Genomic DNA, 57671 nt, shown 5'->3' on the forward strand with positions numbered 1-57671 from the left:
GCCCTCACCATGTCAGATACCATCGTGGTCATGAACCAGGGTTATATCCAACAAATAGGCACTCCAGAGGATATCTACAACGAACCTGAAAATGCTTTCGTAGCGGATTTTATCGGTGAAAGCAACATCATCGAGGGCATTATGATTAAGGATGAGCTGGTTTCATTCCTTGGAGTACAGGTACCTTGTGTAGATAAGGGCTTTGGAAATATGAAGCCTGTAGACGTGGTAATTCGTCCTGAGGATGTGGAGCTCGGTGCACCTGGCAAGGGATTTATGGATGGTGTTATCACCGACTGTCTGTTCAAGGGTGTTCACTATGAGCTTGATGTTCAATGTGGCGAATACGAATGGCTTGTACATACCACTAAATACTTTGAAATAGGCCAACACGTTTCCTTGAATGTAATTCCATTTAACATACAAATCATGAACAAACCAGAATCAGAGGATGAGGAGGTAATGAAGGAAGATGACTAATAAAATGCGTACAAGCTTCCTTGCAGCGCCTTATGCCCTCTGGGTGCTTATATGCACCATTCTTCCACTGTTTTATATTTTAGGCTATGCCGTTACTACAAGCTCTGGAAGCTTCACCTTAGCAAACCTTACAGCCATCGCAGATCCAGTTCATCTTAAATCCCTTTGGCTTTCAATCAAGGTTGCCTTTATGACAACAGTTATCTGCCTTGTTCTTGCCTACCCTGTTGCACTGATTTTGCACAATCTTAAAATCACCAACAAGGCTTTTGTAGTTTTTCTTTTCATTCTTCCTATGTGGATGAATTTCATGCTACGTATTTTAGCCTGGCAGATTATCCTTTCAAACAATGGTATTTTAAACAGCTTCCTTTCATTTTTAGGACTTCCTACCATTCATATTTTATACACCAAATCTGCAGTTACCCTTGGTATGGTTTATGATTTTTTACCTTATATGATTCTTCCAATCTATAATGCCCTTGCAAAAATCAACGACCAGGTAGTAGAGGCCGCAGCAGATCTTGGTGCCAACTGGTTTACCACCTTTACCAAAATCACCATTCCTCTTTCAAGAGATGGTATTATTTCAGGTATCATTATGGTATTTGTTCCTGCCCTCTCATCTTTCGTTGTATCTAATCTTTTAGGTGGAGGAAAGGTGCTTCTCATTGGTAATGTTATCGAGCAGGAATTTACTCTTGCAAGAAACTGGAATTTAGGTTCAGGTCTTTCAATCATATTGATGATTTTCGTACTGCTTTCTATGTCAATCATGAACAGACTTGACGATTCTGAGAATGGAGGTATGCTTGTATGACAAAAATCAAAAAAGGTACCTCATACCTCTATCTTGGACTTATATTTTTATTTTTATACGCACCAATACTTGTGCTCATAGTTTTATCCTTCAATAATTCTATGTCACGTACTGTATGGGGTGGATTCACACTTAAATGGTATTTCAATCTCACATCCAATGATAATATTATGGATGCCCTTGGAACCACTATTAAAATAACCCTTTCTTCATCTATACTTGCCACAGTGCTTGGCACATCCGCAGCAATCGGTATCCAATACATGAAGAAAAGACATGCAGCTATAATGCTTGGAGCCACAAATATTCCACTTTTAAATGCAGATATTGTTACTGGTATTTCTCTCATGCTTTTGTTTACCAGATTCACTCCGCTTGGAACATTTTCTGTAGTCCTTGCACATATAGCATTTTCAGTTCCTTATGTAATATTTAATGTGCTACCAAGGCTTCAGTCTTTGTCTGAGTCCTGCTTTGAAGCAGCCATGGATTTAGGAGCTACTCCATCCTATGCCTTTGCAAAGGTAGTTTGGCCAGAAATTTTTCCTGGTGTTTTATCCGGATTTTTGATGGCACTTACCATGTCACTTGACGATTTCACCATCACCTATTTTACAAAGGGTGCCGGTGTTAACACACTTTCAACAATGCTTTACACACAGCTTAGAAAAGGCATTCAGCCAGAACTTTACGCCCTTTCTACTATCCTGTTTTTATTTGCATTTGTACTTTTATTTGTAACGAACTACAAAGGCACTACAAAAGAGGAGGCAAAGACGAAATAATGAAAAAAAAATTACTTAGCTTCCTTAGCATTATCGTATTTACGTTAGCTCCTGTACTTGGCCTTACAGGCTGCGGTTCAGATGCCGAGGATACTGATACACTTGTAGTTTTAAACTATGGTAAATACATCGAGGCCGATGTTTTAAAACGCTTTCAGGAAGAAACCGGTATCACTGTTAAATACGAGGAATACGAACAGGTTGAGGATATGTATGCAAAGTACAAAGCCGGCTCAATCAACTATGATGTAATATGCACCTCAGATTACATGATAGAAACCCTTAGGCAGGAGGGCGAGCTTATTCCAATCGATTACAGCTCTATTCCAAACTATGAAAACATTGATCCAGCCATTATAGATGCCTCTGAAGCATTTGATCCTACTCACAAGTATACCGTTCCTTATTTTTATGGCACCGTAGGTATTCTTTACAATACCAATATGGTAGATGAGCAAACTGTTTCCTCTTGGGACAGCCTCTGGGACCCGGCTTTTAAAAATCAAATCGTAATGATTAACTCTCAGCGCGATGCCTTCATGGTAGCCCTTGAAAAGCTTGGCTACGATATCAATACCACTGATAAAAAAGAACTTGATGAAGCATATAAGCTATTATGCGATGAGAAAAAATATGTCTATGCATATCTTCAGGACGAAACCTATGAATGCATGATTTCTGAAGATGCTGCCATGGCCGTATGCTACTCAGGCGAAGCTGCCATGGGTATGGAATACAATGAAGACTTAGCCTATACAGTTCCAAAGGAAGGTGGAAATCTTTGGATTGATTCATGGTTCATTCCTAGAACCTGCAAGCATTATGATGCTGCAATGAAATGGATAGACTTTATGTGTGAGGAAGAAGCTGCCACAGAAAACTTTGAATATGTATGGTATGCCACTCCAAACACAAAGGTGGCCGCCCATGAAGATGCCGAGACCCTTGCAGACGAAACAGTCTTCCCTACAAAAGAAACCTTAAGCCGTTGTAAGCTCTATGAAGCCTACGACAACGAAACACTTGATTACACAACCAATCTTTGGAAAAAATTAAAAGCATTCTAATTAATAAAGCGTCTAGGATTATTCCCAGACGCTTTATTTATATCTTATGCTATACCAAGTTCCCCAGTCTTTCTATTATAGAAATATAAGTTATCACTAAGAAAATCTTCTGGTGGTAATTCATTTCGATTTATATTGTAAATCATTTCTTTTATTGCATCTGTAGAAAATTCACATCCTTCAATTGTTTTTACAACTATAATTTCATGAATAGATGACGGAATGATATATAAATCAGACTTAAGTTTTGAAGCAATTGCCTTTAAAGCATCCTTATAAAGCATAACAGCTGCTCCGTTAAAAGCAATATTATTTGTTGCGACATAAATCGGTGTATAATTCTCCTCATCTTCAACAAGAGAAAGCATTGAATCATCCTCCAAGAATGATGCTATTGTATTTAGAATACCCCTGAATTTAAAACCAAAAATCCTTGGTGTATTACATATTGCTGCTTCCATTAAAGTACCAATGTCTGCCTGCCACATTTCAATCATCTCATTATTTATCATCATGAGACGCTCTCCCTCTTTAGAGTATTGGTCAGGCAAATAATAATAAAACACAATTGCCAAGTCCAGGTATTCGATATATGGGACCTTATTTAACAATTCTTTATGCTTGTTTCTATTAATTACCTTGAATACAATATTTTCCCTAACTTCGGGAGCAAATTCCTTATAAAGTTTAATGTATGCCATTTAGCCTCCAAACTAAATAGACATAAATCAAGTGGGATAAAAAACGAAAAAACAAAAATCCGCATGAGAACCATGCGGATTTATTATATCAGCTATAAATATTTTTTCAAGCATTATTTTTATAACTTTTAGCCATATCCTTCATCTCTTTTGCATTGGTCATAACAGCTTCTGTTATCGCGCTACCTCCGAGCATTCTTGCAAGTTCTGTGATAGTTTCATCCTCCATAAGCTTTTTAATACCTGATATGGTATGACCATTTGCAACACTTTTTTCAATAAGAAAATGTGTGTCAGCCATTGAAGCAATCTGAGGAAGATGTGTAATGCAAATTACCTGATGATTTTTGGCAACAGTGCTTAGCTTTTCAGATACAGCCTGTGCTGTACGTCCTGAAATACCAGCATCTATCTCATCAAAAATAAGAGTATCTATTCCACCATCTGCAGCAAGAACAGTCTTTATAGCAAGCATAATACGGCTCATTTCACCACCTGATGCTATATCCTTAAGTGGTCTGAGTGGTTCTCCAGGATTAGTACATATTACAAACTGACCTTCATCAAAGCCATTTTCTGTTAAATGATCCAATCGCTTTAGCTCCACATCAAATTCACTGTTAAGGAAATTCAGGTCGCTCATAGCTATCCTCATTTTTTTAGCAAGCTCTTTAGCATTCTTTTTTCTAATGGCTGAAAGCTTTTCTGAAAGACCTTCAAGCTCTTTTGTAGCTACAGAAACCTTTTCCTTTAGCTCTGATAGATATTCATCAAAGCTTTCAAATTTGGCTTTCTTTTCCTGTCTGTCCTTAAGCTCCTCAAGAATGATATCGATGGTAGGTCCATATTTATCCTTTAATCTGTTAATCTCGTTCAGACGAACCTCAACTTCATTAAACCTGGCTCCGTCAAAGGAAGTGTCTGACATGTAGCCTGAAAGCTCACGATTGAAATCTGAGATAATACTATCAGCATCATTAAGCATTGCCAGCAAATCAACAGCCTTTTCATCTAAAGCCTCTATATGGCGCAAATCAGAAATGGCTGAGCTTAAGGCATCAGATGCTCCAGCATCACCTGCTATTGCTTCATGGGCTCTCTGGAAGTATTCCATGGTCTTGCTGAAATTTGAAAGACGCTTGTATTCTTCTTCAAGCTCCTCGTCTTCACCGCTCTTTAAATTGGCGCTTTCTATCTCATTAATCTCGTGGTCTAAAAGAACAATTTCACGTTCCTTGGAAATATCGCTTTTTTTCGCAGACTCCAACTCCTGAATTAAAGCCTTGTATTCCTTATAGGCGTTGGCTACCTTTTCCTTCAAATCTCCAATATCATTTTTGGCAAATTCATCGAGGAATTCCATATGCTTATGGGTATTAAGAAGTGACTGATGCTCCTTTTGACCATAGATATCAAGCAAAATATCTCCCACCTGCTTCATCTTTGCAGCTGGAACCTGCTCTCCATTTATTTTGGCCACACTGCGGGAATCTGTAATCCTGCGACTCATAATGACTTCATCATCATAAGGCTCTACCCCAAGGTCTCTAAGTGCTTCCTTTGTGGCATCATCATTTACAAGATATACTGCCTCCACAAAAGCCTCTGAATCGGCATCCCTAAGAAAATCCTTTGATGCCTTGTCCCCCAGGCTCAAATGAAGTGCTCCAAGTATAATAGATTTTCCTGCACCTGTCTCACCTGACAGGATGTTTAACCCCTTTGAAAAAACAATCTCTTCCTCATCTATGAGGGCTAAATTCTTTACGTGCAAACTAGCTAGCATATTATTCTCCTTTTCTAACTAACACTAGGAATTGCACTCCTACATTTTTTCAATTATCTTTTTAAGCTTACTCATCAAGAGTACTGTGTCATCAATTGAACGAATAGCACACATGATGGTATCATCACCTGCTATCGAACCGACTATCTCAGGGAAATCCATATGATCAAGGGCAGCCGCCACTGCCATTGCCATACCTGAAACAGTCTTGATAACTAATATATTTGACGCATTGTCCATAGATACAAATCCATCTAAGAAAATGCGAATATATTTCTCATTCATGTCGTCCTCTGTAGATTTAAAGGCGACGTAACGAAGCTTCCCTGTGCCATCAGCTACTTTGGTAAGCTTCATTTCCCTGATGTCGCGGGAAACGGTAGCCTGAGTTGCATTAAAGCCCGCTTCTTCTAGCTTGGCTGTAAGCTCCTCCTGGGTACCTATTTCGTTTTTAACTATTAATTCTAATATCTTTGTCTGTCTTTCAATTTTCATCTAAATCTCCTGCATTCTTGCTCTGATACGCTCCAAGAAATTTACATTTTCAAGCATCACCATGTGTGATGTCACAGATGAACGATATATTCTAAGTGTCTCGTCTTTGTGAAGTGTCTGCCTTAAGGTACCGTCATATACGATATTTGCAACAGGATCATCCTCATCATGTCGAGCTGAAATTGAAACCTCTACCTCATCACTTGAAGACAATATGATACTTCTTGAATTAAGAGTATGAGGATTTATAGGTGTAAGAATTATACAATCAGCGTGTGGGCTGACTATTGGCCCATTGGCTGAAAGATTGTAGGCTGTGGAGCCTGTAGGTGTTGCAACAATAAGTCCATCGCAGTTATGTGAATAAAGCTGAATGCCATTAACCTTAACAGTAAGATTAAGAACATAAAGCCCTGCAGCAACAGGAACCACAACTATATCATTTAATGCTCTGTAGCAGTTTTTAGAATCAGTAGAACAAACTGCTTCAAGCATCATACGCTTATCTATTTTATAATTGTCACTTAAAAGCTGATCCAGGCAATGCTCCACATTTTCAACTGTCATATCGCAAAGATATCCCAGATGACCGCAATTCAATCCAACTATCGGCACATTGCGGTTGTTAACATTTTGGGCAACCCTGACAACAGTTCCATCACCTCCTACAGTGATAATACATTCAATATCATCATCTACTGTAATTTGGGTATCAGAACTGTCTGAGCAGGTATCCAAATCAAGGATGCACATGCCACCATGGCTCTTAATATAGTCTCTAATGATGCCTATATATTTTTCATGTAAATCGCTAAAAGACCTTGCAACAATTAAAAAGCTTTTCATTATTTGTCTAAGCTGCCGTGAGCCGCTGCAACTGTAGCAGCAACATCAATAGCTTCCCCCTCTTTGTCGGCGTTTGAAATATGAATCAGATACTCGATATTTCCCTCTGGCCCCTTGATTGGAGAAAATTCCAGGTGGAGCACATAAAAACCTATCTCTTTAACAAAATCTATGATGTTGTTTATAACCTCTTCATGAACTGCAGGGTCTCTAACCACACCTTTTTTACCGACCTTTTCACGGCCAGCTTCAAACTGTGGTTTAATCAGGCAAACCATTTCAGCATCATCCTTAAGAAGTGCTTTTGCTGGTCCTAAAACCTTAGTGAGGCTGATAAAGGATACATCAACAGATGCAAAATCAAGCTGCTCTCCTATGTCCTCAAGAGTCACATAGCGTATGTTGGTTTTTTCCATACAAACAACTCTTGGATCCTGACGAAGCTTCCATGCAAACTGACCATAGCCAACATCTACAGAGAATACCTTTGTAGCTCCGTTTTGAAGCATACAGTCTGTAAATCCTCCTGTGGATGCACCAATGTCCATGCATACCTTGCCATCAAGCGTGATATCAAAATGGGTCATTGCCTTTTCAAGCTTTAGGCCACCACGGCTTACATACTTAAGCTGTTGACCATGTATTTCAATATCAGCATCAACATCAATTTTGGTGCCTGCCTTATCTTCCCTGTTTCCTTTTACAAAGACATTGCCTTCCATAATCATGGTCTTTGCCTTTTCCCTAGAAGGAGCAAAGCCTCTGTCTACTAAAACTATATCAAGTCTTTCTTTCATTCTAATTTCCTAAACTCTCTAATATACGCTCAGTGATTGACTGAGCATCCATCTTAAGCTCCTTAAACAATAGGGTTACACTACCATGAGGAACAAACTCATCTGGAATTGCAATTTTAAGGACCTTACCCTTGTAACCGATGTCTGATAAATATGCCTGAACCTGCTGACCAAAACCACCAGTTGTCACATTTTCTTCTAAGGTTACAATTAAATCGTATTTATCTTTAATTCCATCAAGGTATTCTTTATCGAATGGCTTTGCAAAACGGGCATTACAGATACCTGCATCTATTCCCTTTTCCAAAAGAAGCTTTTCCGCCTCTTCCGCCTTTTTAACCATAGAACCATATGCAAAAAGCATTACCTTTGAGCCTGACTTTATTTCCTCAGCCTTGCCCAAAGCAACTGGATCTCTATGTTCCTTAAGGCCACAGTATGCTTCTCCTCTAGGGTATCTGATAGCTATTGGACCGTTGTGCTCAGATACAGCATATTTCATCATATCTGAAAGCTCCCATTTGTTCTTTGGCGCCATAACAGTCATATTTGGCATAGCTGTAAGGAAAGATACATCAAATACACCTTGATGTGTGCTTCCATCTGCCCCAACAAGACCCGCTCTATCTATAGCAAATATTACATGAAGATTTTGCAGGCAAACATCCTCTAAAATCTGATCATAGGCACGCTGCAAAAATGATGAATATACAGCAAACACTGGAACTCTACCGCCAAGTGCAAGACCTGCAGCAAATGTAACAGCATGCTCCTCTGCAATACCTACATCAAAGAATCGCTCTGGAAACATATTTCTAAAGCGCTTTAGACCTGCGCCTTCTGCCATGGCAGCTGTGATAGCTACTACCTCAGGATTTCTGTCTCCCATCTTTCTCATGACAGTGGAAAAAACGTCTGTATATCCAGGGCTATTGCTACGCTTTGGAAGTCCTGTCTCTATTTCAAATATATCGGTACCATGGAAGCGAGATGGATGTCGCTCCGCTGGTTCATATCCATTTCCCTTTTTAGTGATAACGTGAACCAAAACCGGTCCTTTGATTTTGCTGGCCATCTCAAAGGTTTCAAGCAAAGCTTTAATGTTGTGACCATCCACAGGACCTAAGTACATGATTCCTAAATCCTCGAAAACCATGTTTGGAACCATCAGCTGTTTGATTCCATTTTTGGTGCTACGTATTTTTCTTATGATACCTTCACCATTAGGCCAGTTTTCCAAAGAGGAAATCACGTTATTCTTAAGTCCTACGTATTTTTGACTGGTGCGCAGTCGCTCTAAATTAGTAGACATTCCACCTACGTTTTTAGAAATAGACATCTCATTATCATTTAAGATAATAAGCATGTTGGATTTGTTAAGTCGTGAAGCATTATTAAGTGCTTCATATGCAAGACCTCCTGTAAGGGCTCCATCTCCAATTACAGCGCACACCTTATAATTATCACCAGCTAGATCTCTGGCCATACTATAGCCTAGCGCCGCTGAGATAGATGTAGAGCTATGACCTGTATCAAAACTGTCACATTCGCTCTCACATCTTTTAGGAAAACCACTGATACCGCCATATTGTCTGAGATGTTCAAACTCATCAGCTCTACCAGTGAGGATTTTGTGAGTATACGCCTGATGTCCCACATCCCAAACAAGTTTGTCCTTAGGGAAATCTAAAAGCAGATGTAATGCGATTGTTAGCTCAACAGTACCTAAATTTGACGCAAGATGACCGCCAGTTTTTGAAAGATGCTCTATCAAAAACTGTCTGATTTCTCCTGGGAGTATCTCTAGCTCCTGCTCACTGAGCTTCTTTATATCATTAGGTTGCTTTATCTTTTCAAGGACCATATCTATTTATTTGTCTCTGTAAACCAGATAGCTTAATAATTCAACCAAGAATTCGTTGTGAACTGGTAATTTATTAAGCTCTGCTATGGCTTCATCTGTGAGACGTTTTACCTCTTCTTTGGATTTTTCCATACCTGCGAAAGTAACGTAGGTACTCTTTTCATTTCTAATATCTGAACCTATAGGCTTGCCTAAGGTTGCCTCATCTCCTTCGATGTCAAGAATATCGTCTTGGATTTGGAAGGCAAGGCCAATGTTTTTCGCAATGCCTTCGATAGCTTGCACCTGAGACTCTGTGGCACCTGCAAGGACAGCTCCTATCATCATAGAAGCCTCTATTAAAGCACCAGTCTTTAAATCATAAATAAAATGAAGCATATCTTCTGTGACTTCAAGTTGTTTTTTTTCAGCCTCAACATCCACTACCTGACCGCCTATCATGCCAAACACACCCGCGTTTCTGGCAAGTATACGCATAGCCTCAGTCACAGACTTCACATCTGTGTCTGCATCGTAAGCATTTAGCGCCGTTTCAAAAGCGTAATTTAAGAGAGCATCACCTGCAAGAACTCCCATCGCTTCGCCAAAGGCAATATGTACTGTAGGCTTGCCTCTGCGAAGAGAGTCATTATCCATGGCTGGCAAATCATCATGAATAAGTGAATAAGTATGAATCATTTCTATAGCTGCCATAAAAGGCTCAATAACATCACCTTTGCCACCAAAAAGTTGGAAGGTCTCATTCATCAGGATTGGACGGAGCCTTTTTCCTCCAGCTGTAACACCATATTCCATGGCTTCAAAAATAGTCTTTTGCATCCCCTCTACATCTGGTAGAAATCTGCAAACAACATCTTCTGCCGCCTCTACTCTGAGACTAAGTTCATTTTTAAATTCCATGTTAGTTTTCCTCTTCAAAGACTTCCAGGCTGCCATCTTTACTGATAGCCATAACAGCCTTTTTGGTCTGTTCTATTTTGGAATTGGCATTTGCTAATTCTTCCATTCCTGCCTTATATAAAGTAAAGGACTCATCCAAAGAAATGTCTGATGACTCTAACTTTGTAATGATATCCTCTAAAGCTTCAAAGCTCTCTTCAATTGTACCGTCCTTACGCTCTTCCATTTTAAATCTCCTGATTTATTGTAAAGGTTTGGCCTCGAAGACCTTACCTGTTATCTGTCCATCCTTAATACGAATGAGAATTGTATCATCCTGCTTTAGCTGTGATACACTATCCACACGCTTTCCATCTGCATCTGTAACATATCCAAAGCCGGCTGCCAGTTTTTTAGCAGGGGAAAGTCCGTCTAATCTTCCTGATATTGCAATCAGTCTGTTTGAATATCTGTCAAGCTTTGCATCCATAAGATTTTGAAGACGGATGCTTAAATGCTTAAGTCGCTCTTCATTTGCCTTGATTTTGTTCTCTGGGCGAAGCAGCTGCAATCTTTGCCTTAAGCTGTTGATGCGCTCCTCACAGGCTCCCAGCTTGTAATCGAAGGCACGATTAATTCTGTCAGAATATCTATCAAGCTGATTAGCGAAATCCGTATATACGAAGTTAGCAAGTTCAGCTGCCTGTGATGGTGTGGCAGCTCTTTTGTCTGCAACAAAATCTGCAATGGTAAAATCTGTCTCATGACCAACTGCTGAAATAATAGGTGTCTGAGCATGAAAAATAGCTTTTGCTACCGGCTCCTCATTGAAGGCCCATAAATCCTCGATGGAACCACCTCCACGTCCTACAATAATCACATCGAGCCCCATTGCATCCAGACAATTGATTCCTGAAATGATAGAAGCTGCCGCCCCCTCTCCCTGTACCTGTGCCGGATATAGCACTATCTGAACAAATGGATTTCTGGTCTTTGAAACACGGATGATATCATGAACTGCTGCTCCTGTAGGTGCGGTTACCACACCTATTTTCATAGCATAAGTAGGCAATGGCTTTTTATACATGGAATCAAACATTCCACTTTCCTCAAGCTCAGCCTTTAAAGCTTCAAATCGCTTATATAAATCACCTACACCTGCAAGCTCAATTTCGTTTGCATATACCTGGTATGTGCCGTAAGGCTTGTACACTCCAACGTAGCCAGTGACAACGATTTTGTCACCATCCTTCATTTGAAACTTTAGGCCCTTTGCTCGTTTACCGGCAAACATAACACAGGAAATGGCAGCCTTGTCATCCTTTAAAGTAAAGTATATGTGTCCAGTATGATTGTATTTGCAGTTGCTGACCTCTCCTGTGAGGGAAAGATTGCCCAGCATAAAATCATCTGTAAACATACGCTCAATGTATGTATTTACCTGAGAGACACTGTATACATTTTTATTCATTGTACTAATTTAGCTAATGCTCCATTAACAAAGCTTGCTGAGCTGTCTGAACCAAATTCATCAGCTAAAGAAACTGCTTCATTAATAGCAACTCCAACTGGAATATTTTCGATTTTGATTTCATATAAAGCAAGTCTGATTAGAGTAAGATCAACCTTTGCCATACGACTGGTCTTCCAGCCATCTACAGATTTGTTAATCATTTCATCTAATTCAGGAATCTTTGCAACGATATCCTCAGCCTTTGTCTTGATGTAGCTTTCATCCTCTGGGGTTTTGTTATTTTTAGCTAAATCTTCGGATTCGGCATTATCACGTCCCTCAAGAAATGTGTCAACAACATCCTTCATATCCTCAGTGTCATGAAACTCATTCATAAAGACAGCTTTGAATACTTCTTTTCTAACTTCGTGTCTATTCATAAATAATACTCCTGAAAAATCTTTGTGTTTAGAATAATATAGGGATGCTATCTCATGATAGCACCCCATAATTATACAGTAAAATGAATAAAAAATAAATAAGCGGTCATTAGTTGTTTGCAACAGATACAGTAGCGATTCTGATATCTACTGCTGTAACTACAAGACCTGTCATAGTCTCAACTGCCTGCTTAACCTTTTCCTGTACCATTCCTGATACCTTTGGAATCTCATAACCATATTTCATGTTGATAGCCATGCGAACAACGATTTTACCTGGCTCATCATCAACTACTCTGACTGCCTTTGCAAGCTTACCCTGTCCAGCTTTAGATATGGTCTCTGCTGTAAGGTTGCCAGCAAGTGATTCAACGCCCTCTACCTCAACTGCACCAAGGCCTGCGATGATCCCTACAACCTCTTCAGAGATATTAACCCCTCCGTCGCCATTTACATTTATAACAAAATTCTTATTCTCTGCCATATTCGCCTCCTAAAATCATAGAAAAACTAGAGTAATTATATCAATATCCCACATTATTTACAACACCGACAGAAATATAGTTATTCAAAATGGCCTCAAAATCCGTTCCAGCCTCTGCTTCAGGGATATAAACTCCCTCCACCATATATCTTTTTCCGCCATCATCCAGTTCTTCTACAAGATTGTAATGGTCTTTGTAAAACATACCTCTAGAGACCTTTCTGTCATAGAGTATTCCCTTGCAGTCTCCTAAAGGACAATCTGGAAAATTCACATTATGAATATAGCCTGGCTGAAGTGGCTCATTAAGAAGCTTTTTTAATATTTCTTTGATATATTTATCTGTCACCTCATGACAATGACAGCCCTCAGAAAAAGCAATGGCATGATATCCCTGAAATGTAGCCTCAAATGCAGCCCCTGCAGTAGCAGAATATTGAATATCGCTGGCAACATTAAAGCCGAAATTAATTCCGGAAAGAACCACATCTGGCTTATCCGGCATCACACTAAGGCTTCCAACCCTTACACAATCCCCTGGTGTCCCGCTGCAGAAAAATGCATGTACACCATCGATTGGAAAATCTATGCAGGGATATACATCTATTTCATTGTGCAGACTAATACTGTGGCTTGCTGCACTCCTTTGACTTTCTGGTGCTACCACCCACACCTCTCCAAATTCCTTTGCTGCTCTTGCCAGACGAATAATTCCATCTGCCTCAATACCATCATCATTTGTAATAAGAATTTTCATATGCACTCTACCCCAGTTTTTTCTTTTGCTGTCCTGCTGTGATTTTTATAAGGATTGGATATGGCACAATATGTGAAAATATAGTAGCAAGCTTCATTCTAAGAGATGGAACAATCACTACCTTTTTTCTATCCATTCCCTTTAATGCTTCTTTTACACACTGTCTTGGGCTAATCCCCTTTAAAGAAAATACAACATCAGCCACATCGTTAAATTCAGTATTAACAGGGCCCGGGCAAAGGACACTTACCCGCACATTACTTTTCTTTTCCTTTAATTCACAGTCAACTGCTCTTGTAAGACTGACCACAAATGCTTTTGATGCATAATAGGTGGCCATATAAGGACCAGCTGGAAGAAGTCCGGCAGATGAGCCCACATTTAAAATATGACCGCCGCCATCCTGCTGCATCATCTGCAAAATCCCCTTAAAAAGAATATGCATTGCCACATCATTAACCTTAATCATAGACACTTCTCTTTTTACATCTGTCTCAAGGAATGAACCGGCCAGTCCAAAACCTGCGTTATTTATAAAAACATCGATAGTCTCATCCTGTAGTGCTTCAAGCAGCTCGTAGCATTCCTTCTTTTTATTTAGATCAAACACGTAAATATCTACAGGAACCGAAAGCTCACTTTTTAACTGTTCGAGCCTGTCCTGTCTCCTTCCAGTGACAATGAGCCTATAGCCCCTGTCTGCAAGCTGCCTTGCGAATTCATTACCAATACCTGAAGTTGCTCCTGTGATAAGCGCAGTCTTCATTACTCGTCCTCCCTGATGTTTCCCTTATCAATGTTTTGTTTAATTATATCGTCAACTACTTCAAAAAGCTTTTTGGAGCCAAGCTTTGTTTTATCCTGTCTGCCATGAACCTGCTTTGAACTCACCTGATGCTCTCTCCAATCAGCTCCACCATTGTTATTATTAAGCATGAGTGGCTGAAGATTATCCATAGCATGAGCGAATTTTGATTCAGCAGTATCATAAGCTTCAAACTCATCAAAAAGTGCTACAAGCTCAGCCTTTTGATCCTCTGGAAGAATTGAAAAAATACGCTCCTTAGCTGCGTCTTCTCTGGCCTTTTGGGTCTTAAGATTTTCAGCATCATAGGCATAAGTATCGCCGGCATCTATTTCTACAATGTCATGTATAAGACACATCAGCATAACCTTTGCTATATCTACAGGTTCATTTGAATACTCACGTAATAAATATGCCATTATCGCCATGTGCCAGGCATGCTCCGCATCATTTTCATTTCTGCCATGACCTGATAAATGGGTCTGTCTGAAAATGTTTTTCTCTTTATCAATTTCTAAAGCAAAATCAAGCTGCTTTTTAAGTCTTTCATCCATAGTCTTCTCTCCCTTTTCAGTATCAGTATAACATAGATTCATGAAGACAATTCCATTGTTTGGTCATTAAGAAGTTATATCCCCATAGCATTCTGGTCTTCTATCTCTAAAGAGTCCCCAGCTAAGTCTGTTAACAGCTATTTCATCAAAATCATAAGTATGAATCAATATTTCCTCAGCATCTCTTGAAGCACTTTCAAGGATTTCTCCGGTTTCATCAGTCATAAATGAGCTTCCGTAAAAGTTTAGACTTGAGGATTGCATCGCATTTTCCTTGCAAGGCTCTACCGTCTCAAGACCAATTCGATTGGCAGCTACAACCGGCATAAGATTGCAGCCGGCATGGCCCTGCATACAGCGTCTCCAATGAGGCATACTGTCACATTCTATAATAGGCTCGCTGCCAATAGCAGTAGGATATAGTAAAATCTCTGCCCCCTGTACCGCCATGGCTCTGGCTGTCTCAGGGAACCACTGATCCCAGCAAATTCCAACACCTATTGTGCCGTATTTTGTATTCCACACCTTAAAGCCTGTATCACCTGGTGTAAAATAAAACTTTTCCTGGTAAAAATGATCATCTGGAATATGAGTCTTTCTGTACACTCCAAGCACTGTACCGTCAGCATCTATAACTGCAACAGAATTGTAAAGTACATTCCCCTGTTTTTCATAAAAGCTTACAGGAATAACCACCGATAACTCTTTTGCCAATACTTTAAAATGATTAACCGCATCGTTTTCCTCTAAGTTTTTTGCAAAATCATAATATTCGTATTTACGTTCCTGACAAAAATATTGTCTTTCAAAAAGCTCTGGAAGCAATATAATCTGGGCGCCTTTTTTTGCGGCCTCTCTTACCATATCATCTGCTTTTTTTATATTTTCAGAAACAACTGTAGTGCATTTCATCTGCACTGCTGCAACTGTCACTTGTCTCATGCCTTTCCTCCTGAATGTTCAGGCCAAACTTACTAGCCTGGAATCTGTTGTGTAATACAATGTATATTTCCGCCACCCACAATAATGGCTCTGGCATATATAGGATAAATCTTTCTATCTGGAAATAGTTTCTGTAAAGTATCTACGGCAACTTTATCATTTTCATCATCAAATTGAGGAACTATAATCCCACCATTTGAAATATAAAAATTGACATAGCTTGCAGCGAGACGTTCTCCTGTTTCTCTAACATCCTCGCCCTCTTCAAATTCATATCCTTCTAATTCTTCCGCTGTGATACATACAGGATTTTTAGGGATAGGCAACTTATGTATCTTAAAGCTTCTTCCCTTCGCATCACACTCTGATTCTAATACTTTGAAGCAAGCCTCACTCATAGCGTATTGTGGGTCAGATTTATCATCTGTCCATGCCAGTACCACTTCTGCTGGACCTGTAAACGCACATACATTGTCTACATGCTCATTGGTCTCGTCATTGTATATTCCATGTGGAAGCCATATTATTTTTTCAGCTCCAAGATACTCTTTTAGCTTTTCTTCAATTTGATTTTTATCTAAAGCAGGATTTCGTCCTTTGCTTAGAAGGCAGGCTTCAGTAACTATAACAGTACCTTCCCCATCGCTATGTATGCTGCCACCCTCTAACACAAATGGATGTGCATCATAGTAGTCCATGCTAAGCTCTTCGCAGATAGAAGCAGCTGCTGCATCATCTTTATCCCAATGAGCATAGAGGCCATCAAACTCACCGCCCCATGCATTGAACTGCCAGTCTATCCCTCTCACAGAATCTCCACTGACTACACATGTAGGACCCACATCTCTTGCCCATGCATCATCAGTAGGGATAAGCATAGGATAAATATTTTCATCTTCCCTAAATTCTTTTTTTACCTCTGAAATATAATCCTCATCAGCAAGCATCCACACTTTTTCACTTTCTGCTATGGCTCTTGCTATTTCTGCAAATACCTTTTTCGCCTCCACTCCACCATGAGGCCATGAGCCTGGGCGCACCGGCCAAATCATAATACAGCCTTTGTGATGACTGTACTCAGCAGGCATATAATATTTATCGATTTTAGGTGTACTATTTATTTTCATCTGATACTGCTGTCCTTATAATACGTATTTACGATAATCTGTTTTTAAAATCTTCATAACCAAATCTCTTAATCAATTCTGTGGTGCCATCTTGCTCAAGCAAATATATATCAGGTAAAGGGATACCATTAAAGGTATTGTTTTTGACCATAGAATAGATAGCCATATCTTCAAATATTAGTCTGTCACCGATTTTAATTTCTGTATCAAATGAATAATCTCCAATGATATCTCCAGCAAGACAGGTATAAGAGCTTAGCCTGTATTCAAATGGCTTTTCACCCCACTCTCCTGAATCTCTAAGTGGGGGACGATATGGCATTTCAAGTACATCTGGCATATGGCAGGCTGCAGAGCCATCCAAAATAAGAGTTTTAATATCATTATCTACAATATCTAAAACCTCTGTAACAAAATAGCCTGCATTTAGCGCAACAGCCTCTCCTGGCTCTAAATAAACTAAAAGGTCATACTCTGATTTTACATCCTTTATCAAGTGTACCAATCTATCTATATCATAATCCGCTCTTGTGATGTGATGACCTCCACCCATGTTAAGCCATTTCATCTGATGTAGATATTCTCCAAACTTTTCCTTAACAGCCACTAAGGTCGTCTCTAAATCATCTGAATTCTGTTCACAGAGTGTATGAAAATGTAAGCCGCTAACACCATCTAGCACAGAAGAATCCCTATCTAGTTCAAGCTTTAGTCTATCTGCCGTAACACCTAGCCTTGAGCCTTTTGCGCATGGATCATAAATAGCATGGTCCTCCTGAGTAGAACACTGTGGATTTACTCTTAGTCCTATTTCAACCCCTGCTGCAAGGCATTTTTCCTTGTATTTTACCAATTGATTAACAGAATTAAAAATTATATGGTCACAAATTTTAATCAGTTCATCAATGTCGGCTTCCTTATAGGCTGGAGCAAATACATGATTTTCCTTGCCCATCTCTTCAAAGCCAAGCCTTGCTTCATACAGACCACTTGCTGTAGTTCCGGCTAAATACTCTCCTATAAGGGGATAAAGAGCAAAATTTGAAAACGCCTTTTGGGCAAGAAGAATTTTACAGCCTGCCTCCTTCTGCACTTTCTGTAAAATCTTAAGGTTATCTATTAGTTTATTTTCATCTATGACGTATGAAGGTGTTTTAACATCTGCCAGCATATTTCACACTCCAAATTACTTTTATTACAAAACAAGCCAGCTTGGCAAACACCAAGCCAGCCACATTATTAATCAACGAGAACTGGATTCTCTACAACCTGCCATGGCAAGCCCCACTTGTTAAGAGCTTCCATATATGGATCTGGATCAAATTCATCTGTAGTAAATACGCCAGGATTCTTCCACTGGCCTGTAACTACCATCATGGCACCAATCATCGCTGGTACACCAGTTGTATAGGAAATGGCCTGTGAGCCAACCTCCTTATAGCATTCCTGATGGTCACATACATTGTAAATGTAGATAGAACGTTCCTTGCCATCCTTGATACCTGTAAAGATACAGCCGATATTTGTCTTACCTACTGTACGAGGACCAAGTGATGCAGGGTCTGGAAGAAGAGCCTTTAAGAACTGAATTGGCACAATTTCCTGTCCATTAAAGTTTATAGGTGTTGTAGAAAGCATACCAACATTTTCAAGGCAGTTCATATGTGTAAGATAGCTCTGTCCAAAGGTCATAAAGAATCTGATTCTCTTAACCTCTGGCATGTTACGTCCAAGTGCCTCAATCTCCTCATGGTGAAGAAGATACATATCCTTTTTACCTACACCATCAAAATCATACTCACGCTTTATGCTCATTGCGGGGATTTCAATCCACTTGCCATTTTCCATATAAGAGCCTGGAGCAGAAACCTCACGAAGGTTAATCTCTGGATTAAAGTTTGTAGCGAATGGATATCCATGGTCACCTCCGTTGCAATCTAAAATATCGATGGTGTGAATTTCATCGAAATAATGCTTCTTTGCATATGCTGCAAAAACAGAGGTTACACCAGGATCAAAGCCTGTTCCAAGAAGGGCTGTTAAGCCTGCGTTTTTAAATTTGTCCTCATAAGCCCACTGCCAGCTGTAGTCAAAGTATGCAGAAAAGCCAAGCTCCTTGCAGCGCTTTTCATAGATTTCTCTCCATTTAGGGTCATCTGTATCCTCTGGCTCATAGTTTGCTGTATCGATATAATCAACTCCTGCAGCAAGACATGCATCCATAATAGTAAGATCCTGATAAGGAAGTGCTACATTAAGGACAGCATCTGGAGCATAATCCTTTATAAGCTTTGTAAGAGCCTCCACATCATCTGCATCAATCTGCGCAGTCTTGATAACTGTCTTTGTAGTACCCTCAAGCTTTTCCTTCATTGCCTCGCACTTTGAAACTGTGCGGCTTGCAATCATAATTTCCTCAAAAACATCACTGTTCTGGCAGCACTTTGATATTGCAACCTGTGCTACTCCACCACATCCAATAATTAATAATCTTGCCATATATTTTCTCCTATCTATATTTCTTTCTTTGCAGCCTTTTCTTCTTCCTCAAGCAAATCCTCCACATATTTGGGAAGCATGAAGGCTCCCTTGTGTAGATTTGTTGTATAGTACCAGGTCTTGATACCTCGTTCCTTCCAACGTCTCGCATCAAGATTTTTAAGCGGATGATACTTTTTAGATGCAAATCCAAACATCCAATATCCCGATGGGCAAGTAGGAATGTTTGCCTGATAAACTCTGTTAATTGGAAAACTCTTATAAGCTTTACCATGCATTGCTCTAAAGGCTTCCTCGTCCTCATCATAAAAAGGACTACCATGCTGATATACCATGATTCCATCTTCCTTTAAAGCTCTATAGCAGCTACCATAAAATTCCTTTGTAAAAAGACCTTCAGCATATCCAAAGGGATCAGTGGTATCATTTATAATCAAATCATATTTATCCCTGCAACGGCGCAAAAATCTGAGACCATCCATGTAGGTCACAGTGACTCTTTCATCATCAAAGCCTTTGGCTGTTTCAGGAAAATATTTCTTACTGATTTCCAGAAACATCTCATCCTGCTCTACCACATCAATGTGCTCGATTTCAGGATATTCTGTGAGAACTCTGGCAACGCCACCATCGCCTCCACCGATAATCAACACCTGCTTTACATTGGGATGTACAGCCATAGGCACATGAACAATCATTTCGTTGTAGATAAATTCATCTGCCTCAGAGAAAATGATTTCACCATCAAGTACAATCATTTTTCCAAGCTCCTGAGTATCGAACACATCTATGCGCTGATACTCACTTTGAGCGCTGTGTAGCTGCTTGTTCACACGGATACTTGTTTTGACATGCTCCGTCTCCATCTGTGAAAACCAAAAATCCATTACATTTCTCCATTACTCTATAACACTAATCAAGTTTACATCAGGATCCTTTGTACCTTGTAAGCTACAGCCCTTTTCCTTGGCAAACTCGATATATTCTATGATATCCTTAGTGATACGCTCTCCCGGTGTCAAAATTGGAATTCCAGGAGGGTAACACATTACAAGCTCAGCACAGATTTTACCTTCTGTTTCAAATAAAGGAAGCTGTACCTTGTCTGCATAAAAGGCCTGTTGTGGTGTCATAACATTTTCAGGCTGGATAAACTCTCCGCAATATAAATCACTGGAGTCCTTCTGATAAAGACGTTTAATATCCTCTAATGCCCCTACCAGACGCTCAATATCCTGGATTCTATCACCGATGGAAATATAAGCCAGGATATTTCCAATATCACCAAATTCTATCTGAATATCGTATTCATCACGGAGTAAATCATATACTTCAATACCGGTAAGACCTATGCCCTGTGTATAGATGGAAAGCTTTGTCACGTCAAAATCGTATACGCTGTCACCATCTATAAGCTCTTTTCCATAGGCGTAGTAGCCACCGATTTCATTTATTTCATTTCTGGCATATTCTGCCATATGAGCAACCTTCTTGAAGGATTCCTCACCTCTAAGTGCCAAATTCCTGCGAGACAAATCAAGACTTGATAACAGCAGATAAGATGCACTTGTAGTTTGAGTCAGATTGATAATCTGTCTGACATACTCTGCATCCATAGCTTCTCCGCACAAAAGAATAGAGCTTTGTGTCAATGAACCGCCGGACTTGTGCATGGAAACAGCTGCCATATCTGCACCTGCTGCCATGGCTGAAATTGGCAGATTATCGTTAAAATATAAATGAGTGCCATGAGCTTCGTCGGCTAGTACCTTCATTCCATGCTCATGGGCAATTTTTACTATTTCTTTAAGATTTGAGCAAATGCCATAGTAGGTTGGATTATTTATGAGAATAGCCTTGGCATCTGGATTTAAATCCATCACCCTTCTAACCTCATCTACTTCAACACCTAAAGCAATGCCTATTTTAGGATTAACCTTTACTTCTACATAAACTGGGATTGCGCCACAAAGAACCATGGCATTGATAACACTCTTATGGACATTTCGTGGAATCAAAATCTTATCACCAGCCTTGCACACAGACAGAATCATAGTCTGCACAGAGCTAGTAGTTCCATTAACCATAAGAAATGCATGCGCTGCCCCAAAAGCATCTGCGGTCAAATCCTCCGCTTCCTTGATAACAGAAATAGGATGACCTAAATTATCAAGTGGCTTCATGGAATTAACATCCAAACCAACACACTGCTTTCCAAGCAACTCCACAAGCTCAGGATTACCTCTTCCACGCTTGTGACCTGGCACGTCAAACGGAACAACGCGCCTTCTTCTAAACCTCTCCAACGCTTCACATATTGGAGCCGCCTTCTGCTCAAATTTTCTCATTATTGACCCTTTTACCTTCTATAATGTGCATGGTCACCTTATATACTAGATTGTATACCATTAACAGATGCCCAATGCTTTTACATTATATCAGCGTATGACAGTTTTCGCCACTATTGATTTATACAAAAAATAAGAGCTAGACTCAAAAGTCTAACTCTTATTTTTTAGTAGCGAGAGGGGGATTCGAACCCTCGACACCGCGGGTATGAACCGCGTGCTCTAGCCAACTGAGCTATCTCGCCATATTTAATTAAGAAAATGGGACCTACAGGGCTCGAACCTGTGACCCTCTGCTTGTAAGGCAGATGCTCTCCCAGCTGAGCTAAGATCCCAGAGCTTTTAGCGTTTTGTTACCGCTTCAAGCGACTGTTAAAATATAACATTGAAACCTAGCATTGTCAACACATAAATTAATATTCGCAATACTTTTTAATATTTGAGGAATTTGCTGAAATCTATTAATGCTAAACAACTAATTAAGCATCTAGATTTCAGCAAAACAATCAGACCTTCACGGCCCATCTCATCTTTGTAGATTTGCTACGTGGATTTATTCTGCATTCCTCTGCTGATGGACGAATAACATCCGTTGATACCTCTGAATAAACTTCTGCCTTCAAAAGCTCCTTAAAGGATTTTTTCACTAATCTATCCTCTCCTGAATGGAAAGTAAGTATTGCCACACGTCCACCAGGATTTAGTATTCCTGGTAGCTTTTCAAGTAAGGAATAAAGCACTTCAAATTCGCTATTAACGTCTATACGAAGTGCCTGGAAAACTCTTGCACAGCTTTTTTTGATGGCCTGATCTTTTTCTTCCTTTGGGACCTTCCATAAAGCTTCTGCAATGGCCTCTCTAAGGGCTGTTGTTGTGTCCATAGGGTTACCTTTAGACATGAGGGTAAATACCTTGTGGGCAATCTCCTGGGCATATGGTTCATCGGAGTTTTCTACCATCATCCCTATGAATTCTTCTTCAGTGATATTATGTAGTCGCTCCGCTGCTGATTCGCCATGCTCTGGGTCAAGGCGCAAATCAAGAGGCCCATCTATTTTATAAGAAAAACCACGTTCAGGATTATCTATCTGCATAGAGGATACGCCAAGATCTGCAAGAACAAAATCAAATTTGCCTGCCTCCTCAGCCACCTTATCTATATTTGCAAAATTAATAAGTCTAAACTGGAAGTTATCCTCTCCAAATCCAAAGCCTCTAAGTCTTTCGACAGTTTTTGCAGATTCTATTGGATCTACATCAAGACCATAGATTATGCCATTACCCTGAAGCTGTTCTAGCATTTTTCTGGTGTGTCCACCATAGCCTAGTGTACAGTCTAACCCCTGCTGGCCTGGTTTGATTTGGAGAAAGTCCAAGATTTCCTGCACCATGATGGAAATATGCATACCAGCCGGTGTAGAGCCTTTGCTGATTACATGCTCTATGGTGTCTTTATATTTTTCAGGATTGTGCTCCTTGTATTTTTCTTCGAATTTTTTTGGATATTTTCCTGAGTAGTGAACTCGGCGTTTGTGTTCCATTATTATAATAACCTCGTTTTTAATAATACTTTTAGGCTGCGAACCCCTCATCAGTCACCTGCGGTGACAGCTTCCCCCCAGTGGGAATCCTAGCGTAATAGCCTTTGTACTAGTTTTACTGCATCGGCTGCGTCGGCGGAGTAGCCATCGGCGTTTATTTCATCCTTGAAGGATTCGTTGATGCAGGCACCGCCGATGATGATTTGAGCGTTACATCCCTTTTCTTTTGCTAGCTTTACAACATCATCCATGCGCATCATGGTGGTGGTCATAAGAGCCGACAAGCCAATGATATCTGCATTTACTTCTACAGCCTTATCAATGATTGTCTCAGCTGGTACGTCTTTACCTAAATCTATTACATTGAAGCCGTAGTTTTTTAGCATCAGGGCTACCAGATTTTTTCCTATGTCGTGAATGTCACCTTCTACAGTGGCAATCACTATTGTAGCCTTTGCTTCACCGTCCGCACTGGCAAGAAGTGGTTCTATATGCTTCATGCCAAGTTCCATTGCATTTGCCCCTGCTATAAGCTGTGGAAGGAAATATTTCTTTTTATCATAAAGCTCTCCCACCACGTTAATTCCTTTTATAAGATGTTCCTCTATTATAACCTGAGGGTCCATGCCGGAATCAAGTGCTTTTTGTATCTCAGGAACAATCTGCTCCTTTTTTCCCTTTATGACGCATTCTGCTATGGGTCCAACCCCATCACAGGCATTGGATACACTAAGCCCTCCTGATGCAGCACCAGATCCTGTTGCTGCCCCGCTTCCAGTAGCTGCAGCCTTTGTCTCAACCACAGGAAGTGCTGAATACTTTTCAAGTGCTCCTGGTTTATTCATCAGTGTGTCAGCTGCGGCTGCGCAGTACATAAGCATCTCCTGATTAGGATTAGCGATTGCCATAGTAAGTCCCTTGCTAACTGCGATAGTCAAATAAGTCGTATTTACGAATTGACGATTTGGCATACCAAAGGAAATGTTTGAAAGACCACATACTGTAGGAAGGCCCAGCTCATTTTTACAGTATTCAATAGTTTCAAAGCACTGTAATCCCGCTGTACCTTCTGCACCTACAGTCTGAACCAGCACATCCACAACTGCATCTTCTTTTTTAAGTCCCAGCTCCACTGCTTTATTTATAACAGTATTTATGTGCTGCTTTTTCTCATTAATATCCTTTGGAAGACCAGCCCCGGAAAGAGGAAGTGTAATAAACATAGCTCCATATTTTTTCGCCAGCTTAAGCATTGGCTCCATTTTCTCTTCCTCGGCAGAAATGGAGTTTATTAAAGCTCGTCCTGGATAAATACGAAGTGCTGCCTCCATGACATCCACATGGCTGGTATCAAGGCATAGTGGTAAATCCACAGCCGATGTAACCTCGTAGATACTATCAAGCATCATCTGCTTTTCATCAATACCATTCATTCCCATATTTACATCAAGAATATTAGCCCTACGTTCTTCCTGTTCTCTTGCAAAATCAACTACCATTGAAAGAGACCCCTGCTTTAATGTCTCCTGGAACTTTTTCTTTCCTGTAGGATTGATTCTCTCACCGATAACCATGAAAGGTCCGTCTAAATCAATCCATGTATTTTTTCGTTCAGATGTAACTACTCTAAGAGGTTTATCTGCTATTTCATGGGCTGGTTTATCCTTTAGACGACTAACAAGTGTACGAATATGCTCTGGTGTAGAACCACAGCATCCACCAAAAAGCGTAGCCCCTGCCTGATATAGTTTTTCGCTGGCATCGGAAAATTCTTCAGGTGTCATCTTATAGACTGTTTTTCCATCTTCAAGCTCAGGAAGACCTGCGTTAGGCTTGACCATGATTGGAACATTTGCAACCGCTGCCATCTGCTCCACAAGCTCAAGCATTGCATCCGGTCCTGTGCTACAGTTCATTCCTACGCAGTCCACCCCCATGGCTTGAAGAACAATTATAGCTGTCTCTGGAGATGTACCATATAAGGTCTTGCCGTCTGGATTATAAGTGAGAGAAACAATGATAGGCAAATCGCAGGATTCCTTGATAGCAAGTACAGCGGCACGGCACTCCTGGAGACTCATCATAGTCTCAACCACAAAAAGTTCCACACCTTCTGATAAAATAGCTGCCACCTGTTCCTTATAACAATCCACCAAATCCTCAAACATCAAATCTCCCAGAGGATATAGCTGCTTTCCAGTCATGGAAATATCAGCTGCCACAAATTTTCCTTTAGGTGCAATTTCTTTTGAAAGTCTGACCAGCTTGCGATTAATCTCCACCAAATCATCCGCCAAACCATATTCATCAAGCTTGATTCTTGTACCTGTGAAAGTAGGCGCTAGCACAATATCGGAGCCAGCTTCAAAATATGCCTTTTGAACCTCCTGAATGGCCCATGGATTATCAATAATCCATTTTTCAGGACATACTCCGGCCTTCATACCTCGCTTTTGAAGCTCAGTACCTGTGGCTCCATCTATAAATACAGTTCTTGTCTCTAGTAATTTTCTAAATTCTGCTCTGGTCATTATGCCTACTCCTCAATTGCGTGTCTGATGTAATCTATAAACTCCACCGCCAAATCTGACGGTGTGTAATCTTTATTAATTAAATATCCAAATTCTATCTGCCCATCATCGTTAAAAAGCTCTATTCCTGGGCCATAGCCCCTCTCATAATTGTTGAAGGACTGAGCGCCAAGATTTGCCAGATGATTTTTTTCGAGCATATTGTGCATTACATAATCACTGTTTGTAACAACAGCTATTTTCTCGTTGACATTAAATTCTATTCCATCCTCAGTCTTCCATTTTCCAAATCGCACGTATTCATCATTTTCAGACTGAATAAACTTAAGATTACTGTAGGATCTTTCTCCGTTTTGATTCGTATATGCGATATCCTCAGGAGCGAAATAAACCATTCCATCCATTTTCTTTAAGGATACAAATCTTAGGTTATTCTTCTTTATCAGATATTCTATTTGGGTTTTAGTGTTTGGGAAAATATAAATGAAGCCAACCTCATCCTCAGAAAGTTTTAGGCGCTCCACTAGAGCCTGTGGACTATCTGCATGAATGTAAAAACAGCAATCTTCATCCTTATGCAGCTCGTAAAAATCAGAAAAGCAGTTTGCAATCCAAGAGCTATGGATAGAGCCGATTCTAACTACATTTCTTTGAAGATTTCCTTTATCCCTCTCAAGCCTGTCAAAATCAGCAACTAAACCGCCAGCCTTCTGATACAGGGCTCTACCCTTATCGGTCAAAGCAATGCCCTTGTTCTCCCTTTTAAAAAGAGGATAGTCCAACTCCTGCTCCAATGATGCTATAACCTTGCTGACACTTGATTGAGTTGTATACAGAATGGTTGCTGCCTCACTAAATGAACCTACGTCTGCAGATACCACAAAATATTTTAACTGCTTTATCTCCATAAATAGTCCCTCGCACTTTAATATGCTAAAGATTTTATCATAAACCATTAGCTTACGAAACAGCCCTGCTCTCATTTTTACTTATCGCTGGCTATCACAAAAAACAATAGCCAAAAAGTCCTAAATAATTCAAATGCCCCCAAGCACTGGCATACCTGGAGGCTGTAAAAGGAGTATTTTAATTAATCGAATGTCAAAAGAAGTTGTCTATAATTACTCTGTAAAGAGTGGTGTAGAATAATATCTGTCACCTGAATCTGGGAGAAGTGCTACGATAGTCTTTCCCTTATTCTCTGGCTTCTTTGCAAGCTCAATAGCTCCATGAAGAGCCGCGCCTGAAGAAATACCAACTGAGATACCCTCTTTCTTTGCAAGAAGCTTTGCAGCCTCAAATGCATCCGCTGACTCAGCAGTAAAGATTTCATCATAAATCTTTGTGTTAAGAACATCTGGTACAAATCCAGCACCAATACCCTGAATCTTGTGAGCACCTGCACGGCCTTCTGAAAGTACTGGTGAATCCTTTGGCTCTAAAGCAACAACCTTTACATCAGGATTCTGGCTCTTTAAGTACTCACCAACACCTGTAACAGTTCCGCCTGTACCTACACCAGCGATGAAAATATCTACCTTTCCATCTGTATCCTTCCAGATTTCAGGACCTGTTGTTGAACGATGTGCAGCAGAGTTTGCTGGGTTTACGAACTGACCTGGAATGAAGCTTCCCTCGATTTCAGCTGCAAGCTCCTCAGCCTTTGCAATAGCACCCTTCATACCCTTAGCGCCTTCTGTAAGAACGATTTCAGCGCCATATGCCTTAAGGATATTTCTACGCTCTACTGACATTGTCTCTGGCATTGTAAGGATTGCTCTGTATCCCTTTGCTGCAGCGATTGCAGCAAGACCGATACCAGTATTTCCAGATGTAGGCTCGATAATAACTGAACCTTCCTTTAAAAGACCTTTCTCTTCAGCATCCTCAATCATAGCAAGTGCTACTCTATCCTTTACTGATCCTGCTGGATTGAAGTACTCAAGCTTTACAAGAACCGTAGCCTCAAGGCCAAGCTCCTTTTCAATATTTGTTACCTCAACAAGTGGTGTGTTTCCAATAAGCTCTGATGCGCTCTTATAAATGTTTGCCATTGCATTATCCTCCGTAACCATTAAATTCTATCTATTACTATATAACTATTAAACACTGGCTGCAAAGCCTTTTTCTGTATTCTGAACATCCTGAATATGTTCTTCATCAATTGCTGCGAAGCCTCTCTCAAGATCTTCGATGATATCGTCGATGTGCTCTGTACCAATTGAAAGTCTGATTGTAGACTGGGTAATTCCCTGATCTAAAAGTTCTTCCTCTGTAAGCTGTGAATGAGTTGTTGTCGCTGGGTGAATTACAAGGCTCTTTACATCTGCTACATTTGCAAGGATTGAGAAAATCTGAAGATTGTCAATAAACTTAAATGCCTCTTCCTTGCCACCTTTAATTTCAAATGTAAAGATGCTACCGCCATCCTTAGGGAAATATTTCTTGTAAAGCTCGTGATCTGGATGTTCCTCAAGTGATGGATGATTTACCTTGGCAACCTTTGGGTGATTCTTAAGGAACTCAACAACCTTCGTAGTATTTTCAGCATGTCTATCAAGACGAAGTGGAAGTGTCTCGATACCCTGAAGAAGTAAGAATGCATTGAATGGTGAAATTGTAGCACCTGTATCACGAAGAAGAATTGCTCTGATGTATGTAACAAATGCTGCTGGTGCAGTTGCATCTGCAAATGAGATACCATGGTAGCTTGGGTTTGGCTCTGCGATAGCAGGGAACTTTCCGCTCTTCTTCCAATCATAAGTACCAGCCTCAACGATTACACCACCAAGTGTAGTTCCGTGTCCACCGAAGAACTTTGTAGCTGAATGAACCACGATGTCTGCACCGTGCTCGATTGGGCGAACCCAGTAAGAAGCACCAAATGTGTTGTCAACTACAAGTGGTAAATCATGACGATGAGCGATTTCTGCAAGTGCATCGATATCAGGGATATCTGAGTTTGGATTTCCAAGTGTCTCAATGTAGATTGCCTTTGTATCCTCTTTGATTGCATCCTCAACTTCCTTTAAGTTATGAGCATCTACGAATGTAGCTGTCACTCCGTACTGTGGAAGTGTATGAGCAAGTAAGTTGTAGCTACCTCCGTAGATTGTCTTTTGAGCTACAATGTGTCCGCCGCCAGCTGCTAAAGCTTCGATTGTGTATGTGATAGCTGCTGCTCCAGATGCAACTGCAAGGGCTGCTGAACCACCTTCAAGTGCTGCTACTCTTTGTTCTAAAACACCCTGTGTAGAATTTGTAAGTCTACCGTAAATATTTCCTGCATCTGCAAGACCAAACCTGTCAGCCGCATGCTGTGAATCTCTAAATACATACGATGTAGTCTGGTAAATAGGTACTGCTCTTGCATCTGATGCTGGGTCTGGGTTTTCCTGTCCTACGTGAAGTGCTAATGTTTCAAATCTATAATTACTCATAATCTTTTCTCCTTTTCTAATTGAATTATTTATATAATCTCTCTTTTTATTCTAAAAATTTAATCTAACAACATCGCTCGCAGTAACAACACTGCATTCGTTCAATCCTAAAATTATGTCTGACAAAATCAATTAATAATTGCTTCATTTGTACTGCCTGCCTTTCTTGTTTGTTGATGAGATTATAATAAACGTTATTACCTACTAGGTCAATAGGTTTTACAATTAGAAAAAATTATAGCTGGTTATCAAACCAGTTGATAGCCAGCTATATAGTCATTCCTTATACGTGACAAGCTTCAACTTCAGGATCTGGGAAATCCTTTGGATCATACTCGATGCCATTCTTATCATAGTAATCTCTTACTGCAGACTTGATTGCCTCCTCAGCAAGCACTGAGCAATGAAGCTTGTGTGCTGGAAGTCCATCTAATGCTTCTGTAACAGCCTGATTTGTAAGTGCGAGAGCCTCAGAAAGTGGCTTGCCCATGATAAGCTCTGTTGCCATTGAGCTTGAAGCGATAGCACTACCGCAACCAAATGTTTCAAACTTTACATCTTCAATAACCTTTTCGTCATTAATCTTTAAGTATATTTTCATGATATCACCGCAGACTGGGTTACCTACCTCGCCTACTCCATCAGCGTTTTCAATTACTCCAACATTTCTTGGATTTCTGAAATGATCCATTACCTTTTCACTATATAATGCCATTATTTGTCTCCTTCTTTCTATATATTATTAATCAATAATTAAACTGCCTCTTTGTGCTCAGCAAAAACGTGTGGTCTCTTGCCACTTACTAAATCACCCCAGAAAGGTGAGAAGCTTCTGAGATATTCGATAACCTCAGCAACTGATTTAATAATGTAGTCTACCTGCTCCTCTGTAGCATCCTCACCAAGAGAGATTCTAAGTGAACCATGAGCCACCTCATGCGGACGGCCAATTGCAAGTAAAACGTGGCTTGGATCAAGTGAGCCTGATGTACAAGCAGAACCTGATGATACAGAAATTCCCTTGTCATCTAAAAGAAGAAGTAATGATTCTCCTTCGATTCCTTCAAAGCAGAAGTTTACATTTGACTTTACTCTGTGAACTCTGTCGCCATTAAGCTCTGAATAAGGAATATTAGATAATCCTTCAATAAGTCTATCCTGAAGCTTAGCAAATTTTTCGTTATTAGCATCGATATTTGCTACTGCATCCTCAAGGGCAACTGTCATACCAACGATGCCAGCAAGGTTTTCTGTACCTGCTCTCTTACCACGTTCCTGGGCACCACCGTTGATAACATTTGTAAGAACGATACCGCCTCTTGCATAAAGAACACCGACACCCTTTGGTCCGTGGAACTTATGAGCTGAAATTGAAAGCATATCAATGTTCTGGTCCTTAACATCGATGTGGACATGGCTTACTGCCTGAACAGCATCTGTGTGGAAAATAACCCCCTTCTCCTTGCAGATTGCACCGATTTCATCGATAGGCTGGATTGTTCCAATTTCGTTATTTGCGTACATGATTGTAACTAAAGCTGTATCCTCACGTATAGCATCTCTTACCTGCTCAGGTGTTACAACACCATTTGAATGTACGTCTAAAAGCTCGATTTCAAAGCCTTCCTTTTCAAGAACATTTAATGTGTGAAGTACTGCATGGTGCTCAAACTTTGTTGAAATGATATGTTTCTTGCCCTTCTTTGCTCCAATACGTGCTGCCGAAATGATTGCCTGGTTGTCAGCCTCACTTCCGCCTGATGTAAAATATATTTCTCTAGGAGCTGCACCAAGAATCTTTGCGATTCTCTCTCTTGACTCCTCAAGTACCTCCTTCGCCTTCTGGCCAACTGTATAAAGGCTTGATGGATTTCCATAAACCTCAGTAAAATATGGTAACATTGCTTCTACAACCTTTGGACTAACAGCGGTTGTTGCTGCATTATCTGCGTAAACAAACATTTTTATCTTCCTTTCACATTTTTCACATATTTACCTACTGCGTAGGTATGCGAATACTATAAAAAAATTCACCTATTCAGTCAATAGGTGAATCTCAAAAATATCCTTATTGCGACATTTTATCAAAATCATTTATCAATGTCTTTTTATCTTTCCACTTGCAGTCTTTTCGAATTCTTCAGTAGTAAATTCTATGTTATGGATACGCTTGTATAACGGTAGCGTTTTGTTTAAGTCTGAAACGTATTCACGTATATCTTCATGATATTCTTTTGGGGCAAATACTCCTGCCACAATTCTATCTATGCTCTCATACACTTTGCATTCCACTATGGAATCACACTTATAAAGCATTTTCTCTAATTCTTCAGGGCTGACATTTTCCCCACTTGAAAGAATAATAAGATTTTTCTTTCGACCGGTAATATAAACATAGCCATCCTGATCAATGTAACCTAAATCGCCTGTATGAATGACACCACCCCGCAGACATTTATCGGTCTCTTTATAGTTATTATAGTAACCTTGCATTATCTGCTGGCCTGATATACAAATCTCTTCATCCTGGATAAAGAGGTTGACTCCTGGGATAGGTAAGCCTACTGATTCTATGTGATTTCCAATATCGAAATTACAGGTAACATTTCCACCAGTCTCTGTCATACCATAGAACTGACAAAAGCGAATTCCATTATTTAAAAATGCATCAACTGTTTCTCTATCGATTTTAGCCCCGGCAGTGGCAACTAAATTTAAACCGCCTAGCCTTGAGGTATTGCCTCTTTTTATAGCCTTCTTCCACAGTTTTAAAACAGCAGGGGTGGCGAAACCTACGTCAATGCTCTCTCCATCTAAATCAAATAAAATATTTTTAGGATTAGCACTCAAATACAACGTACAACCACATTCCAAACTTCCAAGTAACGCAACAATACCTGCCACATGATAAAACGGAAAATTGTTGTAAATCTTCATTCCAGGAAGAGCATCCGGCCCACCCATAAAATCAGAATTGATTATTTGCTTTTTTACCCCGAATTGGTTAGCGACAGTAAGAACTACACCCTTAGATAAACTAGTAGTTCCTGAGGTGTATATAATGAACAAAGGATTGTCTGCCTCATCCTCAGAAAAATCTGTCAGTGTCATCAAGTTACTATGAACTAACAGTGTCGCTTTATTATATTGGGGAACATCTATTGAAATCTTCTCCTGATATTCCTTATCTATAATTATTGCTTCAGTTTCTGAATCATTAATGATATGGCTAATATTGTCTGTGCTTTCATATGAATTAATCGGAATAACTACTGCTCTGCTAAAAACCAAAGCCAGCATGATGATAGTGTAATCTATATTACTTTCACACAGAAGACCTATATGACGACCTCTTAAGTCTCCAAAAGTCCGATTAAGATTGTAGGCACAAAAAGATACTTCTTTTAAGTATTCATTGTAACTTAGCTCGAAGCTGTCTTTACCTGCCAAGCTTTTGAAGGCAGTCATGTTTCCGAATTCTTCTATAATCTTTATGAAATCTAACATTTTAACCTTCCTATGCTTTGTTATCTTGTTTCTAAGAGTTTCACAATGTCAGCAACTGATTCTACAGCCAATAATTCTTTTTCTGTAATTGAGACAGAAAATTCTTCTTCTATTTTTGATACAATGGCCAATATCTCAAGAGATGCCAAATCCAAATCATCTATCAAAAGACTGTTTTCATTTATATCTGATTGAGGAATATCTGCCACATCTTCTATTATGCTAACTATTTTGTTATATATTTCCATTTATGCCTTATGCTCCTTTTGTAATATTGGTTTGTTAAACTTTGGAATACGCACCATAATCTTGCGTTTAAACTTTACAAAAGTATAGGTTGCTAAAATGACAGCCACCGCTCTTACTCCAAATTGAATAAGATTCCTAAGGAGCAGACTACCAGTCCAATTCTGTACGAATCTATCCTGTATTATTTCTCCAAATGACTTAAGTTCTATCGAATGAATACATAATACATAAAATGAATATCTACCAATCCTTCTTATTTGAGTAATTAAAAAGCTATTGAATCTATTCAGGAGTAGAAAGATATATATATATCCCATAGATATAATAATATTTCCAATAATTGAAATAGGACCTAAAGTATATACGCAATGTGCCATATTCAAATCATCACCGAATCCCTTAAGCACCATTGAAAATAGAAACGTCCCTAATATAATCAAAACCTTTTTTCTTAAAGTATTGTTAGTAACAAAGAACTTCTTTTTCTTTGAAAAATATCCGACGTATATATACAATGTGGCAATAAATCCTTGTGATAAACAAAATGGGACTGGTCGCCCAAGGCTTAGATACCACCCAGCACATGCAATCATTAACACTACTAATAATAGCTTTTTGCCCTCCAGGAGATTAAGCAATTGATTAAAGATAAGATTGCCGATGATTAAAGCTAATAAAAACCAGTTAGGCGATGCTGCTGAATATCCAAGTAGGATATTTATAAAACTTCTTGATGCTTCTTCTAATGAAGAATGTATGTTTCTTGTAACAAAACATAAGAAGAAAAATTTTACAATTGCTACTAAAAACATTGAAACAATATAGGGAATCAAAAGCGTCTTACACTGCTTTTTAAGACATTTCTTCAAAGTAGTTTTACGAAAGCCGTACCCACTAAGGATAAACATTATAGGCATTGAAGCCACGCCTAGTATGTACGTAAAAATATACAGCACCAACACTAATGGATTATAATTTCCAATAAGAGTTTCCTGGCCCTGCATAAAGTCGAATAGTCCGGAAGTATGTGATAACATGACAATAAGCATAATACTTCCCTTCAGGAAATCAAACATTCCTAGAGTATTCCTTATTTCATAATTATTTTTTTTCATATATTACCATCCCTATGAAAAGTATTACAAAAAGTTAACTTATTTACTAATTTTCTGAAAAATAACTCTCCCCTACACTTTTCGTATCTCATTGATTTTAATATATTTCATCAAATTTATAACACTATTCTTTGTAGCTAATTTCTTAAATAATTATACAAAATAACCAAATATATAAAAAAATAGCGGCATAGCCTAAAAAGATAATATCTTTATGACTATCCGCTACCTTTTATCACATTGAGAGTTTATTTATTTTAGAGGAATTAACTATATTGTTTACTCGAAAGGAACTACTGCCCCATCGTAAGTATCTGTAATATATTTCTTTACGTCATCTGACTTAAGAACATCTACAAGAACCTTAATGCCATCGTTGTTTTCATTTCCTTCTGCTACTGCAATAATGTTAACGTATGTCTTTGCAGCTTCCGAATCTGATGCCTCGTAAGCGATTGAATCCTTTGCTACAGAAAAGCCTGCTTCAAGGGCGTAGTTACCATTTAATACTACATAGGCAACCTCATCCTTAACACGTGCAACCTGAGCTGCTTCAAGCTCCTGAATTTCAATATTCTTTGGATTATCAACAATATCCTTGATTGTAGCCTTTAAGCCCACACCATCCTTTAGTGTAAGAAGTCCATTGTCCTGAAGAAGAAGTAAAGCTCTTGCTTCGTTTGTAGTATCGTTTGGAACTGCGATAACATCACCCTCTGAAACATCATCGAGTGTAGCCTTTGTTCCTGGGTAAATACCAAATGGCTCATAGTGAATATCGCCTGCATCTACAAGATGTGTTCCCTGCTCCTCATTGAAGCTGTCAAGATATGGAACATGCTGGAAGTAGTTTGCATCAAACTCACCTGACTCTACTACAAGGTTTGGCTGAACATAATCATCAAAAACTGTGACATCTAACTTATAGCCCTTTTCCTCAAGTAAAGGTGCCGCATACTCTAAAATCTCTGAATGAGGTGTAGCAGATGCTGCAACCTTAATAGTCTTAAGCTCTGCTGGAGCTGCCTCTGTAGCTTCAGTAGCTTCGCTGCTCTCTTCCTGTGTATTTTCTGCAGTACTTGTAGCTGCACTGTCAGATGAACCGCAACCTGTAAGTGCTCCAAGTACAAATGTTGTTCCTAAAATGCTTGCTAAAATTTTCTTTGTCATATCCTTTTTCTCCTTTGCCGTTGTCTATGATAAAGTTATAATCCTTATTACCCTACAGGTCAATGGGTTTTATCATAGAGAAAAACTATAGTATGTTATCAATTAAATTGATAACTAATGGGTATTGCACACAATTAGGAGGATTTCCGCTCACTGTAACTAATATAAAAAGTGCTGAGAAATCAATTCTCAGCACCTAATAACTAAATTATTTATTTCTTATGATCAAATTTCTTGGCAATGGCCATTCCACTGTTCTGGAAAATCTGGAACAACACAATAAGCAAAATAACTGTCACTATCATGATATCTGTCTCATAACGATAATAACCATAACGAACAGCAATATCTCCAAGACCGCCACCACCAACAGTACCTGCCATGGCAGAATATCCAAAGACTGTTCCAAGGGCGATTGTAGCATTTGTAATTAAAGATGTACGAGCCTCAACCAAAAGTACCTTGAATACAATCTGCGCATTGCTGGCACCCATTGATTTAGCGGCTTCAATAACACCTGCATCTACTTCCTTAAGAGAAGCCTCCACCATTCTGGCAATGTATGGCGCAGCTGAAATAACAAGTGGCACAATAGTAGCTGTGCTACCATATGACTTTCCTACCACAAGTCTTGTGAAAGGAATAAGTAAAATAAGCAAAATCAAAAATGGAACAGAACGAACCAAATTTGAAACTACGTCTAAAATCTTGTATAAAATTGGGTTTGGCTTTAATCCATTAACATCTGAAATGGTAAGCAATATTCCCATTGGAAGTCCAAGTACATATCCTAAAAATGTTGAAACCACGCTCATGTAGATAGTCTGGAGAATTCCTTCTAATATCATATTTACAATGGTACTATCCCACATATCCATCTACCTCCGAATTGTTAATATCAAGTTTACCTGACTGATTGTCAGTGAGCTTGCTGTCACCATCAATCCAAAAATATTTGTCCTCAGGAAGACTAACTTCACCGATTTTACCGGTGTCTACAAGCTGACCGCTCTCCAAGACTGCTACCTTATTGCAGATAGCTTTTACGACAGACATTTGATGGGTAATAAGCACAATAGTGATACCGTATTCTTTGTTGATGCGTTTAAGCAATGAAAGAATAGATGCTGTTGTCTGTGGATCAAGTGCAGATGTAGCCTCATCGCAAAGAAGAATCTTTGGATTGGTAGCAAGTGCTCTTGCGATGGCAACTCTTTGCTGCTGCCCACCAGAAAGCTGTGATGGATAGGCTTTTGCCTTATCCTCAAGACCAACCTTTTCCAGGAGAGAAACAGCCTTCTTCTTGGCCTCTGCCTTTTTTACTCCCTGAAGAAGAAGTGGAAACATAACATTTTCCACTACACTCTTCTGCTGAAGAAGATTGAAGTGCTGGAAAATCATAGAGATTTCCTGACGTTCCTGGCGAAGCTCTTTTTCAGAAAGTAGCCCAAGTTCCTTTCCTTCAATAATAACCTGCCCACTTGTAGGGCGCTCTAAATAATTCAAACATCGAATAAGGGTACTTTTGCCTGCTCCAGACATACCGATAATGCCGAAAATATCGCCTTTTTCAATGTTTAGACTTATATCATTAATAGCATCGACCTTTGTGACCTTGTCTTCAAAGGTCTTGGTCAAATTCTTTAATTCTATTTCGTACATTTACATTTTCCTCTTTCTAATACAAAGCAATAACTTTACCATAAGCCCTACATCTTTGCATGTCAACAAAAGCCTCTAATTGTACCTATAAAAAAAAATTATAGCCTGCTATAAATAATTTTTATAGCAGGCTATTAATTAACCTATGATTATACCGCCACCAAGCACTACTTCACCGTCATAGAAGACTGCTGACTGACCTGGAGTAATTGCACGCTGTGGTTCATCAAATATAATTTTAGCTGTGTCTGCCCCTGTTCTTTCTACAAAACAAGGCTGCTCTTCCATTCTATAGCGTATCTTTGCTTTGCACTTGAAGCTATCCTCTAATGTATTTGGATTAATCCAGTTAATATCAGAAACTGTAACCTCTCTTGAAAATAAATCTTCATTTTTTCCGAGCACAACCTGATTTTTTTCTGTATCAAGGCGCACTACATATAATGGATGTGCTGCAGAAATTCCAAGCCCCTTACGTTGGCCGATGGTGTAGCATACAAGTCCATTGTGACGTCCAAGTACATTACCATCCATATCTACAAAATCACCAGGCTCGTAATCTTTACCAGTAAATCGCTTTAGAGCGCATACATAGTCTCCATTTGGAACAAAACAGATATCCTGACTGTCTGGCTTGTTGGCATTAACAAATTCATGGGATTCAGCAATCTTTCGGATTTCATCCTTTGAGTATTCTCCTAGTGGAAAATCTGTGTGAGCAAGCTCATCCTGGGTCATGGAATAAAGCACATAAGACTGATCCTTATTTTTATCCAGGCCCTTAAGTAACTGATAGCTTCCATCTTCGCATTTACGAATTCTGGCATAATGACCAGTAACCACCTTGTCACAGCCAAGCTCTAAAGCTCTGCGATAAAGCTCGTTGAACTTAAGATGCTTGTTACATTCTATACAAGGATTTGGAGTCATGGCATGCTCATAGCAGTATATAAAATTGTCTATAACCTTTTCCCTGAACTGATCCTTGAAATTAAATGTGTAGTGAAGCATCCCAAGCTTTCTGGCCACTTCCTTGGCATCCATTACATCATCAAGGGAACAACAGGTGCTTTGCTCGGAAAGGTCCACATCATCATTTCCATAAAGCTTCATAGTGCAGCCTACACATTCATAATTATTTTCTTTCATTAAAAGAGCAGCGACACTACTGTCCACGCCGCCGCTCATTGCTATAAGTGCCTTCATATTTATACCTATCTAATATAATTTTCATTTACTCTGACTTTAATTGTCACAAAAAGAATAGCACATAATTAAAAAAAACGGAATAACTATTAGAATTTGAAGGAAACAGTTAAAAAGGCGGCCATACGGCCGCCTAATACCTTTTATTCAAGGTTTTATTATTTAATTGTAATATTTCCCTTTACATTGCCCCACAAGAATTTACTCCTATGTATAATTATATCCAAATTAGGGATAAAGGGTAGAATTATTTAGCTGTAACTATAACAAGTCTATGTCCAAAGAAGGAATTTGATCCTTCTACAGAAGCAAGACCAACATTAAGCCATTTGCTGTAGTATACCATCCAAGAGCTGTAGTCTTTTCCGACCTGAAGCTTAACTACTGTTCCCTTAGGTACACCAAAATACGAAGCCTCATCATTTGCATTAACCTTGTATTCCATATTAAATGAAACAACATTTTCCTTCTCATTCCACTTAACATTTCTAGACTTGATATTTGCAAATAAGATATTTACCTGTGCATCAGCGATGATATCTAAAGCCACTACTTTTTCACCTGTGAAATTAGAACCATTTGCCTTAACTACAGCAAAGTACTGTCCATCGCCATTTGAAGCCTTTGCTGGAAGCTGCTTCATTTCCTTGCCATCCTCACCGAGCTTGTAGGTAATAGCATACTCAGATTTTGAAAGCTTCTTGCCGTTGAACTTAACTGTTACATTTGGTGTTGTAGCCTTCTTCTTTTCCTTCAAGTTAGAAGGTGCTGTAAATTCAAATGCGTCATCTGCAAAATCAACAGGTGAGATTGTAAAGTTTGCCTTAAGCTCGCCTTCGTATTCTCCCTTAAGCTTAACGATTACTGTAGGAAGTGATTCATCAAATTCCTCTCCTACTCCGCTTCCAACCTTTGTTGCTGCATTTTTGTTATTCTTGTAAGAAACCTTGTAGTCTGTTCCCTGAACTAAAGTCTTATCTCCAACTACTACAGTTACCTCTGGCTTAAGAGCTTTCCCTGTGTAAGCCATATCAGATACTGCTGCAATTGCTGGAGCCTCTACTACTGGTTCCTCAGGATTTTCTGGTTCCTCAGGATTTTCTGGCTCCTCTGGGTCCTCTGAAACATCAACTGCCTCTGCCAACTCAACCTCACCAAATACCTTTGGAGCTGACCAGCCGTTTCCAGTCTCATCATACCAGGTTCTGGTTCCGATACGACCACCGTTTGCTGCATCATTAATCTGTAAATCAAGACCGATAGCCTGACCAATCTCAGGAGTGATGTCTGTCCAAGCAAATGCAGACTCTACATAATAGCCTTCCTCTGTTAATGTAACCTCATGCTTGCTGTTTTCTTCAAGGCACTTCTCGCCATTGAAGCTTGCTTCATTTAAGTAGTTAATTCTGTACTGCTTATCATCTGCCTGATATGCTTCTGACTTACCATTATTTTCATCGATAAATACTTCAACAGAATCTTTTTCGTGATTAGCTGATGAAGTTGCATCAAGCACATCATCCTTTACACAAACAAGTGTATAGAGATAGTTTTCATCCCAGAGAACCTTTGCACCTGCAAGTGCATTTGGCTTTGTTCCACCTGTTATAGAAAGCTCTACTGGGTCTACCTTATCCCAAACCTTGTCAATCTTTCCATCGATTTCAGGTGTTCCCTTAGCAACTGACATGTATGGCTTGCAAAGTCCCTTTGCGAAATACTTGCTGCCCTCATCCTGAGTAAGTCTAAGATTGTTGAATGCATGCTCGCCTTCTGAATCAGTAACTACTACATCCATAGCAAGTCCTGCTGATGCAAAAAGCTCACTTGGTCCTTCTATCTCAAGTACGCATTCGCCTTCATCATTAAGTGCAGCTTCAACAGTCTTAACATCTGCACCATCCTTCATTTCCTGTGCAAAGTCAACGTATAATTTTGCCTTGTCTGCGCCTTTAGCCTTAACCTTTACAGAAAGCTTATTACCATCCCATACTGGAATAATGCTATACTCTGTACCTTCGATAGATGTTTCCTTGCCATGTGCAAATGGATTCTTGCCCTTTGCCTGAACTAAAGTAATGCTCTTGATAGCTGGCTCAAGCTTTGAAGGATCTACAAGAGCCCAATATGCTGGCTTAGCCTTGTACTCACCATCGAAAAGAAGTGGAACCTGCTTTTGTCTTCCATTAGCTCCACCACCTACGCTGTTGCTGGTCTGAAGCCATGAGTTAGGGTCAATAACACCCCAAATTGTAAAGCCGTTTACATCGATATCTGGATCAGCATCGATTTCCTTGTATGCATCGTAAACATCCTTGTATCTGTATGCTTCCTTTGTGTACTCAGCTGGAAGCTCTGCGTCAGTACCACCAAAGTCTGAGCTGCACTTGAAATCAAGCTCTGTTACCTGAATCTTACCTACGATTTTACCGTAGCGCTTACCACAGTCTATAATCTTCTGCTTTGATGGAGAAATCATATTGTGATGTCCCTGCATACCAAAGCCTGTGATTCTTGTAGGAAGTGTTTCATCACTTTCGTGTCTCTTTACACTTTCAAGCAGACCTGCGATAGCATCTGGCTTATTTCCAGAGCACTCGTTGTAATCGTTGTAGTAAAGCTCAAGGTTGTCCTTGCCCATCTTGTGTGCATAATAATTTGCAAATCTAAATGCATTTAAGATGTAATCAGGAGCATCCTCTTTGCTGCCTGCGCCGTAGATTTTAGCCCAGTTAGATCTTTCAGATGCATTTCTGTATGTACCAGTCTCATCTGAGCATGCTTCGTTTACAACATCCCAGCCATAGAACATATCCTTGTACTCTGACTTGAATACATGCTCATAAACGCTCTTGATGAACCATTCATGACGAAGAGTCATCTCTTCTGGTGAAACAAATGCTCCGTTTGGATCATAGTTTTCTCTAAAGAACCAGTCAGGTGTCTGTGAGTGCCATGTAAGTACGTGACCTCTTACCTTTATCTGGTCCTCTGGGTGCTCATCATTCCAATCCTTGAGCACATCAAGCATCTTTTCTGCTCTTGAGAAATCAAGCTTAGGTACCTTCATATCCTCATGCTTGTTACCTCTTGCATCAGTCCATGTCTCAGTTACAATCATGCCTTCTGAAGGCTTGTCGTTCTGATAGTTGAAAAGAGCATCTGGCTTTAACTCATTACCAAATGTAACTGCATTGAAATGCTTTTCTACAAGATCCATAAGAGCCTTATCAGAAATCTCTGAAAGCATGATTGCAGCACCTGTGTATGAATCGCTTCCGAGGCCTTTACCTGATGAAACATAATCCTTTAAATCTGGAATATCCCATTCGATATCAGCCTTCTCTTTAACCTCTTCTACCTTGCTTGGCTCTGGATAATCCTCTACATCACCCTTTAATGTTAAAGTAATGCTTTCAACTGTAAATGTAGCTGCATCACCAGATGAATTCATCAAACCGATTCCGTCAAAATCAAGCTTGTCAGCATTCTCGATTGTAGTTGTGCCATATGCAGCTAAAAGCTCTTCACCTTCGTTTCTAAGCTTCAGTGAAAATCCGCTCTTATCACCCTTTTTAAGGTTAACCTTTATAGCCTTTACCTGCTTACCCTTTATACCAGTAGGAAGTCCAAGGACCTTTTCTGCATAATTTCCGCTGTAAGAAAGCTTAAAGGCACCACCCTTGACAGTGACTTCGGTTCCCCATGTACCACCTTTGTCATAATCCTTGTCAAAGTCAATCATAGGATAAGTAATTTCGCACTCTTTCTTCTCGTCCTCATCATCCTCAAGCTCGTCTTTTTTATCCTTTTCGTCATCCTCATCCAAAGCATCTTTTTCGTCTTCGGATTCCTCTAACTCTTCCTCTGACTCCTCTGTTTTGTCTTTATCAGACTTCTTCTTTTTTGAGTCATCCTTTTTATCTTTTTTAGATTCTTCCTTTGTTTCTTTCTTTGAATCTTCTTTTTCTGAGTTCTCTTCTGCGCCCTTATCAGATTTCTCTTCCTCTGATTTCTTTTCAGAGTCTTCCTTTACTTTTTCAGATTCCTCTGCTTTAGTCTCCTCGTTCTCAGTCTTAGCCTCTTCCCCTTTTGACTCATCTTCCTGCGCTTTTTCTTCCACGTTCTGCTCTGTAGCTTTGTCTGCTTCTGTAGCATTTACAGTGACAGGCGCATAGGTGGTTGCCATCATAGTAGAAATTGCAACCAAGGATAGAAACTTATAAAGTCTCTTCTTTACCATACATATATTCTCCTCTTTAAAATAATGTAAAAACCCGGGTAAGATTATTTTAATAGGAAAGATGTCAAAAAAAGGGGGATAAACTATATGTCTATCCCCTACAAAATATAACTTATGCCACAACAGTGGTTAATAGTTGCCAAATCCTTCGTAATTCTTGCTTTCTTTAGGTCCAAGATATGAATCTCTTACCTTTACATCCGGGTTCCAAAGAACGATTTTTTCGATTACGACCGCTGGATCTATGGCAAATAATTTTATCTCATTAAGTCCCTCTTTTAATTCAACCTGGCATGTTCCGATGTGAATATTATCAAGCACTCCCTGTCTCCAGCTCATAGACTTCCATGGCTCAAAGCCCTTTTCAGGTATCGTATTTACGATATTTCTCTGACTATCGTTTGCAACCACACCAAGGGTAAGCTTTCCTCTGTAAACAACAGGATTTGATGGCGCTGTGTACACATCACATGTATATGTGCCAGTTTTTGATGCATAAACCTTGTAGATAAGTGCTGGTGCATCCTCTTCATTTTCAAACTTTAGAGTCTGTGGATAAGCCTTCATGCCACCTAATGTTTTTCCGAAGTTTTCAATTTCTCTATATTCACCTAGAGAGGTGTTTTTAGCAGCTGTAAAATGAGGTGCTTCAATTGAGATGCAGCCCTCCCCCTCTAAAAAGCATGGTTCTTTCACATCTATCAAATTATAGTCAGTAACACTTATCTTTACTTCAACCATTGAAACACTGGTGTCATTTTCTGATTCATCAGCAACCACTTCTCCATCGTCTACGTATATACGAAGCATTGTGTGGTCTGACTTATCCCATTTATCCTTTAGAATCTTTACACTGTAAAGAATTGAATCCTCCACTGTAAAAGTTTCATTTTTGGCTATGCAGACATCACTGTATTCATCAGTTACAGAAAGCCAATCTCCATCCCAATCAATACGGTAGTGAAGCTCCTTTTCTCCACCATTTGCTACTTCTACCATCCCTTCATCATTAGAGGCAAAACACAGCGGCATTTCAAGCACATGTCTGGTCCATCTGTGGGCTCCCGTAAAATCTTCCTGATTTGCAATGCTAACCACAAGTCTGCTATCCCTTACAGGATTATAGTACTGACTTACAGGATACTGGCACTGCTCGTCATTCCAATTGGTAAAGCCTATGTGATATACCGACTGCATATGATTCCATTTGCCATTGTTTCTGGTGTGATATTCATCCATCAGACTTCTCTCAAGCTTAATAGAGCTTTTGATTAAATCAGCATACTCATTTGCACGCTTCTTGCCCTGGCGGATATAGTTGGCATTTATGCTTGCAGATATCTGCATGGTATTGATAGCTGCCACTGATTTTACAGGATAATATACCAACTGATAGAAGCATTCCTCCAAATCCAAATCAGTTGCCTTAACCTCTTCAAATAAATCATCTGCTTCGTATGACATATCAAATATCTTATCTAGCATATCCATTGCTTCATTTTCATGAACAGCATGATATATTCCACTGTGCAAAGCCTCTGGTCTTCTTTTTCCATTCAGATTTACATAATCATTTACAAGCCCTGCTGCCCTTTTTGCAATTTTCTTTTCAAAGCCTAATCCTCTAAACCAGTTTATGGTATATTCCTTTGTTTTATTGATGGCATCTGTTCCCCATTTATCAAAATCATATGCCAAATCCAGAAAATAGCTGAGTGGTAATTCCTGATTTTTAATATCCCCTACATTTACAATCCAGGCTGCTCTTACACCAAAATCATAGGCCATAGTCATCTGTTCCCAGACCTTTGTAAGTGGTGAAGTGTTTATCCAAAGATATGACACAGGGTCACCAAAATAATCGAAGTGATAATACATTCCAAAGCCGCCAGACTTTTTGCGCATCTTATCATCAGGCAAGGTTCTAACATTTGCAAAATTGTCATCACAAAGCATCATGATATCGTTATCAAGAACATCCCAGTCTTTCAGACCTTTAGTGTTTTCATCGCCAAAATAATAATCCTCCACCTCTTTGTATAAAGCTAAAAGCTGTGGATGAGTACTTGGTGCATACTCTGCGATAAGCTCCTTTTGCTTTATGATAGCGGATTTTAAAACATTAATATTATCCTCTAGGGTTGCATCCTCAGGCATTAGATATGAGTCATTTTCACCGCGCATACCTATTGTAATCAGATTTTCAAAGTCCTTGTTTCTAATCAGGCCATCCTTCCAAAACTCAGTGATTCCCTCTGCATTAGACAGGAAGCTCCAGTCTGTTCCATACTGTGGATTGTCCTGTCTTAAGGTCTGAAATTCCTGTCCCGAACGGCAGCAGGGCTCATGATGGGAAGCTCCCATGATTACCCCCATTTCATTTGCCAGCTTCGCATTTTCGATATTATCTAGAGTAAAATCAGAGCGCCACATGGCAGGCCACAGATAATTTCCCTTCAGTCGTAAAAGAAGCTCAAAAATCTTTTCATAAGCTTCAGGGCCTGGTCTTATGCTTCCATATTTTTCCTTGAGCCATTCACCAAGGCAAGGTTGCTCATCATTAATAAAAAATCCTCTGTATCTGACAGATGGCTCCTTGGAAACCATACAAATATCAGAATCTAAAATTATCTCAGACTTTTTCTTTACTGTAGCATCAGCCCAGAAATACCATGGTGAAACTCCAAGCACTTCAGATATGTGAAACATACCATAGATGGCGCCACGCTTGTCACTTCCGATAACAGCCAGCACAAGCTGTCCCTTACATTCAGGATTTTCAAAAAGATATATTCCATAGGCTTCCCTTTTACGCTGCAACAGGGAAACATCTATCGTATTTACGAATTGAGTTTTGACACTTTGGCTATCACAAACTCCTACATAAATTACATATTTTTCCTCTGGTAAAAAAGAGTCCTCAATTTTAGGACTCTTTCCTGTGACTCTGTTAATATCCTCTGCAAAAATTCCAGCCATTTTCTTAAGGCCAAATACTCCGGCATCCTCTAGCACAATAGGTGCAACTTTGCCATTTTTATATAGTCCAAACTCCAACATAATAATCTTCTCCCTGTGAAAGATTTACTTCATTATGGAGATTAGTATAGCAATTATTAAAATAATTTATTGTTCATTTATTGACCTATTAAGTGATTATTTTTGCATGACATTATAAAAAAAGATCCCTACGTCATCTCTGCCATAAGGATCTAAAACACTCTTTATCTATTACCAGCGCTTAATATTAAAAATCTGTTCATTTATAGGATTTACAAGCTCTGGTGAAAATCCCATAAAGAATAAAAATGGTATTTCTCCAAGTGTATGATTGCCCATTTCTTTATCGTGAGCCATAATTACACCAAATGCGGCTGGAAGCTTTTCCTTAAGAAGAGACATTACCTCTTCATCTTTTGCAAGCTCACATAGTCTGGTCTGCGGGCCATAAATATTTCTATAATCTTCGCTTGGCATATAAGAAATCTTGTAGTGGCCAGCTCCTGCAGTAAGCAAGCCATCCACACTGATTTCCGAAGCATCACAGCCTTCCACTGTTAAGGCTTCCTTAGAAAATCTTGGAAGAGTCACATTTGCCTTTCCATTAAATGGAACAGACACTTCAATGGTAATTATACCGTCCTCTGCTATTTTCCAGTTTGAAGTATACTTTCCTGCTGCTGTAGTCATTGAGCAATTGAAATGTCTAAACTTCATAGATGGAAGTGGCTTGATATTTGCCACCTTAAAGCCAGGCTCAGCTGCTGTGAGGCCACCGATATATTCATACATAAACTGAACAATAGTACCATATGAATAGTGATTGAGGGAATTCATTCCAGTGCCTGAAATTGAGCCATCCTCTAAAAGTGAATTCCATCTTTCCCAAATAGTTGTTGCACCAAGATTTACACAGTAAAGCCAGCTAGGGAAGCCCTCATTAAATAAGAACTGATATGCCAAATCCACATGTCCGCATTTTGCAAGTGTAGTACATAGAAGTGGTGCTCCTACAAATCCGCACTTAATCTGGAAGCAGTCTTTTCTGAGACGGTCTATAAACTGATTAATAAGCTTTTGTCTGTCCACATAGATATCAAAGGCAAGGGCTACTATGTAGGCAGCCTGTGTATCGCAAGCCAAGCGTCCAGTAGGTGAAAAATACTCATCCAATATTCCCTTTTTGATTTTTTCTGCAAGCTCCTTATAGTTCTTTGCATCATCATTTTTTCCAAGGCGCTCTGCCATCTCAGCTGTGATTACTGTAGAACGGAAATAGTAAACTGCTCCAAGATAATCATCATCTGTGCCACCCTTAAAGCTCTGCTCTGAAATACCATCAAGCCCAAGCCAATCGCCAAACTGGAATGGAAGGATAAATAAGCCCTTGTCACCATGCTCCACATCATTTCTGTGCATATAATCTACCCAGTTTTTCATCAGCTCGTAGTGCTCTGTAACATCCTCTAATGAGCCAAAGGTATTGTATAAAACATTTGGCACGAATGTGCCTACATCTCCCCATACACTAGATGAACCAGCAAGGCTTGCACCGCCCTTTGAAGGGATGTAGCTTGATACTGCACCATCATACCTTTTTGCATCATAATTTAAATCTCTCAAGAACTTTTTGTAGAAAGCTCTTGTATCCATATTATAGCTGGCTGTCTGAGAAAATACCTGGGCATCTCCTGTCCAACCAAGTCTTTCATTTCGCTGTGGACAGTCTGTTGGCATATCAAGGAAATTAGATTTTTGTCCCCAGATACAGTTTTCGTATAGTCTGTTTATCTTTTCATTGCTGGTTTCTATGTAGCCTGTGCGCTCCATATCAGAATAAATTACATTTGAGCGAACCTTATCAAGTGTAAGCTCTACATTTTCTGGCCAGCCCTCGATTTTGATATATCTGTATCCAAAGAATGTAAATCTAGGATGAACAGTCTCTTTTCTTCCATCAGAGGTATATACAAAACTAGATCTTGCCTCACGGTAATTATCATTATAGAAATTACCCTGCTGCAATACTTCACCACAGCTAACAGTAATCACTGTGCCTGAAGGAAAATCTGCATCAAATTCCATCACACCACAATGATTCTGTCCAAAGTCAATTACAGTCTCACCTGCTGGTGTCTTAATTATTTCTTTTGCTTTAAGGACTTCCTTAACTACTACAGGAATACTGTATCTATCTAAAAGTGCTCTCTCTGCTGTCACAGAAATAGCGCTACCTTTTTCAATAATTCCAGCCGTTCTGTCTAAATCCTCTCCATAATAGATTCCAGACTCAAGCACATCTGATGCTGATACCTTCCAGGTAGAATCTGTTCCAATGACATCACATGTTCCATCCTCGTAAGTAACATGAAGCTCTGCGATAGCCTCCATTCTGTCACCATAATTGTAGCCGCCTTCCAAACCAAAGTTTGACATATACCAGCCCTTTGCCACCTGAATATCAAGCCTGCTATCTGTTTTAAGCTGTTCTCCTACATCAAATGTGATAATCTGCATTCCAGTTTCATAGTCATTGATGTATGGAGTAAGAATTTCATTTCCCACCTTATTTCCATCTATATAAGCTTCAAATACACCTAGACAGCTTACATAAAGTCTTGCATCCTTCACCTGGTCTTTAAGCTTTAGTTCTTTAGAAAAAACTGGATGAAATGTCTCTCCCTCAGCTGCTGCAATCCACTTACCTGTCCATGGCTCATCCATCTTTCCTGTCTCGAAAAACTGAACCTTTGATGTAGCACATTCTCCATTGTCACCTGTGATAGTTACTCTCCAAAAATATCTTGTTCTTGGAGCAAGCTTTATATCTATCACTTCACCAGTCTGATCTAAATCCTCAGACTCCTTTTTGAAAATGATATCCGTAAATGCGATATCATTTGCAACCTCAAGTACACCGTTTTTTAATGTTAATGCCTCTGTGTCTTCAACATTCCAGCTTGCAATTATATTTCTAAAATCATAGCCTATAGGGTTTACAACTCCATTAAGCTTTGTTCTTGTAATTCTCATCAATCAATATCTCCTTAAAATAATGTTCAACTTATGTTGTCAATATAACACGATTTAAAAATCTATTCACGTATCAAAATCCGACTTTATTTCAGTTAAACACGACGTATAATAAGGATGCCAAATTTCCGTTGAAATCCGGCATCCTTTAAGTACAAATTTAGTAAGATAAATACTCCTTGCCGCAGAAAGGATCAATAGGACTCTTTCCTTTAAATTCACTCTTACCCATTATTTTTTCAATTACAGTTTCAATCATAACATCATGATTAGAATAGCAATTAATATAAGTCTTAATCATAGGTACATCCAACAAGTGATATGGATTTGCCAAAGAAATAAATAATGTAGGAACAACCTCAACAAACCATGGAATATTGTTACCTGCACCATACTCTGTGTGCCAGTTTAATCTGGCTGTTGTCTGGTTTGATGTATTTTCAATGTTTCCAATATACATTACCAAATCATATTTGCTTCTGAATTCCTCTACTGTCTCAAAATGTACAGGCTTTGTCCAATCATAAACCTCTTTCTCATAAGGAATCATCTCAAAGCCAAGCTTTTCCATCTCAGAAACAAATTTCTTTTCAATTCGCTCATCTGATTTGTAGCCACCCATCATTTCATAGAGAACTCGTCTGTGCTTTTTTACATCAAGCGGTAAAAGCTGTTGTGTGTCCTTTACAAGTGTAACTGCCTTGTCGGCACAATCCTTCACCCACTCCTTGTACTCTGGCTTACCGATTTCTGATAAATTATCTTCTGAAGGTGCAAGCGTACCTTGTTTCTGCTTTTTATGTAAGCCCATCATAGCCTTTGTTGCAAGAATTCTAGTCACCGCTTCATCCAGACGTTTCTCTGACAGAATTCCATTTTTAAGTCCTTCTGTCATATACATAATGTCTTCCTCTAAATCCTTATTGAAGAGAATCATATCGCAGCCAGCTTCTACACAGTATGGAATGGCCTTGCGTCTATCCATTGCAGCAAGGAAACCTACCATTGGTGTAGCATCTGTAATAATCATTCCATTAAATCCAAGCTTATCTCGAAGTAAGCCCTGCAATAATTCCTTAGACTGACTTGCAGGAATCAGCTTCTTTTGTGGTACTTCCTCATTTGATAGTTTATTCTGATATGCTGGAAGTGCAATATGTCCTACCATCACGGTTGGCGCGTCATTATCTATTAGAGTCTTGTAAATATCTCCATAAGTTCTATCCCACTCATCACAGCTCATAGAGTTTACAGAAATCAAAATATGCTGGTCTACTTCATCTACACCGTCACCAGGGAAATGCTTAACAGATACAATTGAGCCACATTCTCTTGCCGCCTTCATGTATTCAAGACCACACTGCTTTACCATTTCAGGATCTGAACCATATGTACGAACATTAGTTATAGGATTATGATAGTTTAAATCAATATCTATTACAGGAGCAAAAGCATAATTACATCCAACAGCTTGAGCCTCGCTACAGCTGATTTTCCCCAAACGATAAGCCTGCTTTGGATCCTTTGTTGCAGCCACCTGCATCTGCTTTCCAAATGCAGTTCCCTCTTCTATAATACCATCGCCACCTGCCTCTAGGTTTGCTGCAGTAAGCATTGGAATTTTAGTATTATTCTGAAGATATTTGTATGTGCTTATAAGCTCTTTCGCCTTGCCGTTTCTAAACATCAGGCCACCTACATGATTATTTAAAATCACATGCTGTAAATAGCCTTCATCAGTTGTAACCCCCAGAGGGAAAAACAGTTGACCTATTTTTTCCTCTGTAGTCATTGAACTTTTTGTATTCTCAACCCATTTAATATCTTCATCAGATAGGTAAAAAGGTCGATTCTTTAAATCAATATTAGTCATTTTATTATTCACCTATGCCATCGCCCTTGAGCTATTTTTGAATACCTTTTTTATTGATGCAATCCAGCCTGCCCCCTGTCCTGCAACTACATTTAATACAAGAATAAATAAACCTGTAATAACAGTTGAAATTGCGCTACCCATTTCCGCAGTGAAAATTGCTGCTAATGAATATGACAGTAAGCTGAGTGTTAAAGCACCCATGATTGTTCCAATCAAATCACCACAGAAGCCTGCAAGCATCAAACCGATAAATACTGGAAGAATATTTGAGAACAACTCACCTGCTGTAGATAATGAAGTAAAGCTTGCATCATGTGGAGCCTTTGTAGCGTAAATCATAGTAGCAAATCCAAAAATTAATCCAGAATATACATATGAAATAAATACATTCTTCTTTTCATTGATACCAATGTTTACAGCAGACTGTTGATTATTTGAAAGAAGCTGTGCCTCTTTACCGGTAACTGTTCCATAGCTATAGAATGCATAAAGAACTACACTTGCAATAAGTGGTACTAAAGCCAGTGGAAATGATGAAAATACATTTAAGGTCATATTTGCTACGTATTTTGCACCTGCCCCATTAAAGGCTATACATGTGATTGACTCATACAAAAGAGCCATACCGATTGTGGCAATAACGATAGGTAATCTTCCATACACATATACCAATGCCACAATTATTGATAACACAACGCTAATTGCCAAACACAATATAATAAATACTCCCAAATTATTTCCTGCCATGTCCTGAGCCACGTGACCAGCCACAATAGCTGTAAGTAGCATTATCGCACCACCGGAAAAATCAAACCTTCCACTTTTAAATTGTAGGCCGATTCCTAATGCACAGCTGGCTGCCACAGCTGTATCCGACAGTACAATTCTCCACATAGGAAGTGTTCCATAATATGTTTTGCCGTTTGCATAGCAAAGAATAAACATTACTACAAACATGGCAAGTGGCAGCATTATAGTTCCACCTATTCTTTTTAACCAATTCATCTGTTTCATAATTTCACCCTTAATTACTTTAATGCATCTACCATAACCTGTTCAGAATGAAACAATGCCTTTAAATCCTCAAAGCTGTTGCATGCCTGAAGGTCTTCATATTTAACTGATGCATCGTTATAGTCGTTATTAGCTAAAATTGATTTTGAAGTAACATTATCGATATCTTCCTTGCTATCGATTACATATTCTGCTGAATCAATTCTCTCGCAAACAAAGTCATCATACATTTCGCCCTTTACAGCCTTATCGATTAATGTAAGACCATATGCAATGTTCTCACATGGTGAAATTGAAAGATAACCGATTGTTCCATCTTCACCTATATCTTCAACAAGTGATGGATCATTATCAAAGCCTGATGTTATAAGCTTGGTATCAGCTGCACAGAGCTTGTCCCCTTTTGCCTGAACCATTGTAGGATAAACAAATGTTGTACCTGCACAAAGAGCTACTAATGCATCCAAATCATCTCTGTCAGCTTCCTGGAAATATGACTCATCCAGTGGCTGGAATTCAAGTGTAACTACTCCACCTACTATTTCTATACCTGCTTCCTTGCAAAGTTTTACTATCTCATCTGATGCTTCCTGAAGGTTAGGATATGCATAACCTGGGAAAGTAACTACACCAATTTTGTCATAGCCCTGAGATACTACGTAATCAAAATTCTGCTTTGCTGTGTCAGCGCCATTGATGTGTCCATCTGCAATTGTTCCAAGGAAATTTGGATAATCCTTTACTGCTGCATTTGATGCAATATTTGCATCCTCAGAAAAAACTGAATTCATATCTGTATTAAAGGCTGCAACTGGAAGATCTGGATATTCATCCATGATTGCCTGGATACCACCATCCTGGCTAACTAAAATACCAACAACATCACTTGTCATTCCATTCTTAACAGCTGTAAGGTTTCCATCTGGATCATTAAATCCATCACCATAAACAATTTTTAAATTGTAGCCCATTTCCTCACAAATCTTGGTTCCATATGCAACCATAGCCTCGTACTGAGGTCCTGAAGATAAATTCGACATCCAAAGAATTGTTCCTCCATTTGCTGAAGATGAACTTTTTGATGATTTTCCCTCAGTGTCTGCTGCCTGTGAACCACATCCTGCTAATGTTGTTACTGAAAGAACTGAAGCAGCTGTCATTGCTAAAACTCTTTTTAATACTCCTGATTTCATAATATAACCCTCCTAAAAATTAATTATCTTGGTAATACACCGTTTTTCTTTCTACATGTAAATAAAACTACAACTATAAAGATTATTGACTTAATTAAAAATGTCATATTTGTTGGCACTCCTATAAGTGGCAGTCCTACTGCAAGGATTGAATATGTAAATGAACCAACCACTGCACAGCTTACCTTTGAACGCATACCACCTGATAAAGGCATACCACCTAAAATCAACGCTATCATTACATTCATTTCAAAGCCTGTTCCTGTTGAATCTGAAGCTGATCCTGTGTAGCCCATCTGGAAAATAGCTGCTACGACTACCATGACACCCATAATTACATAGCTAATAACCTTGAACTTTAATAAGTTTATTCCACATTGCTCTGCGGCAAGTGCGTTGGCACCGATGGCTCTTGCGTTTTTTCCAAACTTTGTAAAGTAAAACAGATAAGAAACAACAATTGTCTCTAATACAAGTACCAAAACCATAAGTCCTGTGCTTTTAAAAGCTGAAAAATCTACAGAGCGAAGTGTAATATTTCTGCTTCCAAGCTTCGCATATGCGATAGAGCTCACACCCTGAAGTATCATCATAAACACTAGCGATGGAATAATCGGATGAACCTTAAGTACCTGTCCTGCTCCACCATTAATAATAGCTATTACAATGGCTATAGCTGCTGAAATCAAAATGCCAGGAAGTAACGAGCCAGTTACATTTCCAAGCAAAACAATAAGCATTGCATAAACTCTAATCTGCGCACCAATACTAATATCCATATTTCCAAGTGAGTAAACAAATACTGCTCCAACTGACAATAACGCTGTTACAATTACATTGGAGATGATATTTGCAAGCTTTGCCTGACTCCATATGTTCTCTCCGAAAAAAGGAGGAATGATTGTAAATACCAAAATACAGAAAATCAATCCGCCGTAGGATGCCACATCATTTATATGCGTTTTTAAGTATTCACTAACTTTATTCTTCTTTATCTCTTCCATTACAAACCCCTTAAATCATGTACTCAATAATATCTGTCTGCTTTAGCTCAGGGCTTCTTTCAAATTCCTTTGTCACCTTGAAGTCCTTCATAATGATTATCTTGTCTGCCATTCCCACAAGCTCTGAGAGCTCCTCAGATATCATTATTATTGCTTTGCCCTGTTTCTTCATGTTTTCAATAAGGGAATACATAGCTTGTTTTACGCCTATATCAACGCCTCTGGTTGGACAATCCATGATGATTACCTCTGCCCCCTTTGCTGTCCATTTTGCAAAAGAAACCTTTTGCTTATTACCGCCTGATAATGTTCCTACCCATTGTTTGCCACTACCACATTTAATTCTAAAAGCTTCAATTTCTTTATCAGCCATTGCCTTTTCTGATTTAGGGCTGATGTAGGTTTTGTTCTCAAGTGCTGTCAATGAAGGAAGAACTATATTATCCTGAATTGAACCATCAAGAATAAGAGCCTCACTATCACGATTCTTTGATATATAACCTATTCCACTTTCAATAGCCTGAAGTGGAGTCTTTATCTCCATACCATTTCTTATAACTCTTCCGCCTTCAAGCTTTTCAATCCCATAACAAATTCGTCCAATGTCATGCATTCCACAACCTGAAAGTCCTCCGAAACCAATTATTTCTCCCTTGTGAACCTTTAGGTTAAAGTGCTTTATTTGTCCAAAGCTGACGTTTTTAAGCTCAAGTGCGACCTCATCACTGTGGCTTGTATCGTAATCCTCTCGGTAATACTTCTCACCGATTTCACGTCCAACCATTAAATAGCGAATATTCTTTACTGCTGCAAGTGCATGTATTTCATCCCCGTTTAATTCTCCAACAATATCTCCATCCCTTAGCACTGTAAGAACTGTACAATGTTCAAGGATTTCTTCCATGTCATGAGAAATAAATATTACTGTTTTGCCTTCATCAGCCATTTTGTGAATCAGTTTATAAAGAATTTCTCTTCCTTCCAAGGAAAGCGCTGTAGTTGTTTCATCTACTACCAACACTTTTGTATCATCATTAACACATCGAACAATTTCAATAAGCTTTCTATCTTCAAAATTGTACATATCAATAGAATGATTTGCCTTGATGTGTTCTAATCCGTATTTACGAAGCAGCTCATCTGCTGCTGCATTCATCTTTGACATACTGATAATTCCAAATTTAGAAAACTCAGCCTCTCTACCAGCAAATATATTCTGAGCAACAGTAACATGAGATATAGTATTTGCTTCCTGAAGGATCATTGATATGCCAGCATTTTGAGCCTCAATCATGCTCTTTGGCTTCCATGGCTTTCCCTGATAAAACATTTCACCCGAGTTAGCCTCCTGCATTCCTGCAATTATAGATGTTACTGTAGATTTACCTGAACCATTTTCCCCAACAAGTCCCCTTATTTCACCAGGGTAGAATTTAATATCTACATCCTTTAGAGCAACGGTTGGTCCAAAAGCTTTATGAATGTGTTTTACTTCAATAATTGCTTCCATAAATTCCCTTGCCTTTCCTTTTCAAATCTATGTATAAATAATATTTCCTGAGATGGTTTCAAACTAGACAATTATTAATGAGAGTTAGCACAATATTACGATTTATATTGATTTTTAGTATTTTTAGGCTATGATATTAACAATTAGAGTTTTTATAAGAAGAGGTTATTATGTATAGATATGAATTAGATTCAATAATTGAAGATTTAGCCACTGCATATAGAGTAGATATACATCATGTTACGCAAGAGACTACAGATTTATTATTCTTAGATCACGGATTTCGTAAATACGTATATGGCGATTTTGATTATAGCCTGCTTTTTAACGACATGATTCATGACATCGAAGATACCACTCCTGTATCCTATATAGACAGCTTTGGGGTAAATTATCTTATATTCAAAGAAAATCTTCCTCAAACCTCTGATGAAAGGTACACAATACTTGGAGCATACACTACAGAATCCTACAGTCAACTAAATCTAACGTCTCTACTTAATAGTAATGGCGTTCCGCTTTCTATGCTTGAAAATGTATCTTCATTCTTTAATAGATGCCCGGTAATTAATGATATTCAGCAATGGCATACACTCATTATCCGTCTTTTATACAGATACTATGGTCGCGAGGTATCGATACAGTACAGACAGTTTTCCACTGATTCCTTGTCGACAGCTGTAAACTATGAAAAACTCAATTCCATTCCAGATTCCATGGTTCAATTTGCTGAACTGGAAGAACGTTATGAGGTTGAAAACAGATTGATAAAGGCTGTAACAGCAGGTGATACATCATCTGCCTTAAACATTACAAATGAATTTATGAAATATAGAATGGCACCTAGAATTTCTGATCCAATCCGTGATGCCAAGGACATGGTAATCGCTGTAAATACTTTGCTTAGAAAAGCAGCAGAATCAGCATATGTTGCCCCATTATATATAGACAACCTAAATGCAAAGCTAACAATAGATATTGAAAACTGCAGCACGGTTTCTCAGGTTTACTCCGTAAACTCAAATATCATAAGAAGATACTGTATGTTGGTTAAAACCTACTCTAGAGCAAATTATCACAGCATTATCAGAGATACCTTGAACTATATAGATGTGCATTATCAGGAAGAGCTTTCCTTAAGCTTCTTTGCCCAAAAATTTACTGTAACAAAAAACTACCTGTCCGCTTTATTTCACGAACAGGTAGGTATGACCTTAACTGATTATATAAATAGTACTCGAATACAGCACTCACTCCTTTTGTTAAACACTACTGATAACTCTATGTCTGATATCGCTATCGCCTGTGGTTTTAACGATGCCAACTACTTCACCCGAGCATTTAAAAAACATAAAGGAAAGAGTCCATCTGAATATCGCAAAAGTCTTAGATAGTTTACTACTTACAGATATCTAACAAATCCTTAAAGCTATCCATCTTGTAGGTAACATTAGGATGCTCTGTAGCTTCTCCAAGTCCTGCACTTTCAAAGCCACCATCAAAAGCAGCCTGGATACCAGCCTTTGCATCCTCTACTACAAGACAATTCTCCGGGGTTTCTCCTAGAAACTCTGCTGCCTTAAGAAAGACCTCTGGATCTGGCTTTGATTTTGTGATATTTGTTCCATCAGAAATGGCATCAAAGAAATCGGCAAGTCCTAGCTGGTTTAAAATCATTTTAGTGTTTTTGCTTGAAGATCCAATCGCAAGCTTATAACCACGTGTTCGCAAACTTTCAAGAGTAATCTTTACTTCCTCTGATAAATCAGCCGGGCTCATTTCTTTTAAAAGCTCAACATAGGTTGCATTTTTTTCAGCAGCCATGTATTCCTTTTCTTCTTCAGTATATTGCTTTGTGGCTTTCTCCAAAATAATATCTAAGCTAGCCATTCTAGAAACACCCCTAAGGCGATTGTTTATATCCTCATCAAAATAAATTCCGTTTTTATCTGCAAGCTTCTTCCATGCAATATAATGGTATTTGTCTGTAAAACAAATAACTCCATCTAAATCAAAAATTACTGCCTTCATAAATCTGTTTCCTCTCCTTCTGTCATTCCCTCATAGGAACTGTGATTATTATGGAGAAAAAAAGAAACTGATTCAATCGGATTTACCGGCCTATTTTACGCTATTTCCTAACAATTTTAAGTTCGATTTAAATTAACGTTTTTAAGGAGTTATGACTATATTAATAGCATCTACTATCTGGAATAATAAATGGCGAACATGAAATAGGATCTTCTATTACTATGCTATCAAGACCATATATCTCTTTGATATTTTCTGAAGTAATAATTTCTGCAGGGGTTCCCTGACAGATAAGCTTTCCCTTTTTCATTGCAAAAATATAGTCTGCATATCTTGAGGAAAGATTTATATCATGAAGCACCATGACGATTGTTGTGCCCCGCTTTTGGTTTAATTCCTTTAACAAATCAAGGATTT

General features: G+C 39.0%; 48 protein-coding genes, 2 tRNA genes and 1 pseudogene (2 of these 51 only partly in view). 5 read left to right on the plus strand and 46 right to left on the minus strand.

What is annotated here, in order from left to right:
- The 4 genes in view from BLV53_RS02100 to BLV53_RS02115 are tightly spaced (each overlapping or abutting the next) and all read left to right on the plus strand, a layout consistent with a single transcriptional unit that may run on beyond the window.
- A protein-coding gene (locus BLV53_RS02100; protein ID WP_090296417.1) for an ABC transporter ATP-binding protein crosses the window boundary here: on the plus strand, positions 1 to 480 show its end. It extends 588 nt beyond the left edge of the window; only the last 480 of its 1068 coding nucleotides appear in the window; its start codon lies beyond the left edge, outside the window; its stop codon occupies positions 478 to 480.
- Positions 473 to 1300, plus strand: coding sequence for an ABC transporter permease (locus BLV53_RS02105; protein ID WP_090296419.1), 828 nt, complete (start codon positions 473 to 475; stop codon positions 1298 to 1300). The genes BLV53_RS02100 and BLV53_RS02105 overlap by 8 nt, the downstream gene beginning before the upstream one ends.
- Positions 1297 to 2085, plus strand: coding sequence for an ABC transporter permease (locus BLV53_RS02110; RefSeq protein ID WP_090296421.1), 789 nt, complete (start codon positions 1297 to 1299; stop codon positions 2083 to 2085). Before BLV53_RS02105 ends, BLV53_RS02110 begins: the two co-directional genes overlap by 4 nt.
- A complete protein-coding gene (locus tag BLV53_RS02115; protein WP_090296423.1) occupies positions 2085 to 3152 on the plus strand; it encodes an ABC transporter substrate-binding protein in 1068 nt (355 codons plus the stop codon). The genes BLV53_RS02110 and BLV53_RS02115 overlap by 1 nt, the downstream gene beginning before the upstream one ends.
- A gap of 44 nt (positions 3153 to 3196) precedes the next feature.
- Here the strand turns inward: BLV53_RS02115 and BLV53_RS02120 are convergent, their stop codons facing one another.
- The 44 genes and pseudogenes from BLV53_RS02120 to BLV53_RS02335 form a co-directional block, all read right to left on the minus strand.
- Positions 3197 to 3853 (minus strand): DUF5688 family protein, encoded by a 657-nt coding sequence (locus BLV53_RS02120; RefSeq protein WP_090296426.1) that lies wholly within the window; start codon positions 3851 to 3853, stop codon positions 3197 to 3199.
- A 106-nt stretch (positions 3854 to 3959) separates the two neighbouring features.
- On the minus strand, positions 3960 to 5639 hold the full coding sequence (gene recN, locus BLV53_RS02125) for a DNA repair protein RecN (protein WP_090296429.1): 1680 nt from the start codon (positions 5637 to 5639) through the stop codon (positions 3960 to 3962).
- 39 nt (positions 5640 to 5678) lie between these two features.
- The gene (argR, locus tag BLV53_RS02130) at positions 5679 to 6134 is read right to left on the minus strand and encodes an arginine repressor (RefSeq protein ID WP_090296430.1); all 456 of its coding nucleotides are present in this window, start codon (positions 6132 to 6134) and stop codon (positions 5679 to 5681) included.
- A complete protein-coding gene (locus BLV53_RS02135) occupies positions 6135 to 6980 on the minus strand; it encodes an NAD(+)/NADH kinase (protein ID WP_090296433.1) in 846 nt (281 codons plus the stop codon).
- Positions 6980 to 7777, minus strand: coding sequence for a TlyA family RNA methyltransferase (locus tag BLV53_RS02140; protein WP_090296435.1), 798 nt, complete (start codon positions 7775 to 7777; stop codon positions 6980 to 6982). Before BLV53_RS02140 ends, BLV53_RS02135 begins: the two co-directional genes overlap by 1 nt.
- A 1-nt stretch (position 7778) precedes the next feature.
- Positions 7779 to 9641: a 1-deoxy-D-xylulose-5-phosphate synthase gene (dxs, locus tag BLV53_RS02145; RefSeq protein ID WP_090296438.1), complete on the minus strand. Its 1863-nt coding sequence runs from the start codon at positions 9639 to 9641 to the stop codon at positions 7779 to 7781.
- A 6-nt stretch (positions 9642 to 9647) separates the two neighbouring features.
- Positions 9648 to 10541 (minus strand): polyprenyl synthetase family protein, encoded by an 894-nt coding sequence (locus BLV53_RS02150; protein ID WP_090296440.1) that lies wholly within the window; start codon positions 10539 to 10541, stop codon positions 9648 to 9650.
- A gap of 1 nt (position 10542) precedes the next feature.
- Positions 10543 to 10767 carry an exodeoxyribonuclease VII small subunit gene (gene xseB, locus BLV53_RS02155; protein ID WP_090296443.1) on the minus strand — a complete coding sequence of 75 codons (225 nt, stop codon included), beginning with the start codon at positions 10765 to 10767 and terminating at the stop codon, positions 10543 to 10545.
- A 15-nt stretch (positions 10768 to 10782) separates the two neighbouring features.
- Positions 10783 to 11991, minus strand: a complete 1209-nt coding sequence (xseA, locus tag BLV53_RS02160; protein WP_090296444.1) for an exodeoxyribonuclease VII large subunit — start codon at positions 11989 to 11991, stop codon at positions 10783 to 10785.
- Positions 11988 to 12413 carry a transcription antitermination factor NusB gene (nusB, locus tag BLV53_RS02165; RefSeq protein WP_090296446.1) on the minus strand — a complete coding sequence of 142 codons (426 nt, stop codon included), beginning with the start codon at positions 12411 to 12413 and terminating at the stop codon, positions 11988 to 11990. The genes xseA and nusB overlap by 4 nt, the downstream gene beginning before the upstream one ends.
- A gap of 109 nt (positions 12414 to 12522) precedes the next feature.
- Positions 12523 to 12897 (minus strand): Asp23/Gls24 family envelope stress response protein, encoded by a 375-nt coding sequence (locus tag BLV53_RS02170; protein ID WP_090296448.1) that lies wholly within the window; start codon positions 12895 to 12897, stop codon positions 12523 to 12525.
- A 40-nt stretch (positions 12898 to 12937) separates the two neighbouring features.
- Positions 12938 to 13654, minus strand: a complete 717-nt coding sequence (surE, locus tag BLV53_RS02175) for a 5'/3'-nucleotidase SurE (protein ID WP_090296450.1) — start codon at positions 13652 to 13654, stop codon at positions 12938 to 12940.
- A gap of 7 nt (positions 13655 to 13661) precedes the next feature.
- Entirely contained in the window at positions 13662 to 14420 is a 759-nt protein-coding gene (locus tag BLV53_RS02180; RefSeq protein ID WP_090296453.1) for an SDR family NAD(P)-dependent oxidoreductase, read from the minus strand.
- Positions 14420 to 15013 carry an HD domain-containing protein gene (locus tag BLV53_RS02185; RefSeq protein ID WP_090296455.1) on the minus strand — a complete coding sequence of 198 codons (594 nt, stop codon included), beginning with the start codon at positions 15011 to 15013 and terminating at the stop codon, positions 14420 to 14422. Before BLV53_RS02185 ends, BLV53_RS02180 begins: the two co-directional genes overlap by 1 nt.
- Positions 15014 to 15079: 66 nt before the next feature.
- Positions 15080 to 15955, minus strand: a complete 876-nt coding sequence (gene aguB / locus BLV53_RS02190; protein ID WP_090296458.1) for an N-carbamoylputrescine amidase — start codon at positions 15953 to 15955, stop codon at positions 15080 to 15082.
- A gap of 32 nt (positions 15956 to 15987) precedes the next feature.
- Positions 15988 to 17082: an agmatine deiminase gene (aguA, locus tag BLV53_RS02195; protein WP_090296461.1), complete on the minus strand. Its 1095-nt coding sequence runs from the start codon at positions 17080 to 17082 to the stop codon at positions 15988 to 15990.
- A gap of 28 nt (positions 17083 to 17110) precedes the next feature.
- A complete protein-coding gene (gene nspC / locus BLV53_RS02200) occupies positions 17111 to 18253 on the minus strand; it encodes a carboxynorspermidine decarboxylase (RefSeq protein ID WP_090296463.1) in 1143 nt (380 codons plus the stop codon).
- A 68-nt stretch (positions 18254 to 18321) separates the two neighbouring features.
- Positions 18322 to 19581, minus strand: a complete 1260-nt coding sequence (locus BLV53_RS02205; protein ID WP_090296466.1) for a saccharopine dehydrogenase family protein — start codon at positions 19579 to 19581, stop codon at positions 18322 to 18324.
- A gap of 14 nt (positions 19582 to 19595) precedes the next feature.
- A complete protein-coding gene (gene speE / locus BLV53_RS02210) occupies positions 19596 to 20468 on the minus strand; it encodes a polyamine aminopropyltransferase (RefSeq protein ID WP_090296468.1) in 873 nt (290 codons plus the stop codon).
- Positions 20469 to 20480: 12 nt separating this feature from the next.
- The gene (locus tag BLV53_RS02215) at positions 20481 to 21929 is read right to left on the minus strand and encodes an aminotransferase class I/II-fold pyridoxal phosphate-dependent enzyme (RefSeq protein WP_090296470.1); all 1449 of its coding nucleotides are present in this window, start codon (positions 21927 to 21929) and stop codon (positions 20481 to 20483) included.
- Between the two features lie 171 nt (positions 21930 to 22100).
- Positions 22101 to 22174, minus strand: a tRNA-Met gene (locus tag BLV53_RS02220).
- A gap of 17 nt (positions 22175 to 22191) precedes the next feature.
- Positions 22192 to 22264, minus strand: a tRNA-Val gene (locus tag BLV53_RS02225).
- 171 nt (positions 22265 to 22435) lie between these two features.
- The gene (gene rsmH, locus BLV53_RS02230; protein WP_090296745.1) at positions 22436 to 23470 is read right to left on the minus strand and encodes a 16S rRNA (cytosine(1402)-N(4))-methyltransferase RsmH; all 1035 of its coding nucleotides are present in this window, start codon (positions 23468 to 23470) and stop codon (positions 22436 to 22438) included.
- 89 nt (positions 23471 to 23559) lie between these two features.
- Positions 23560 to 26001, minus strand: coding sequence for a homocysteine S-methyltransferase family protein (locus BLV53_RS02235; protein ID WP_090296473.1), 2442 nt, complete (start codon positions 25999 to 26001; stop codon positions 23560 to 23562).
- A 5-nt stretch (positions 26002 to 26006) separates the two neighbouring features.
- On the minus strand, positions 26007 to 26909 hold the full coding sequence (locus BLV53_RS02240; protein ID WP_170830727.1) for a LysR family transcriptional regulator: 903 nt from the start codon (positions 26907 to 26909) through the stop codon (positions 26007 to 26009).
- 213 nt (positions 26910 to 27122) lie between these two features.
- Positions 27123 to 28055 carry a cysteine synthase A gene (gene cysK / locus BLV53_RS02245; protein WP_090296479.1) on the minus strand — a complete coding sequence of 311 codons (933 nt, stop codon included), beginning with the start codon at positions 28053 to 28055 and terminating at the stop codon, positions 27123 to 27125.
- 48 nt (positions 28056 to 28103) lie between these two features.
- A complete protein-coding gene (locus BLV53_RS02250) occupies positions 28104 to 29441 on the minus strand; it encodes an O-acetylhomoserine aminocarboxypropyltransferase/cysteine synthase family protein (RefSeq protein WP_090296482.1) in 1338 nt (445 codons plus the stop codon).
- A gap of 283 nt (positions 29442 to 29724) precedes the next feature.
- Positions 29725 to 30156 carry a Fe-S cluster assembly scaffold protein NifU gene (gene nifU / locus BLV53_RS02255; protein ID WP_090296485.1) on the minus strand — a complete coding sequence of 144 codons (432 nt, stop codon included), beginning with the start codon at positions 30154 to 30156 and terminating at the stop codon, positions 29725 to 29727.
- Between the two features lie 38 nt (positions 30157 to 30194).
- Positions 30195 to 31403 (minus strand): cysteine desulfurase NifS, encoded by a 1209-nt coding sequence (gene nifS / locus BLV53_RS02260; protein WP_090296487.1) that lies wholly within the window; start codon positions 31401 to 31403, stop codon positions 30195 to 30197.
- A 135-nt stretch (positions 31404 to 31538) separates the two neighbouring features.
- Complete coding sequence (locus BLV53_RS02265; RefSeq protein WP_090296490.1) at positions 31539 to 32948, minus strand: class I adenylate-forming enzyme family protein; 1410 nt, start codon at positions 32946 to 32948, stop codon at positions 31539 to 31541.
- 20 nt (positions 32949 to 32968) lie between these two features.
- Entirely contained in the window at positions 32969 to 33196 is a 228-nt protein-coding gene (locus tag BLV53_RS02270; protein ID WP_090296493.1) for an acyl carrier protein, read from the minus strand.
- Entirely contained in the window at positions 33197 to 34312 is a 1116-nt protein-coding gene (locus BLV53_RS02275; RefSeq protein ID WP_090296495.1) for an acyltransferase family protein, read from the minus strand. It abuts the gene before it with no gap.
- 279 nt (positions 34313 to 34591) lie between these two features.
- On the minus strand, positions 34592 to 35482 hold the full coding sequence (locus BLV53_RS02280; protein WP_090296497.1) for a MetQ/NlpA family ABC transporter substrate-binding protein: 891 nt from the start codon (positions 35480 to 35482) through the stop codon (positions 34592 to 34594).
- 212 nt (positions 35483 to 35694) lie between these two features.
- Entirely contained in the window at positions 35695 to 36354 is a 660-nt protein-coding gene (locus BLV53_RS02285; protein ID WP_090296501.1) for a methionine ABC transporter permease, read from the minus strand.
- Between the two features lie 100 nt (positions 36355 to 36454).
- Positions 36455 to 37144 (minus strand): annotated as a pseudogene (locus BLV53_RS02290) (methionine ABC transporter ATP-binding protein); the annotation flags it as partial.
- Between the two features lie 138 nt (positions 37145 to 37282).
- Complete coding sequence (gene mnmA, locus BLV53_RS02295; protein WP_090296506.1) at positions 37283 to 38350, minus strand: tRNA 2-thiouridine(34) synthase MnmA; 1068 nt, start codon at positions 38348 to 38350, stop codon at positions 37283 to 37285.
- A gap of 247 nt (positions 38351 to 38597) precedes the next feature.
- Positions 38598 to 42593, minus strand: coding sequence for an endo-1,4-beta-xylanase (locus BLV53_RS02300; RefSeq protein WP_090296508.1), 3996 nt, complete (start codon positions 42591 to 42593; stop codon positions 38598 to 38600).
- Positions 42594 to 42722: 129 nt separating this feature from the next.
- Positions 42723 to 45653 carry a glycosyl hydrolase 115 family protein gene (locus BLV53_RS02305; RefSeq protein ID WP_090296511.1) on the minus strand — a complete coding sequence of 977 codons (2931 nt, stop codon included), beginning with the start codon at positions 45651 to 45653 and terminating at the stop codon, positions 42723 to 42725.
- A gap of 171 nt (positions 45654 to 45824) precedes the next feature.
- The gene (locus tag BLV53_RS02310; RefSeq protein WP_242879021.1) at positions 45825 to 48626 is read right to left on the minus strand and encodes an alpha-L-rhamnosidase; all 2802 of its coding nucleotides are present in this window, start codon (positions 48624 to 48626) and stop codon (positions 45825 to 45827) included.
- Positions 48627 to 48786: 160 nt separating this feature from the next.
- Positions 48787 to 50499, minus strand: coding sequence for a glycoside hydrolase family 3 N-terminal domain-containing protein (locus tag BLV53_RS02315; RefSeq protein WP_090296514.1), 1713 nt, complete (start codon positions 50497 to 50499; stop codon positions 48787 to 48789).
- Between the two features lie 12 nt (positions 50500 to 50511).
- Positions 50512 to 51516 carry an ABC transporter permease subunit gene (locus BLV53_RS02320; protein ID WP_090296517.1) on the minus strand — a complete coding sequence of 335 codons (1005 nt, stop codon included), beginning with the start codon at positions 51514 to 51516 and terminating at the stop codon, positions 50512 to 50514.
- A gap of 14 nt (positions 51517 to 51530) precedes the next feature.
- Entirely contained in the window at positions 51531 to 52709 is a 1179-nt protein-coding gene (locus BLV53_RS02325) for a type 1 periplasmic-binding domain-containing protein (protein WP_090296519.1), read from the minus strand.
- Positions 52710 to 52732: 23 nt separating this feature from the next.
- Positions 52733 to 53713, minus strand: coding sequence for an ABC transporter permease (locus BLV53_RS02330; protein WP_090296522.1), 981 nt, complete (start codon positions 53711 to 53713; stop codon positions 52733 to 52735).
- A gap of 10 nt (positions 53714 to 53723) precedes the next feature.
- A complete protein-coding gene (locus tag BLV53_RS02335; protein WP_090296524.1) occupies positions 53724 to 55223 on the minus strand; it encodes a sugar ABC transporter ATP-binding protein in 1500 nt (499 codons plus the stop codon).
- Positions 55224 to 55393: 170 nt separating this feature from the next.
- On the opposite strand from BLV53_RS02335, the gene BLV53_RS02340 reads away from it, so the two are divergent.
- Positions 55394 to 56617, plus strand: a complete 1224-nt coding sequence (locus BLV53_RS02340) for a helix-turn-helix domain-containing protein (protein WP_090296527.1) — start codon at positions 55394 to 55396, stop codon at positions 56615 to 56617.
- 4 nt (positions 56618 to 56621) lie between these two features.
- On the opposite strand, the gene pgmB is transcribed toward BLV53_RS02340, so the two are convergent.
- Together pgmB and BLV53_RS02350 are read right to left on the minus strand one after the other, a co-directional pair.
- Positions 56622 to 57254: a beta-phosphoglucomutase gene (gene pgmB, locus BLV53_RS02345; protein WP_090296530.1), complete on the minus strand. Its 633-nt coding sequence runs from the start codon at positions 57252 to 57254 to the stop codon at positions 56622 to 56624.
- Positions 57255 to 57414: 160 nt separating this feature from the next.
- Positions 57415 to 57671 carry the 3' portion of an ABC transporter ATP-binding protein gene (locus tag BLV53_RS02350; protein ID WP_090296532.1) on the minus strand. It continues 535 nt past the right edge of the window, so 257 of the gene's 792 nt are visible here — the last part of the coding sequence; its start codon lies off the right edge, out of view; the stop codon is at positions 57415 to 57417.

The organism is Pseudobutyrivibrio sp. ACV-2 (assembly GCF_900107545.1).
GTDB lineage: Bacteria > Bacillota > Clostridia > Lachnospirales > Lachnospiraceae > Pseudobutyrivibrio.

What these genes read in the sequence shown, in the direction of transcription:
- nusB (WP_090296446.1), bottom strand. Translation starts at nt 12,413, where the DNA reads ATGAATAGACACGAAGTTAGAAAAGAAGTATTCAAAGCTGTCTTTATG.
- nifU (WP_090296485.1), bottom strand. Translation starts at nt 30,156, where the DNA reads ATGGCATTATATAGTGAAAAGGTAATGGATCATTTCAGAAATCCAAGA.
- BLV53_RS02150 (WP_090296440.1), bottom strand. Translation starts at nt 10,541, where the DNA reads ATGGAATTTAAAAATGAACTTAGTCTCAGAGTAGAGGCGGCAGAAGAT.
- BLV53_RS02180 (WP_090296453.1), bottom strand. Translation starts at nt 14,420, where the DNA reads ATGAAGACTGCGCTTATCACAGGAGCAACTTCAGGTATTGGTAATGAA.
- BLV53_RS02330 (WP_090296522.1), bottom strand. Translation starts at nt 53,713, where the DNA reads ATGGAAGAGATAAAGAAGAATAAAGTTAGTGAATACTTAAAAACGCAT.
- BLV53_RS02170 (WP_090296448.1), bottom strand. Translation starts at nt 12,897, where the DNA reads ATGGCAGAGAATAAGAATTTTGTTATAAATGTAAATGGCGACGGAGGG.
- pgmB (WP_090296530.1), bottom strand. Translation starts at nt 57,254, where the DNA reads ATGAAGGCAGTAATTTTTGATTTAGATGGAGTTATTTGTTTTACAGAC.
- argR (WP_090296430.1), bottom strand. Translation starts at nt 6,134, where the DNA reads ATGAAAATTGAAAGACAGACAAAGATATTAGAATTAATAGTTAAAAAC.
- BLV53_RS02305 (WP_090296511.1), bottom strand. Translation starts at nt 45,653, where the DNA reads ATGTTGGAGTTTGGACTATATAAAAATGGCAAAGTTGCACCTATTGTG.
- recN (WP_090296429.1), bottom strand. Translation starts at nt 5,639, where the DNA reads ATGCTAGCTAGTTTGCACGTAAAGAATTTAGCCCTCATAGATGAGGAA.
- BLV53_RS02235 (WP_090296473.1), bottom strand. Translation starts at nt 26,001, where the DNA reads ATGACCAGAGCAGAATTTAGAAAATTACTAGAGACAAGAACTGTATTT.
- mnmA (WP_090296506.1), bottom strand. Translation starts at nt 38,350, where the DNA reads ATGAAGGCACTTATAGCAATGAGCGGCGGCGTGGACAGTAGTGTCGCT.
- BLV53_RS02320 (WP_090296517.1), bottom strand. Translation starts at nt 51,516, where the DNA reads ATGAAACAGATGAATTGGTTAAAAAGAATAGGTGGAACTATAATGCTG.
- BLV53_RS02185 (WP_090296455.1), bottom strand. Translation starts at nt 15,013, where the DNA reads ATGGATGAAAGACTTAAAAAGCAGCTTGATTTTGCTTTAGAAATTGAT.
- BLV53_RS02215 (WP_090296470.1), bottom strand. Translation starts at nt 21,929, where the DNA reads ATGAGAAAATTTGAGCAGAAGGCGGCTCCAATATGTGAAGCGTTGGAG.
- BLV53_RS02110 (WP_090296421.1), top strand. Translation starts at nt 1,297, where the DNA reads ATGACAAAAATCAAAAAAGGTACCTCATACCTCTATCTTGGACTTATA.
- nspC (WP_090296463.1), bottom strand. Translation starts at nt 18,253, where the DNA reads ATGCTGGCAGATGTTAAAACACCTTCATACGTCATAGATGAAAATAAA.
- BLV53_RS02270 (WP_090296493.1), bottom strand. Translation starts at nt 33,196, where the DNA reads ATGGAAATATATAACAAAATAGTTAGCATAATAGAAGATGTGGCAGAT.
- BLV53_RS02310 (WP_242879021.1), bottom strand. Translation starts at nt 48,626, where the DNA reads ATGAGAATTACAAGAACAAAGCTTAATGGAGTTGTAAACCCTATAGGC.
- BLV53_RS02205 (WP_090296466.1), bottom strand. Translation starts at nt 19,581, where the DNA reads ATGGCAAGATTATTAATTATTGGATGTGGTGGAGTAGCACAGGTTGCA.
- BLV53_RS02105 (WP_090296419.1), top strand. Translation starts at nt 473, where the DNA reads ATGACTAATAAAATGCGTACAAGCTTCCTTGCAGCGCCTTATGCCCTC.
- BLV53_RS02115 (WP_090296423.1), top strand. Translation starts at nt 2,085, where the DNA reads ATGAAAAAAAAATTACTTAGCTTCCTTAGCATTATCGTATTTACGTTA.
- rsmH (WP_090296745.1), bottom strand. Translation starts at nt 23,470, where the DNA reads ATGGAACACAAACGCCGAGTTCACTACTCAGGAAAATATCCAAAAAAA.
- BLV53_RS02335 (WP_090296524.1), bottom strand. Translation starts at nt 55,223, where the DNA reads ATGGAAGCAATTATTGAAGTAAAACACATTCATAAAGCTTTTGGACCA.
- BLV53_RS02300 (WP_090296508.1), bottom strand. Translation starts at nt 42,593, where the DNA reads ATGGTAAAGAAGAGACTTTATAAGTTTCTATCCTTGGTTGCAATTTCT.
- BLV53_RS02265 (WP_090296490.1), bottom strand. Translation starts at nt 32,948, where the DNA reads ATGTTAGATTTCATAAAGATTATAGAAGAATTCGGAAACATGACTGCC.
- BLV53_RS02325 (WP_090296519.1), bottom strand. Translation starts at nt 52,709, where the DNA reads ATGAAATCAGGAGTATTAAAAAGAGTTTTAGCAATGACAGCTGCTTCA.
- BLV53_RS02315 (WP_090296514.1), bottom strand. Translation starts at nt 50,499, where the DNA reads ATGACTAATATTGATTTAAAGAATCGACCTTTTTACCTATCTGATGAA.
- BLV53_RS02120 (WP_090296426.1), bottom strand. Translation starts at nt 3,853, where the DNA reads ATGGCATACATTAAACTTTATAAGGAATTTGCTCCCGAAGTTAGGGAA.
- BLV53_RS02140 (WP_090296435.1), bottom strand. Translation starts at nt 7,777, where the DNA reads ATGAAAGAAAGACTTGATATAGTTTTAGTAGACAGAGGCTTTGCTCCT.
- nifS (WP_090296487.1), bottom strand. Translation starts at nt 31,403, where the DNA reads ATGTTTGTTTACGCAGATAATGCAGCAACAACCGCTGTTAGTCCAAAG.
- BLV53_RS02240 (WP_170830727.1), bottom strand. Translation starts at nt 26,909, where the DNA reads ATGGAGATAAAGCAGTTAAAATATTTTGTGGTATCTGCAGACGTAGGT.
- BLV53_RS02135 (WP_090296433.1), bottom strand. Translation starts at nt 6,980, where the DNA reads ATGAAAAGCTTTTTAATTGTTGCAAGGTCTTTTAGCGATTTACATGAA.
- dxs (WP_090296438.1), bottom strand. Translation starts at nt 9,641, where the DNA reads ATGGTCCTTGAAAAGATAAAGCAACCTAATGATATAAAGAAGCTCAGT.
- xseB (WP_090296443.1), bottom strand. Translation starts at nt 10,767, where the DNA reads ATGGAAGAGCGTAAGGACGGTACAATTGAAGAGAGCTTTGAAGCTTTA.
- aguB (WP_090296458.1), bottom strand. Translation starts at nt 15,955, where the DNA reads ATGAGACAAGTGACAGTTGCAGCAGTGCAGATGAAATGCACTACAGTT.
- BLV53_RS02280 (WP_090296497.1), bottom strand. Translation starts at nt 35,482, where the DNA reads ATGACAAAGAAAATTTTAGCAAGCATTTTAGGAACAACATTTGTACTT.
- xseA (WP_090296444.1), bottom strand. Translation starts at nt 11,991, where the DNA reads ATGAATAAAAATGTATACAGTGTCTCTCAGGTAAATACATACATTGAG.
- speE (WP_090296468.1), bottom strand. Translation starts at nt 20,468, where the DNA reads ATGGATTTTTGGTTTTCACAGATGGAGACGGAGCATGTCAAAACAAGT.
- BLV53_RS02275 (WP_090296495.1), bottom strand. Translation starts at nt 34,312, where the DNA reads ATGAAAAAAAATAATTATGAAATAAGGAATACTCTAGGAATGTTTGAT.
- cysK (WP_090296479.1), bottom strand. Translation starts at nt 28,055, where the DNA reads ATGGCAAACATTTATAAGAGCGCATCAGAGCTTATTGGAAACACACCA.
- BLV53_RS02285 (WP_090296501.1), bottom strand. Translation starts at nt 36,354, where the DNA reads ATGTGGGATAGTACCATTGTAAATATGATATTAGAAGGAATTCTCCAG.
- BLV53_RS02250 (WP_090296482.1), bottom strand. Translation starts at nt 29,441, where the DNA reads ATGAGTAATTATAGATTTGAAACATTAGCACTTCACGTAGGACAGGAA.
- BLV53_RS02340 (WP_090296527.1), top strand. Translation starts at nt 55,394, where the DNA reads ATGTATAGATATGAATTAGATTCAATAATTGAAGATTTAGCCACTGCA.
- aguA (WP_090296461.1), bottom strand. Translation starts at nt 17,082, where the DNA reads ATGAAAATAAATAGTACACCTAAAATCGATAAATATTATATGCCTGCT.
- surE (WP_090296450.1), bottom strand. Translation starts at nt 13,654, where the DNA reads ATGAAAATTCTTATTACAAATGATGATGGTATTGAGGCAGATGGAATT.